The following is a 57,671-nucleotide window of genomic DNA, read 5'->3' on the forward strand; positions in this document are numbered from 1 at the left end:
GCCTTCCGATCGATTCAGCTCGCCCATGTGCTGGCCGACACAGCCGAGCAGGCCCACCACGTCATCGATGCCTTCTACCCCCGACCTGATGAGGAGGAGCCCGGCATCCGCACGCAGCCCGCACGGGAACCGAGCATTCTGCCTCTGGTGCGGAGCATCGTCAGCTGGGACGGGGCGAGCACCGTCGTGGAACAGCTCGACCTGGAGCAACTGGTGGCGACCGCGCGAGCAGCCGGTGCCGTCGTGATCCTGCGCGTGCCCGTCGGTGCCACCGTCCACCCGGGTGCCCCGGTCGCCGACGTACGAGGTGGCCGACTCGAGACGCGCCAGGTGACGCGGGCCTTCGTCGCCGGCCGCGAACGCACGTACCACCAGGACCCTGCCTACCCGCTGCAAGTGCTCGCCGACATCGGACTGCGCGCCCTGTCTCCCGCCGTCAACGACCCCGCAACCGCCGTCCAGGTCCTGGAGACCGTGGAGGGCCTGCTGCTGCGCCTGGTGACCGCGGACCTGGACGCGGCGTCGGTGCCTGACGCGCAGGGCAGTGTGCGGGTGGTCCTGTGCCTGCGTACCTGGCTGGAATTCCTGACCATCGCCGTCGACGAGATCCTTGGCGCCGCTGTGAACTCGCCCATGGTCCTGTCCTGCGCACGCGATCTACTGAGGCGGCTGGCGGCTGTCGCCTCCGACGACCGCCGTGAACCGGTCGATCAGCGACTGGCGTGGGTCGAGCGGCAACTCGTGGACCGGCACCCGCCGTTCATGCGGCAACCGTCAGGCTGATGCGCCCACCACGCCGGCCAGCGGCGCAGTACGGCCCTCAAGGAACGCACATCAACTTCCTGTGCCGCTACCAGTTCGACGTCACCGCCAGCGGGCCCACCGCAGGCTGCGCCCGTTGCGTGTCCCGTGCGCCCCGATGAAGGCGATGGCGAGGAAGGGCAGGCGGTACGGCGAGGTGCCCTGTGCCGCCGGGTGTCTCGTGCGCGGGTGGATCCGGCGCTTCCGAGTCGTGGCCGGTGGCCGCTTGTCCTTACCGCTGACTGTCGGTGCCGGCGGGATCGGCGGGATCGGCGGGATCGGCGGGATCGGCGGCAGCCTGTACGAGGTTGTGCTCAAGGATGACCGGCCGTTCGAGCGTGATCGTCACCGCGCCTCAGACCCTAGCGTGGCCCCCACCAAGCCGGGGAGACGCTCAATGCCCACACGTCGCCCGGTTGGTGAGCCTTTTCAGCATCGACATCGTGATCACCGCTCCCATAAGGGTCAGGGTCGTCAACGACGAAGATGCGAGCACCAGATCCGACCACGCGATAGCGGTGGACGTCCCCCGAGAGGTCGTCAGGCTCGATGGTGCTCCCCAGAGACAGAATCGCGGCCTGCAATTCTGTGAACCGGGCGCGGGGCGCGAACTTCCCGTACCGCTCGGTCAAAGAGACCGGGACGGAGAGGCCATGGATCAACCGGTGAACCTGCACACTGATCCCGAAACAGGACAGCAGCCCTTCAGCATCAGAGAAAGAGAGCTCCAACAGCCCGTAGTCCCGGCGGAGCAGCCCTGTGCCCGGATCGTCGAAGTAGTCCGGTCCTACTGCGGCTTCCCATGCCTCAGGACTGGATCCGATGCCGGTCCCAAAGACGTCGCAACTCGTGGCGACGTGTGCGTAGAAGTCCAGTTCGGACACCCGTTGATCTCCTTGAGTCAGTCATATGTGCGGACCGAACCCTAACGGCAGGGATGTGCACCATGTAGGACGTGAGCGGGCGGCCCGGCGACGAAGCCGACATTCGACCTGCCCTGTCGGACGGGCCCTAGGTGTGTTGATCACGAGCGTTGTTTGCGCCGGCCGGGCTTCATCATGGCGAAGGCCCGCGGCCGGCGCACCGGACGACCATGCCCTCGGACGCTCACGCGGCGGACTGACCTCCAAGATCCACCTGGCCTCTGACGGCCGCTGCCGTCCCCTGGCCTTCCACGTCACACCGGGCCAGGCAGGCGACGCGATCCGCAGCCGCTCCTCCCCCCACCCGCCGACGCGCCTCCGCCTCACGCGACGCGGCAGCCTCCGCGCAGAACGTGCGCTGGTTCGCCACCGCCACGCCGATGGCGAAGGCACGACGAACCAGCCGAGCTGAGTCCCGTTGCGCAGATCGAATCCGGGAACATGACGTGCGGCCTGGGTCACCAGCACCGCCGCGACACACGCGGATGCGTACAGGGCCGCCACCCGCAGGGACGCGGTCAGCGCCAGCATGTACAAAGGCGGGCGGAAAGACCAGGGCCGTGAGATAGATCGACCACAGGACCGCTGCCAGGACGGCGATCAGCGCGGAAACCGGCCATCTGCGACACGCAGGCAGCGGGACACAGCTCAGCATCGCCGCGCGACCTCCGGCCAGGTCGGCACCTCGCCTTCGACGGCGACCGGCACACTCAGCATCACCGCACAGGACGATCGCACCCAACCGCGCCCGGTTCCGCATGTGTCGACGCTACGTCAGGACGACCCGGCCACCTGTCGGGCGAACCGCCGATCCGGTCCGCCGCAGACTTCGACACCCCGAACAGCGGAGCGAGCCGGCGCATCGTCAAGTTGGTTCGCCAGTACGCCGCGACCAGCAGTGCCCGGTCCTCCAGCGGAAGGCTCCATGGCCGGGCCCTTGCGGACCGCGTCCGCACCCTCACGACGCAGAACCGCCACCAGCTTCCCGAAGGCACGCGGGCTCAGCCCGGTGAACGGGGCTATCCAGGACGGCTCCGACGCCGTGTTCACACCAGCCACACGGAGTCATCTCCTGTGGCCCGGGAACTCCGCGTGATGTCGCGCAGAATCCGATGGTGCGGCACGGCTCTGGCGTCAAGAATCACCAGATGCATGAAGTGAAGCTGTCCGACGGGATCATCACTCTGTCCCCCCTGCGCCTGGACGATGTGGAGGCGCACCTCGCGGGGGAGGACGAGCTACTCGTTCGTTGGCTCAACGGCGGTCCCGGCACGCGGGAGGGCATCGAAGCGTACTTCCGGCACTGCCGGGAGCAGTGGGACACCGCCGGGCCACTCCGCGCGTTCGGCATCCGGATGGGTGCCGACGAGGTGCTCGCGGGCACGATCGACTTGCGGTTCGCAGGAGAAGGTCTGGCACCCGGCCAGGTGAAGGTCGCCTACGGCCTCTATCCGTCCTGGCGGGGGCGTGGCCTGGCTACCCGCGCGGTCCTGTTGGCGTCCCAGTACGCGGCGAGTGAGGGTGGGGCGGAGGCGGTAATCCAGGTGGAGCCGGAGAATCCCACATCTGCCGCAGTCGCGCAGCGGGCAGGGTTCACCCCCGGCAAGCCGACGCACAGCAAGGACGGCACACGCTTCGACTGGTACATCCGGGACCTGCACGCCGCCGCCCGGTGACAACGAACAGTTACGGGACAGCCCTTAGCCGGCGTCAAGCGCATCAGCACCATCAACGGGGTCACCCTTTACAGCGGGGTGAGGACCGAGGCCCAGGCCGTCGAGCTGTGTGCCACCGCCTTCTGCGCCTACAGTTCGAACGTCGGGGTGGTTCAGGCCGCCGACGACTGTGGCGCGCGCTCGTACATTCCACCGAACTGGCGGACGGGGGCCGCCGGGGGTTGGTGGCAGAACAACCTGCCCACAGGCTTCGTCTCCATGTACAACAACACCGGGACCGACATCTACGACACACCCGACGCCTACTCAGTGGACTGGGATGCGAACTGGGCCCCCGTCCGCTTCTGGAAGGTCCAGTGCGGGAACCCGTGACAGGTCGCATGAATCATGCCTGGCGCTAGGGGCGTCGGCCGAGGAATCGTCCGAAGGAGGAAGGTGGCGCCCTCCACGGTCGAGCCCTCCCCCGACCGGCCCGGCCACATCGCCCTTGGGAGCCCCGCCATGTCGGCCAACGCGCCCTGGTGAACGGCGGCACTCGCCCGTTCGGCTGCGGTTGCCTCGCCGGCTGTACCGTCCCGCGCTGTTGTTGACACGGACGTGTCCGTCGAGCGGGAGGTCGTCGCTCCGGACATTCAGCCGGCGAAGTGAGTAGGACGGAGTATGCCCATGCCTCGAATACGCGGGCTCACGGCGGGACGACGACGCCATATCGCGGTCATCGCGGCTCTCGCAGCCGGCTCGACGGTGTTGGCCGGGCCGAGCCCTGCCTGGGCAGGCGGTGCGCCCACGCCTTCCGCGCCCGTCGCACGGCTGGACTGGAGTCAGTGCGTTCCCGGCAGCGAGTTCGACTGCGCGACTATGAAAGTGCCGCTGGACTACAGCGAGCCCGGTGGTCGCACGATCGAGCTGGCGGTGGTCAGACGTGAGGCGACGGCCCCTGGTCGGCGCATCGGCACTCTGTTCTTCAACCCCGGTGGTCCCGGTGGCCCCGGAACGGTGCAGATGCCGGACAGCTACGAGAAGTTCCCGCGCGAGGTGCGGGAGCGGTTCGACATCGTCAGCTGGGACCCCCGCGGGATCGGCAGCAGCACCGCGATGAACTGCTTCGCGAGTCCCGAGGAAGCCGCCGAGTGGAACGCGAGCAAACCGGCGGGATTCCCCGTGGGGGCCAAGGAGCGGGCGGCCACCTTCGCCGCGTACAAGGATCTTGCGTCGCGTTGTGAGAAACGCAACCCGGAGCTGATACGGCATGTGTCGACCGCCGACACCGCCCGCGATCTCGACCGGCTCCGCCAGGCAGTGGGGGACGCGCAACTCACTTATCTGGGCATCTCTTACGGCACGATCCTGGCCGCCACGTACGCCAACCTGTTCCCTGACAAGGTCCGCGCCATGGTCCTGGACGGCAACTGGGACCCGCAAGCCTGGACGAACCACGGAGTCGACGACCGGCCCCGCCTCACCAGCTTCCTCCGTCTGGGCTCGGACCGCAGTGGGGCGGAGACCCTGGACAAGTTCCTCGACCTGTGCGGGGCCACGACCGCCGCCCGCTGTGCGTTCTCCGCCGGCAGTCCTGAGGGGACCCGGGACAAGTACGACCAGCTGATGCAGCGGCTGCGGAAGGATCCCGTGGGCGCCTGGACCTATCCCGCCACGGTCGACAGCATCATGAACGGCCTCTACGTCGTCCACCCCGGGTGGACGGATCTCGCGGGCAGGCTGCAGGATCTGTGGAGGGGCCGCGAGCCCCAGCCGCCCACTTTGCCGCCCCCGCCGGCGGTCAGGAATCCGAATCCGTACGTGGGCGAGGAGCAGGGGACCTCGGTGCTCTGCGGCGACAGTCCCAATCCGCGTGACCCCGGTGTCTACCCGGCCTTGGAGGAGGGCGCCGCCGCCCGCGGGGGCGACGCGGGACGCCACTGGACCTGGGCCACCGCGGGATGCACCTACTGGCCGCTCTCCCCCGACCACTACCGCGGCCCATGGAACACTCCGACGGCACACCCCCTGCTGGTCATCGGCACCGCCTACGACCCCTCCACCCCCGCCCCCGCCGCGCGAGCCATGGCCAGGGAACTGGCGGACGCCCGCCTCCTCAACCTCGACGGGTACGGGCACACCGCACTGCTCAATCCCAGCAGCTGCATCCAGGCCCACGAAAGCCGCTACCTCATCGACGGCGTCCTCCCGCCGCCCGGGACGACGTGCCGGGAGCAGGACACGCCCCCCTTCGCCACACCCAGGCCGAACGGCGGCGTCTCCACCGGCGGAGGTGGCATGGCCGGCACCACGGTTCCCTGAACACACCCGTTGCCGCCACGCCGGTACGCCGGTACGCCGGTACGGCGGTACGGCGGTACGGCGGTACGGCGGTACGGCGGTACGCAAGTGAAGTACCCGCCGTGGGCGGCCGGCGGGAAGGTACCAGGGTGAGTCCTGCCTAGGTGTGTCACACCCAGGCAGGACTGGCTAGGAGCGGCCTAGCCTGAAGTGGTGTCCAGTAACGATCTCGGAGATTTCCTGCGCGCCCACCGCGCGCGCCTGCGACCCGGCGACGTCGGGCTCGCCTCCTATGGCACACGCCGGGTGGCGGGGCTGCGACGGGAGGAGGTCGCCGTCCTGGCCGGCATGAACAGCGACTACTACGCCCGCCTCGAGCAGGGCCGCGAGCGGAGCCCCTCCCCCGGGATCCTCGAGGCCATCAGCAACGCGCTGCGGCTGGACGACGAAGCACGAGAGCACATGTTCCGGCTGGCGGGCACCGCACCGGAAGGCGAGCGACCCCAGCCGCGGGAAACGGTCGGTCCTGCGCTGCGGCAGCTGCTGGACGGATACCCGAACGCCGCCGCGTTCGTCCTGAACCCTGCCAACGACTTCCTGGCCTCGAACGCGCTGGCCGACGCGCTGTTCTCACCGTTCGAGAACGTGGACAACTTGGCCCGCATGACCTTCCTCGACCCGGCCGCCCGGACCTTCTTCACGCATTGGGGGCGGGCAGCGCAGGCGGTCGTCGCCGGACTTCGCCATGCCACGGGACTCGACCCGCACTATCGGCGCCTGCACAACCTCGTCGGCTCCCTGACCGAGGCGAGCGAGGAGTTCGCCTCCCTGTGGCCCTCGCACACCGTGCATGCGAAGACGCGCGACCGCAAGGAGCTTCTCCACCCGGACGTGGGGCCCCTCGACCTCACGTACCAGGTCTTCGACGTGCGCGGAGCGCCGGGCCAGCAGCTGGTGATCTACCACGCGGAACCGGGGAGCCCCGGCGCCCAGGCGCTCGCCTTGCTCGGCAGCCTCCACGCCGTCGGGTCGTGAATCGCCAGTTGGGGCGAGGTCAGCGGCGGGTGAAGCGGTAGCCGGCGTGATGGAGGCTGCCGTCACGGAATTCGCCGAAGGCCCAGAAGCCGAGGTCGTCGAGGTAGTCGATGCGGTTGCCGGTGATCCAGTAGCGGCCCTGGTAGGCGCTGCGGCGGTTCCCGCGGGCCTCGTCGTAGCGCCCGTCGGGCAGCAGCTCCTGGCGCACGAAGTCGTTGTCGTCGATCCACATGCCGAGGAACGGGTGCGCCGGGTCGTGGGCGAGTGTCCCGTCGGTGGCCACCCGCGGGGTGGTGTCGGACGGGTCGAGGGAGCGTCCGTCGTAGAGGCGGACCTTTCCGCCGGTTATCAGGAGGTCCAGGTGAGTGCCGCGCGCCGGGACCGCACCGGTGGGGGTCCCGGGGGCGTCGGCCAGACGCAGGACGGCGATGTCGGCGGGCCGGCCGGGCGTGAGAGTCGCGCTCGTGCGGGCGCTGGTGAAGTCGGTGGCGGCGGGGAGCACGAGGGTCCCGGCACAGTCGATGACGATCATGTTGTCGTCGTCGGCCGCGGTCAGCAGGCCGGGGCCGACTCCCACGATCACGGTGCCGCCGATGAGGACGTCGGCTTCCTGCCAGTCGCCCAGCACCGGGTTGCCGGTGATCACGGTGGCCCCGGTCAGCAGGAGCGGTCGGCCTTCCGGGGTGCGCAGATCGCGTACGACGACGCTGTCATCGCGGTGCGTGCTCGCCCAGGGCGTGGGGGTCATGTCTGTACCTGCTTCCGTCATCGGGTGAGGCGGGGAGAACGCCGGGGGCGGTTGGGGACGGCTGGGGTCACACGGTGGACGCGTTCAGCACGTACGCACGAGAAGCCGCGACTTGGGCGCGCAGGGCGGGCAGGTTCACGTCGAGGACCTGGCCGTTCCACTTGCGGGGCTCTCCGTTGATGAGGACGGCGCTGACGTTGCGGGCGTCCGATCCCAGGACGACGGTGCCGATCGGGTCGTTGAGCGGCATGTTGTTGAGGTCCTCGGCCTGGAGCACCAGCAGGTCGGCCTTCTTGCCCGGGGCGAGTGAGCCGGTGACGCCTACCAGCCCGTTGGTGCGGGCGCCCTGGAGGGTGGCGAAGTCCAGGACGTCGTGGCTGGTGATGCGGGATGGCTGTTGGTCGGTGCCGTGGACGGCGTTGACCGCGCGCATCCGCTGGATGGCGTGCAGGGACCGCATCTGCGTGAACATGTCGCTGGCCAGTGCCACCTCGACGTCGATACTCAGACCGGGCCGTACTCCCACCGACAGGGCCTCGTCGATGGCGGGGATCGCGGTCTCCAGCCCTATCTGGGCGTCCGAGGTCGGAGCCAGGGCGACGGTCGTGCCGCTGTCCCCGATCGCTTTCCACGCCTGCGGGGTCAGACCTGTGGCGTGGATGAGGGTGAGGTCCGGGCCGAGGAGGCCGTCCTTTTCCCACGCCAGGACGGCGGTCGAGGAGGCGGTGCCGAACACGGCGTCGACGCTGACACCGATACCCAGGTCCGCCGCCGTGCGGGCGAGTTCGGTGCCGTAGGCGAGGGCGGGCCCGGCGATCTCGTCCGTGGCCAGTGCGGCCAGGCGCAGTGTCAGGAGCTGATCGGCGCCGGCGAAGTAGGTGTCCTTCAGGCGGGCCAGGTCGCCGGGCCACTGCTCGTCCCAGTCACCGAAGTGTGGGCCCATGGAGGCGTGCACGCCCCGGATCCCTGTATCGAGCAGGCCCTGGACAGCGGCGTCGGAGTGCTCGGGGGTGCGGGAGTTGTGGGAGAAGTCGAGCATGCAGGTGATGCCGCTGTCGATCGCCGTCAGGGCGGCCAGCTTGGTGCCGACGTACATGTCTTCGGGCCGGTAGACGGTGGCGTGGCCGGCGAGGGTGGACCTCACATAGGCACCGAGGTCGTCCACGTCCGGCATGATCCGGCGCAGCTGTGCCTGCCAGGCGTGCCGGTGCGTGTCGACGAAGCCCGGCGTGAGGATCGTGCCGGACGCCTCGACGACCACCGCGCCGTCCCGGTCCAGGCGAGAACCGACCGCGGTGATGGAGTCGCCCTCGACGAGCAGGTCGGCGTCGTGCAGGACGCCGAGGGCGGGGTCCATGGTGACGAGGGTGGCGCCGGTGAACAGAACGCGCCGCATCGGGTCGGCGGACCGCTGTCGGATCTGTTCGAGTACGGCAGGGCAGGTGGTACCGGACGGAGTCAAGGGGAAGTCCTGTTCGTCGTGCCGGGGCGAGGTGCCTGTACGGGGTGAGTGACGCCCCAAGCCTCGGCCCATCCGACGGCGGCAAACAGGCCGCCCTTCGCCCAGGTACAGCACACCCAGGCTCACCGCAGACCAGCTCGCCTCCCTCGCCGGGGGGCTGCGCACGACCCGGCATACAGCCCGTGGCCACCGGGCCGGCTTCTATTCTCGAGCTGCCTGCGGCTGGCCGCGGTCAGCACGCAGTGGCTGGCGGCAGACCACCCACGGTCGCGATCCGCACCGGCCGGACGCGCCTACGCGTCGGGGCACTACCCGGTTACGGCTTGCAATGAACGGCCTCGACCCGGGTACTCGCAAGGTGCCGGGCCGCGCACGGCCACCACGAAGGGGCAGCCCGTCGGCTGGGATTCAGCGAATCCACGATCTTTCGGTGAATCCATGATCTTCGACCGAGAGCGGATGAGCATGACAACAGTGCAAGGGCAGAGGCGCCCAGCGACGGTCGACGAAGAGGCCGCCGGACCGCTTGCTTCACCGGTCGGTTCACACAATGAGTGGGACCCGCTGGAGGAAATCCTCGTCGGGCGCCTCGACAGTGCGACATTCCCCTCCCGCCACCCGGTCGTCACCTGCAACGTCCCCAACTGGGCAGGCCGACTGCTGGGGTTGGCAGGCGGCTTCCGCTATCCGCGCCTGCTGCTGGAGCGCGCGCAGCAGGAACTCGAGCAGTTCGTCGACCTCCTGCACGCCCTGGACATCACGGTCAGGCGTCCGGACGCCGTCGATCACAAGCGCCGCTTCCGGACCCCCGACTGGTCCTCCCGCGGCTTTTGCAACACCTGCCCGCGCGACAGCATGCTCGTGATCGGCGACGAGATCATCGAGACCCCGATGGCCTGGCCGTGCCGGTACTTCGAGACCCACTCCTACCGCCCAGTCCTCAAGGACTACTTCCGGCGCGGTGCCCGCTGGACGGCAGCGCCCAAGCCGCAGCTCACCGATGAGCTGTTCGTGCCGGGTTTCAGGGCGCCGAAGCGCGGCGAACCGCTTCGGCACATCCTCACCGACTTCGAGCCCGTCTTTGACGCCGCGGACTTCGTACGCGCCGGCCGGGATCTGTTCGTCACGCGCAGCAACGTCACCAACCGGATGGGTATCGAGTGGCTGCGACGCCATCTCGGACCCGGCTACCGGATCCACGAGATCGCCAGCCGTTGCCGCACGCCCATGCACATCGACACCACCTTCGTCCTGCTCGCCCCCGGCAAGGTCCTGATCAACCCCGAGTACATCGACGTCGACCACCTGCCCGACGTCCTCAGCTCCTGGGACATCCTGGTCGCGCCCGAGCCCGACCCGATCGATGACCGGCTGCTCAAGATCACCTCGATGTGCGGCAAGTGGCTCAGCATGAACGTGCTCATGGTCGACGAGAAGCGGGTGATCGCCGAGCGCCATCACACCGGCATGCTCCGCGCTCTCGAACGGTGGGGGTTCGAGCCCATCCCGAGCGACCTGCTCCACTACGCGCCCTTCGGCGGCTCCTTCCACTGCGCCACGCTCGACATCCGGCGTCGCGGCTCTCTTCAGTCGTACTTCGACTGACTGGCGCAGGGGTTTCACACCAGGGCGAAGCCCTATCCCCGGCCTAGGACCTCACCGAGCCAGCTGCGTGCGGCGCGATGACACTGATGAGCTCAATTCGTCGGCGCGGCGCATTGAGCCTTTCAGCGTGGCCACCGATCGGGTGACGCCGGTGGGTGACGACGTCACCCACCCCGCCGGCGAGGTGCTCTGGATCTCACCGGCACTGCCGGGCCACACCCACGACCTGACCGCGGCTCGCACCCACCGCATCATCCGGATCTGCCAGCGTCAGGGCGTCCCGATCCTCGCCGGCCGCGCCTACCAGCGCGCCGGCCCCTGGGGCACCACCGGACTCAAGCCGCCACCGGGCGGTGAACTGGCTCTCACCCAACGCACCGTCAACCGGGCCCAGGCCGCGACGCGGGCACCGGTCGAACGCGGCATGGCACGGCTGAAGTGCTGGCAGATCTTCCGCAGATCCCGCATCAGCCCCAGCCTCCTAATGATGTTGTCAAGCCGCCTCAGTGACGGGGAGGTTGCTCTGGTGCACTGTCCGTCACGGAGGAGAGCGCACAAGACGTTCACTCCTCGGCGGCGAGGGGCGAGGACGGCCTGAGTATGCCGTTTGCCTTCGGCACGTTTGCGTTCGTAGTAACAAGCAGATACGGCGAGGCGTCCACCGATCGTCCGTCACCGCTTCGGACTTCACCGCCCGCCGCGCGCTGGCCGCCCTCGACGAGGCCACCCTGGCGAAGATCGCAAAGGTACGGGCTCGGGTGCGTCGACAGGTATGGGGCCTGCTGCACCTACGGCCGCGTGGCTTCTCCTGGCGGCCAGGGCTCAGGTGACGGGCAGCCTCCACGGCCCGCGGACGGACAGCGTCGAGCTTGTCAGCGGGCGCCACGGGACCCGCACCCGCCGGGGACGTGGTCTCCCACCACGGTGGCAAGTGGAAGGCCAAGGGTGGACCCGGACCAACGAGCCCGGGGCTCCACCACGGCCTACGGCGCCTGGGCAGGAGGTGAGCGGCTGCAGATCACCACTGCACGCGGATCCTGGAAGAGACCGGCCTGGTTCTTGTCATATCTGGAGTGACGAAGCCCGAAAATTTCGCGTCATGCATCACTTTACGTTCGCGAGCGGAACTTCGGCACGGAGGTTGCGTCTTATCGAGCACCAATCGCCACTGGTGACCGCGATTGATCACGACCGCCGAACGAACCGGCGGAGCCGGCTGACTCCTGATCAGCAAGGATGTTTTCCGGTTGTCCTCGATGCCCTTCGCGGTTCACCGTCACACAAGGGGAGACATCATCTTGCGCCGCCGTCATGTATTCATCGCCGCTGGCCTTCTCACTGGTGTCACGGCGTCCACCATTGTTACCGGTTCGGGGCATGCGATCACCGGCGGCAAGGAGGCCGCGAGCGCACCCCCTGGCATGGTCCAGGTCATGACGCCCAAGCCCGCGGAGAACCGCGTTTCATGGTGCGGGGGGTCGCTCATCCACGCCAAGTGGGTACTCACCGCCGCACACTGCCCACAGGGCGGAGCGGGGTTGAAGTCCATCAGGGTTCGAACCGGCAGCCTGCAAGACGGCAAGGGCATCGCCGTGAAGGTAAAGGCCGTGCACTATCCGGCAGGGTCCGACCTCGCGCTGCTCGAGCTGCGCAAGAGTGTCGGCTCGGCCGCCACGATGCCCCTCGCCGACACCGACCCGGAGGTCGGCTCCATCGGTGACGTGTTCGGCTGGGGCAAGACCGAAACCGACAAGCGCGCGAAGAAGTTGAAGACGGCGGAGATGGAGACATCCAAGGTGGGCGGTGAGTGCACGGACTACGCAGGCGGGCTGGGCGTGTGCGCTGGACAGGTCACCGGCCAAGCCATAGGAGGGGACTCGGGTGGCCCGCTGCTCATCGACGGCAGGCAGGTCGGCGTGGTGTCCACCGGCGAGGTAGGGGACTACACCGCGTTCGCCAGCGTGGCTCACAGTCTGCCGTGGATGGAGCAGACCACGAGACTGGACTTGAACAACGACGGTCGAGTCGCCAACGCAGTCGCAGCACCTGCATGGTGAAGGAACGTGTTGAGGCGCACGGAAGAGCGCGTGCGGCGATTCGGGCCGGTCGTCCGCCGCTGCGGTCGGCCGGGACGTCCCCGGTCAACCGGCGTGCGGAGAAGCAGCGGTTTGGCGGAAGTCAGCTGAGGCGCTGAAGAGTGAGTGCGCGGCAGCCGCGTGTGGCGTGTCGCAGCCGTTGGGGCCGCGGTGGTTGCCTGAGGTTGGCGGCATGCCGCCGATCAGCCTCGATCCACCGTCGGGACGTTACCTGTCGTTCGCCGAGCGGGAGGAGATCGGACTGCTACGGGCGACGAAGTGCGGGGTCAGGGAGATCGCTCGCCGGACCGGCCGTTCGCCGTCGACGATCTCGCGGGAGCTACGGCTCAATGCGGCGACGCGCGGCGGTCGTCTGGACTACCGGGCCTCGGTCGCGCAGTGGCATGCCGACCGGCAGGCCCGCCGGTCCAAGACGTCCAAGCTCGCCGACAACGGGCGGCTCCAGCAGTATGTACAGGACCGGCTCGGCGGTGCGATCAGCGCGGCAGACGGCAGCGAGATCCTGGGTCCGCAGACGCGCTGGATCGGGCGCCGGCACGGCCGTCGGCAGGACCGGCGCTGGGCGACCTCCTGGAGCCCGGAGCAGATCGCCCGCAGGCTACCGTTCGACTTCCGCATGATGAGTCGATGCGCATCTCACACGAGGCCATCTACCGTGCCCTCCACAAACAGGGACGTGTTGGTCTGCGACGCGAGTTGGTGGCCTGTCTGCGCACCGGCCGGGCCCTACGCGTTCCCCGGGCCCCGCACCCGCGGCCGTGGCAAGAAGTTCGTCACCGAGGAGGCCAAGATCAGTCAGCGGCCTGCCGAGACTGAGGACCCGGCGGTGCCCCGACGTTGAGCTTGTTCAGTGAGCTTCTTCAGCGTTGCCTCTCCAGGGTGAGGAAAGAAGGCACGAGCGCGCCGACGCAAGGAAGATGACGGCCTCTCCCCAGGAGTGAAGCGCCTACCCGAGCCAGAGCGCTCCCCCAGCGGCACCATCGCGATAACCGCCCCGGCCACCGCTCGGACGGGGCCCCGCCCGCGTCGTACCGTCCATCCTGCCAATCCGACAGCGGCCCACCGGTCAGCCCTGCGAGGCCCACACGGCGGCGGTTCTGAGCCCTTCGGCCCCGAATGTGCCCCCAGCTGCGGACGCCGCGTAGTAGCCGCCCAAGGCGGCGAGCCTCATCAACGCGCCGCCCCAGATGGCCAGCTGCCGGACATGGATCAGCGCCCCGGCCACGGCAGTCCAGATGATCCAGGTGAACACCGCCGAGCAGCAGCCCGAACGCGACGGTCGGGGCGAGGACGCGGACGAGGGTGGTGCGACGAGGCGCGGCGACAGTACTCACATCCAGAACTATTCACTCGACGTATACGCACAGGGCATAGCCACTGGGACGTGGCGAGCACGGCCTTGCGAGGGCTCGCCACCGGGAGAAATCGACATGCTCTGCACTCCCTGCTCAACCAGCGCGAACCATGCCGTTCGAGGGGGTCTTGAAGTCCCGCACCGGCAAACCAAATTCCCCGATGCGTCATACAAGGAATCTGCTGGGTCGGCAGTTATCGTGGAGGCAGGTGACTAGACCTACATGGCGACGCACCCCGATTCTCGAGCAGTTTGAGGTGCATCGGGGCGCGGACTCTCAACGGCCACTGAACGTGGGGGTCGTCAATGTCCAATGGCACTGACCATCACCAGGACAACCTCGGCATACGAATGGGCTTCTGAGCGAAGGTCACCCGAGACCTCGGTCAGGGTCAGGTCACGAACTGACTACGGCAGCAACCTTGTTCGTACCACCCAGCATCACATTCGCTCTCAAGCGCTGATCAGGATGAAGATTCTGGGAGCCGCTGTCCGCGGTTACGTTATCGGCTAGGACGTTGTCCGTGATTCCACGGGGAGTTCGCCGAGGCCACGTCCGTGGGCAGGCCGAGCGCCGTAAGCGTGCCGGAATGGGGCAGGCAGTGGCGGTGCTCACGACTCCCCACCTTCCCGGTCATGTCGACGTTCGTTCCGATCATGTCGACGTTCGTTCGAGGACGGGCGCACACGGAGCCTGTCAGCGGTGTTGGTGCCGTCGAGCAGCGCCCAGCCTGGACGCCGACCGCGCGCTGCATCCTGGCGCACACCTGTGGACGGAGGACCGCAGATGCGCGATGTACGTGAAGAGGAGGCACCGCTTGTGACCACGGAGACGGAAGTACCCCGGCAGTCAATGGATGACAACCGCGAGTTGCGCCTGCTGGTGGTGCTCCTCGCCCTCGCGCTGGGGATGCTGACCACCTGTGCAGCCGTCTACCTCGCCTGGGTGCATCCGGCGCTCGCGCAACCCCTGGGTGTGGGAGCCGCCGTCGCGAGCACGCTCGCCCCCGTTTGCGGTGGCATTGCGCGCTTCCTGCGGCGGTGATGGAGCCTGGTCACGAATGGCTGCGTACAGTGCCAGCGCAGCCCCGGGCCGCGCGGCGGGAGGCGGCCCGGTGGGCACTCGGCCGGTGGCCGGTGGGGCGGGCGAAGAGGGCGCGGGGTGACGGCGTCACAGCCCGAGCCTGCCTACCAGCCGGCCCTGGGCCGATCACTGCATGAAGACGCGTTGGGAGCCCCGCTCCCACTAACCGCACCGAGTCACACGCGTGACGGCTGTGCCCTCACATCCCCAGCGCGGTAAAGGATCCGCAAAGCCGCGGGATGCAGTGTGCCGGCGCTGCTCTACGGGAGTGCCTGGTTCATCCGAGAGACACGGGGTTCAGGACATTCAGTCGGCAGCCACACGACAGAGAGCGGGCCAGATGTCGATGCAGAATCACTTGGGCGCCGTCGGCGACTATGTGATCGAAAGGCGCCTCGGCATGGGCGGGATGGGCACGGTGTACCTGGGACGGTCCCCTTCCGGCCGACAAGTTGCGGTCAAGGTCATCCACCAGCAGTTCAGCGGCGACTCCGCGTTCGTGGCCCGTTTCCGTCAGGAGGTCGCAGCCGCCCGGCTGGTCAGCGGGGCCTACACCGCTCCGGTGATCGACGCCGATCCGGATGCCGTGCCGCCATGGATGGCGACTCAGTACGTCGATGCAGAGACGCTCGCCCAGCACGTGAAGGGACGGGGGCCGTTGCACGGGCCCGAGCTGTTGTCGCTGGCGGTCGGACTGGCCGAGGCGGTGCGCGACATCCACCGTGCGGGCGTCGTGCACCGAGACCTCAAACCGGCAAACGTGCTGATGGGCAGAGATGGGCCGCTGGTCATCGACTTCGGCATCGCGCGGCCGATGGATGGCGCTGAGCTGCTCACTCAGACGGGTCGAACCGTCGGTACGCCGCCTTTCATGGCTCCGGAGCAGTTTGTCGCCCCGCGTGCGGTGGAGCCGGCCGCGGACATGTTCTCTCTCGGCTCGGTTCTGCACTTTGCCGCGACGGGCCGGGGCCCGTTCGATGCGGACAGTCCCTACATGGTGGGCCACAAGGTCGTACACGAAGAACCGGACCTGAAGGCGTTGCCGGCTGGGCTACGGGAAATCGTCGGCTCTTGTTTGGACAAGCGCCCCGAACGCCGGCCTACCGCTACCAGGCTGCTGGCTTGGCTGCGATCCGTGGCTTCAAGCCAGAGCTCGGTACTGGAAGTGGCCTCAAGCCAGAGCTCAGTACTGGACTACGTGCCCACCCCGCGAGCCAGGACGCCAAACCTGAGCAGCCCTTCCCCGAAGCAGCCGTCGGTTTCTCGGCTCCGGCGCGCCGTTCGGGCCTGCGTGGCTGCTGTCGTTGTCACCACGGTCGTAGGAACAGCAATGAGCATCACCACGTCAGGGGAACGGGACGGTGCTCAGGCCAGCGTCTCCCGGCTCCTCCCGGGCTGGGAGCCTTGGCGGAACGCCTTGAAAGGACCAAGGGGCGCCGGCTCACCCACCTGCGAGTTTGTCGAACAGGACGTGTACTGCTCCGGCGACGAAATCCAAGCCACCCGGCTAGCCATTACCGACGGAACCGTCAAGTGGACCAGGCCGGCCGTGTCCTCTGGTGGGAGCCCCTCCACGGTACTGGGCGGGTCTGCCTCAGGGCTGCTTCTGACCGTGCGGTACGAGGAGGCGCCGAACCCACCTCCCAGTTTTGACCACGGTGTTCCCAAAGGGGCCCGAATCGAAGCACTCGATCAGGAAACAGGCAACGTCCGGTGGGCCACCGACGTCGCATACGAGAAGGAGGGATACTTCTTCGGTGGCCCGTACGTGCTCGATGTGAACGAAGGACGCGAAGTACGTGCCCTTGCCGTCGACACCGGCCGCACCCTGTGGAAGCGCGAACTCGAAGAACACTCTTGCCGGTTCACCGGATCGCGCACTCTTGTCTATGCACTGTGTATGGGCGGCCAGGAAAAAGGTCACCCGTACACTCGGGTCACTGCGATGTCGCCCAACGACGGTCGCACTCTTTGGACTGCCGAGCACAACGACATCTACGGCTTCGTCGACTACCAGCAAGGCAATTTGTACTTCGCCAAGGACCCATGGGCCGAGGACCAGAACAACCTCGATACGCTGCTCATCCTCGACGAGCTCACACGCAAGTTCAGCCGCCGCCCGCTGCAACGGCCTCTGCGCACGGACAACACACGGCTGCACGGTGGAACGCTGTACGCGGTGGAACTCAGCGAGGTGCACGCCATCGACGTGGCGACGGGCCGTACGCGATGGACTGTGGACGCCAGTACCGACGGGCTCTCGGTACCGGCCGTTTCAGGAGAAGTCCTCTATCTCGCTACCGACAGCGGCCGGGTAGTCGCACTGGATCGCCTCAGCGGCGAGGAACTGTGGGCCACAGCCCCCCAGACCGATTCGGCCACGACATGGGGCCCTCCGGACCCACCGGCACCACCGGTACTGCTCAAGGACATCCTCATCGTGACGAGCTACGGGCTGACGGTTTCCGCTCTCGATGTCAACGACCCGTTGGCAACCTGAGAAACGCCGCCCTACCCGCACCGGCCCCTGGCCTCGGATCGACGATTGCACCGGTCCGGGCCCAGGGGGCTCAAGGAGGACGAGGTCGAGCGCTCCACTACTCAAGCCCTGGCTGGGACGTGGCAGGCCAGTGCCTCATTCGCAGGTCTCGGCCCGGCCCGCCGGGCCGCTGACGTACTCCACACGTACGCTGTCACTCTTCTCCAGCACCCAGACCGTCCCTTCGCGCGGGCTCCAGCGGACCGGTACGACGTAGACGCGATCCCCGGCGATATGGAACAGACGCAGTCCCGAGTACCGGAAGCCGTAGGCGCTGTCCTTCTCCCGAACGTGGAAGTAGCAGCTGCCGCCGCCTCGGATCATGAGGTCATGCTCGCTGAAGACGACCACAGCAGGGTCCCTGGTGTCCATGGTCCGAGCAGTATCGGCGGCCCGGCCCCTGCCGACGATGGCTGCGTAGGCATACACAGCCCAGAACATCAGGAGCACGCCGACCAGTACGGTCAATGCCCATAGGCGCTGATGGTGACGTCTTTGCGCCTCGGCGGGTCGGGGGGCGCCAGGGGCCTCGGGCTCTGTCACCGAGGAGCGCGTGCGGGCGTACGCGGTGAGTATGAAACCGACGATGGCGGTCAGCGGGATGAGCAGGTCGAACAGGCTGGGGTGGAGCCGATAGGGCAGAAGCAGTGCCAGTGGCGGAAGCCAGGCGAACCGCAGGCGGCGGGCGGCCCATGCGGTCCTGCGGGGCTCCGCGGCGGTCCAGTGATGAAGGCCCACCGCGGCGAGCGCCGCCCCCGCGATCAGCCACGCCGGCAGAAACAGTGCCTGCACGCTCCGCAATAGGTAGTCGCTGGTCGAGAGATGGAAGAGCGAGTCCTGGAGTCCAAGAGCCCGGCTCTCCGCGTCACTGCTTGCCCAGCCGAAGTAGAAGAGGACCGCGGTCAGCAAGGTCACCGACGAGCCGACCGCGCCGACCAGCTCCAGCCAGCCGGGAATGACTGTGGTGCCGGGTCCGGGCGCCGGGGACGTGGTGGGCGAGGGTGTGGGGGCAGCCGTGGACCCGGGCTCGGGGTCCGCCGGCGCAGGAGAGGGGGGTCGGGGGCCCTGGGCGGGCGGGGTTGTCGGAGGCGTCGATGTGGCGTTAGGCACGGGGGCCGGGGACGGATCAGGGATCGGACCAGTTCCCGGCTCCGGGCCGTTGCGGTTACCTCTGATGCGTCGGCGGACTCGGGCCGCGAGCGACGCGGGCCGAGTCATGGTTGCTCAACCGAGGGAAGGACGGTGACAGTGGGCCCGGCCAGGTAGAACGAGTTGCCCTCGCCCCGTAGCGTGACGTGGGCCTCGCCGAGTGGCAGGCCGTCCGGTACCTCGACGGACAACCCTGCCCTGTGGCAGCAGCGGTCCTTCGGATCGCCTGGCTGGAACGAGGCCTTCACCTCGTCGAAGTACACGGAGACCGGCACCGGCCAGGTGCCGTTGATCCCGAAGTAGCCGCCCTGACGCACGGTCGATGAGCTGAACTCCGTGATTTCGTTCGGACACGCGGCACGCCCTGATCGGGGCGGCCCGAACACGACCTTGCCGTCCGGGTGCTGCATCCGGAAAACAGCGAGTTCCTCGAGTACTCGGAAGCCCGCGTCGTACTTGCAACTGCCCGACGAGTGGCCCTTCACCTCGGAGTACGCGCTGGTGACCGTCTGCCACTGATCGCTGTGTCCCTGCGCGATGTGACAGGCGGCGACGAGCCCCTTGAGCACCTTCCAGGGGTATGGGTCGCTCTCCCACTTGCCCTGACGTCCGGCGTCCTGGTAGCGGGTCTGCGCCAGCTGACAGTCCCTGCGCTGCACCAGGTCGTAAACATGGTCGAAGTTGGCATAGTCGTTGGACGGTGACGTCGGGCCGAACGGCGTCCAGGCCAGGTCCTTGCTCGGCCTCGATTGCCCCGCGGTGTCTCCACCACCTGACGGCGGTGTCCAGTGGGTGTGGGTCCGTCGCCCCTCGGGCGTCCACGTTCCCCCGTGGCCACCCGAACTGCCCGGCGGTCCGCTCGTTCCGCTGGACCAGGTGGAGCCACCTGGTGCGTCGGTCGGGCCCGGACCGCCGGGGGAACGCGGCGTCGCTGAAGTCGACGGCGCCGACGGTAACGAGACAGCCGGACCGTCGGTTTTCGTTTCCCCATCCGCTTCTTCCCGCCCGGACCCGCACCCGGCGAGCGCCAACGTCAGCGCCGTCGCGAGCACGACTGCGATCCTTCTCCCCCGGCCCCCCATGTCCCGCCCCCCAGCAGACATCGTCGAACTTTACGCTCATACAAGGCAATTCAAGGGTAGAGGCAGGACTCCGCCGGGCGCCGGGCTTTGCACACACGAGGCTCGGCTGCCTTCGGCCCCAGAGCCTGCCGACGAGTAACTCCCCTCGGAGTCCGATGGCCGGCCACTCACTCAGGCCTTCGGCTCCTTCGGCTCCTTCGGCTCATCGGGCTGCTCCGGGGACACAGGCGGCTCGGCGGGTGTCGGCGCGGGTGGGCGGAACAGTACGGCTCGGGCCACGGGCGGGGCGAACAGCGTGGTGACGGGCGCGGAGAGGGTCAGTACGGAGCGGAAGGCCCGCCCCACGACAGGGTCCCCGGGGTAACACTCCTGCACGCGCCGCAGGTACCAGTCGGCCATGCGGTCCACGGATCCGCCGCCGACCGCATTGCCGGTGGCGCCCGGCATCTTGCGGTCCGCACCGGCGGAGATGTCCCACGCCTGCTGGGACGCCTCGAGGAGTGCTCGCTGCACGCGCCGCGTCGTGGGCGTCCGGCGCGGATCGGCCAACGCATCGCGCAGGGCGACCGCGCCCATCGCGGCGACGGCCATACCCTGGCCGTAGATCGGGTTGAAGGTGCACAGGGCGTCGCCGGTAGCGAGGAATCCGGCCGGTCTGCGGCCGGGCCGGTCGTAGCGGCGACGGACATTGGCGGTCCGCCGATAGCCGAACGCCGGCGACAGGGGTTCGGCCTCTTCCAGCCACCGGTGCAGGAGCGCATGCGGCAGCCTCTTGGTGTAGGCCACGAACTCGTCGTCACCCGTTGGCGGTTCGTCGCCCCGCAGCCCCGAGACGATGACCAGGTGGCTGCCGTCCTCCAGCGGCAGAGCACCGCCGGCGTGGACCTGGTCGGGGCTCGGGTAGACGTAGTAGCCGGCGGTATCACCGCCGAGGCCGTCGCTCCTGCCGCGGTAGACGCGTGAGGCGTACGCGAGCCCCGTGTCGATGATCTCCTCGTGCGGGGCGTGGGCACCGATGGCCATGAGCCACTGCCGGGCCTTCGTGCCGCTGCCGGAAGCGTCGACGACCAGGTCGCTCTCGATAGCCCGGTTCTCCGCGCGGGCGGCCTCGGCGGAGCGCTCCCGCAGCGCTACGCCCCGCACGCGCGAGGGATCACCGAGCAGACCCACGACGTCGGCCCCCTCCACCATGCTGATCACCGGGTTGGCCAGAACGCGCTGCCGCACCAGGTGCTCGAGCTGCGCGCGGGACCCGGTGTAGATGTGCGTCGTCGCGGGCACCCGGCGGAACCAGCGGCCACTTTGCCACAGCACCAGATCGGACGGCATACCCACCAGCGGGGCTCCCAGCGCCCGCAGTTCCGCCAGGAAGCCCGGCAGCAGCGACTCCAGGGCCGTCTGCCCACCCTCCAGAAGCACATGAGGATGCCGACCCTGCGGTACGCCGGACCGCGGCCTCGCCCCGTCCGGCAGCCGGTCCCGCTCCACAACCGTCACCCGGTCGGCATGTCCGGCGAGAACGTGCGCCGCGAGCAACCCCGCGAGGCTCCCACCCACCACGACCGCGTGCCGCCCGCCCCGGCGAGCGCCCACGCCCCGACGGCCCGCTTCTCCGGCTGAGTTCACCGAATCACTCCCCTGCTCGCAACGTCGACAGACGGCACCAGCATCCCACTGGACAGGGCGGGTTGACCGCGTTCCAGACCTTTTGCGCCCTTCCGTATGCACCCGAGCCGTGCGCCTCCACCTGCGACGCGTACGCACACTCGGGTGGCGTGCTCCTCACGCACCGAGCAACGGCCACAAGCTAAGTAATGACCCGTTACTCAGTGAGGCAGCAGAACGTTGCCCGGATGCCGGCACAGGCGGTGCCGGCGAGGGCGAGGAGGAAGCGTGCTGTCGGAAGCTTTGTGGGGGCTGGGGGCCGTCGTCGGTACGGCGTTGGCGGGGGCCATGGCGGCAGACGTCTGGCAGTCTGCGCGACTGCGGTTCGCGGGGTTGTTCGGCCGAGGTGAGCCCGCCGCGGACAGGGCTGCGCACACGCCGGAAACCGGCACGGCTGAGCGGGACGCCCAAGACGAGCACCGGCCCGGGCCCCGGTCCCAGAACCGGCCCCGGGCCCGGCCTGCCTGCGTACAGCACAACATCGCCGGGAACGGCGGGACGCAGCACATCACCCTGAGCGGTGACGTCAATGTCGGCCGACGAGGTTGGGAACCACGGTGAGCGGCGAGGCAGGGCCCGACCGCGCAGGAACGGGAGCCTCGGTGGCCGGGCAGAGCAATACGGCGCATCAGGGTGGCACCCAGTACATCACCGGTGGTGGCGACATGACGACCGTCAACTTGTTCGTCGTGCTGAGTGAGCGTTCGAAGGAGGAGGAGGACCACAGCCCCATGTCTGCTCCGACGCGCCGCGAACGGCTGCGCCGACAGATGTCCAGGGACGTCCGCGCCGCGGCGCGCGAGGTCATCACCCGGCAGGGGGTGGAGGCGTTGACGCTCGCCGAGATCGCCCGGCGGGTCGGGGTGACGCCGGCGGCTCTCTACCGGCACTTCGACGATCTCGGGGACATCGTGCGGCAGACGGCCCGGGACATCGTCATCGAGCTCACCGACGAGTTGCGGGACGCGATCGACGGGGAGACCGAAACGGACTTCGCGGCCCGCTTGATCGCGCCGGCGCGGGTGTTCCGGCGCTGGGCCCTGACGCATCGGCAACAGTTTCGACTGCTCTTCGGCACGTCCACCGTGGCCGCCGGGGTGGCCCACACCGATGTGACGGCCGGGTGGGTCCGCGAACTCGCCGCCATCTGGGGCGCCGAGCACATGCGCCTGTGGGCGGCGCGCCCTTATCGGATCCTGGGCGACGGGGACCTCGACCCACGGCTGCGCCGGCAGGTCGCCGACTACCGCGCCGCCACGGGCGTCGACCTGCCGCTCGGCGCCCTGGTCGTGATGTTGTCGTGCTGGCGCTCCCTGTACGGGCAGGTGGCAATGGAGGTGTTCGAACACCTGACCCCGGTGATCGACGACCAGGAGCTGGTGTTCGAGCTACTGATGCTCGAATCGGTGACCCGTATGGGACTGGGGGCGGACTACCGACCCCCGGAAGGCCTGGGAAGCTGCGTCCGTAGCTGAAGCGACGCGGCGATCCGACCTGGCGGCCGGACCGGATCCGCTCGTTGCACCCGGGCATACCGCGCCGGGCGCCTCGACCTTGATTGCCGGCCCCTGGAACAGTCGACGGACAGGGACGGTCGCACAGCCCCGTCGTCCTCGACCGGATAGGGCACGAACGTGCTGCTGTTCTGGTCGATGAGCAGCGGGCGGCCCAGTGGTGGAGCGGCGCGTTGGGAGCAGCCGAGGCGTTCGCAGACGCGGCAGCCCATGCCGATGGGGTTGGCGGCGGAGGGGCTGGTGAGGTCGAGGCCGTCGGAGTAGACGAGGCGGTGGGCGTGGCGGGTCTCGCAGCCGAGGCCGATGGCGAAGGTCTTGCCGGGCTCGCCCCAGCCGCCGCGATGCCGGGTGAGCGCGCGGGCGCTCCACAAGTACCGCTGTCCGTCCGGCATTCGGCGATCTGGACATGGATGCGGCCGGGCGCGGCGAACGCCTCGTAGACGTTCCACAGGGGGCAGGTGCCGCCCGCCCGGGAGAAGTGGAAGCCGGTCGCGGACTGCCGTTTGGACATGTTCCCGGCGCGGTCGACGCGGACGAAGGAGAAGGGGACGCCTCGCAGGCGGGGGCGTTGGAGGGTGCTGAGGCGGTGGCAGACGGTCTCGTAGCCGAGGCCGTAGCGGTCGGTGAGGCGCTCGATGTCGTAGCGGAACTCCTCGGCCGCCGTGTGGAAGGCGGTGTACGGCAGGATCAGCGCGGCGGCGAAGTAGTTGGCGATGCCGATGCGGGCCAGGGCGTGGCTGGGTGAGCCGGGCGGGAAGTCCTCGGCGGCCAGGCTGTCCAGCTCCTCGCCATGTTCCAGCAGGGCCAGCTGGGTCGCCATGCGGAAGGCACGCTGGCCGGGGCGCAGACGGGGCGACAGGTGGAGGGTACGGCTTCTGCTGTCGTAGCGATGCAGTCGTTCGCCGGTCTCGGTGTCGAGATGGATGCCGTGGGTTCCGGCGAGGCGCGCGGTGAGGGCCCCGATCACCTCACCGGGCCGGATGCCGATCTCCGCCGCCAGGCGTTCGGCGGCGAGGTCGGTGTCGTGCAGGTAGTTCTGGCGACGGTAGAAGAAGTCCCGGATGTCCTCATGGGGCGAGCGGGGCAGTTCGACGCCCGCCTCACGGCCGTCGGCCGCGCCCGCGAGCCGCTCGGACCGCAGTTGGTTGCGGCGGCCCAGGTCGAGCAGCGCCTGCGCGATCGCGGGCATCCGGGCGGCGAGTTCGGCGAGGTCGGACGGGGAGACCCGGGCGGCGGCGATCTCACCCCGTCAGCGCCTCGCGCAGGTCGGCCACAGTCGGGCGGTGTCCCGCTCGGAGAAGAAGGCGGCATCGACGCCGAAGGTCTCCGTCAGCCGGAGCAGGACGGGCACGGTGAGCGGGCGGGAGTCGTGCTCCATCTGGTTCAGATTGCTCGGGGAGATGCCGAGGGTGCGGGCCAGTTCCGCCTGGCTCATCCGGCGCTCCTCGCGCAGCCGCCGTAGCCGCGCACCCGCGTACGTCCTGCTCACCCGCACTCCTTCGCACCCGCACTCCCCAGGCGTCCCCCGGCCCGGTCGGCGTACGGGATGAGTTCATCGATTCAACATTCGCAAAGTTGGCAGAACGCGACGAGAAGATTCACAGAAGTTGGCATTGATCCACAGTTGATGGCACTCAGTGCCAGTGCCAGAGTTGCCGTGCGGCCCGCCGGACCCGGCAGGCACCGCCCGGAACCGGGGCGCGATTCATGCCCTGACGTCGGAGATCCCGGCATCTGGGCAGCCAACGTCGGCAGCATTGCTCAGCTTCGCCCACCAGGGCGACGGCGGGCCGCACTCCAGGATTGAGACACGCAGTGCCACCCCTGTTTCTTTCCGACTGCGGGATTGGCAGCCAGTGCAAACCGAGGAAACGGTGACAGTCATGGCAGAAGCGAGGACGCAGGCGGCCGAGGAACTGGCCCAGCGCTGGGCCGACGACCCGCGCTGGCGGGGCATCGAGCGCACCTACAGCGCCGAGGACGTCGTACGACTGTCCGGCAGCGTCCGTGAGGAGCACACCCTGGCCCGGCGCGGCGCCGAGCGGCTGTGGCGTCAGCTGCACGAGCAGGACTACATCCACGCGCTGGGCGCACTCACCGGCGGTCAGGCCGTCCAGCAGGTGAAGGCGGGGCTCCAGGCCATCTACCTGTCCGGCTGGCAGGTCGCCGCCGACGCCAACCAGGCCGGGCACACCTACCCCGACCAGAGCCTGTACCCGGCCAACTCGGTGCCGCAGGTGGTGCGCCGGATCAACAACGCGCTGCTGCGCGCCGACCAGATCGCCACCGCCGAGAACGCGGGCGACACCACCGACTGGCTGGCGCCGATCGTCGCGGACGCCGAGGCCGGTTTCGGCGGCCCGCTCAACGCCTTCGAGCTGACCAAGGGCATGATCGCGGCCGGCGCGGCCGGCATCCACTACGAGGACCAGCTCGCCTCCGAGAAGAAGTGCGGCCACCTCGGCGGCAAGGTCCTCGTCCCGACCTCGCAGCACATCCGGACCCTCAACGCGGCCCGTCTCGCCGCCGACATCGCCGACGTGCCGACCGTCATCATCGCCCGCACGGACGCCCTCGCCGCGAACCTGCTCACCACCGACGTCGACGAGCGCGACGCCGAGTTCACCACCGGCGAGCGCACGGCCGAAGGCTTCTACCGGGTCCGCAACGGCATGGCCCCGGTCATCGCACGAGGGCTCGCGTACGCCCCGTACGCCGACCTCATCTGGGTCGAGACCGGTACGCCGGATCTCGCCCAGGCCCGGGAGTTCGCGGAGGCCATCCACGCCCAGTACCCGGACCAGATGCTGGCCTACAACTGCTCGCCGTCCTTCAACTGGAAGGCGGCGCTGGACGACGACCAGATCGCCAAGTTCCAGCGGGAGCTGGGGGCCATGGGGTACCGGTTCCAGTTCATCACCCTGGCCGGGTTCCACTCCCTCAACCACGGCATGTTCGACCTCGCCCGCGGCTACGCCGAGCACGGCATGACCGCGTACGTCGACCTCCAGGAGCGGGAGTTCGCCGCGCAGCAGCACGGCTTCACCGCCGTCAAGCACCAGCGTGAGGTCGGCACCGGCTACTTCGACCTGGTCTCCACCGCCGTCAACCCCGCCTCCTCCACCACGGCGCTCGCCGGGTCCACGGAGGAAGAGCAGTTCCACTAGGCCACCAGGCCCCGCCGTCCGGACATGCCGCCCTCCGGACGGCCCTCGGCCAAGCCGGAGGGGGGACGAAACCGTCTCCGTCCCCCCTCCGCTCTCATCCCTCAGGAGAGCCCGATGTCCACCACCACACTCACCCACCACGTCCGCGTCCTCGCCGCCGCCGGTCACCGGCACGACGAGATCCTCACGCCCGCCGCTCTCGACTTCGTCGGCAGGCTGACCGGCGCCTTCGCGGAGCGCCGTCGGGAACTTCTGAAGGAGCGTCGCCGGCAGGCCCTGCGGCTGGCCAGTGGCTCGCCGCTCGACTTCCCCATGGTCACCTCCGCCGTGCGCGCCGACCCGAGCTGGCGGGTGGCGCCGCCCGCGCCCGGTCTGACCGACCGCCGGGTCGAGATCACCGGCCCGCCCGAGCGTCGTATGACCGTCAACGCCCTCAACTCCGGCGCCCCGGTCTGGCTGGCGGACTTCGAGGATGCCACCGCGCCCAGCTGGGACAACATCGTCTCCGGTCAGCTCAACCTGCTCGATGCCATCGAGCGTCGCATCGACTTCACCTCGACGGAGGGCAAGGAGTACCGGCTGAGGGACCGCGACCGGCTCGCCACTATCGTGGTGCGACCTCGTGGCTGGCACCTCGACGAGGAGCACCTGGAGTTCGACGGCCGGCCGGTGCCCGCGGCCCTGGTCGACTTCGGGCTGTACTTCTTCCACTGTGCCCAGCGGCAGATCGACGCCGGGCACGGCCCGTACTTCTACCTGCCCAAGCTGGAGAACCGCTACGAGGCCCGCCTGTGGAACGACATCTTCGTCGCCGCGCAGGAACTCCTCGGCATCCCGCGCGGCACCATCCGCGCCACCGTTCTCATCGAGACGATCACCGCCGCCTTCGAGATGGAGGAGATCCTCCACGAACTGCGCGAGCACAGCGCTGGACTCAACGCCGGCCGCTGGGACTACCTGTTCAGTCTCATCAAGACGTTCGGCCACCGCACCGACTTCCTCCTGCCCGACCGGGCGCAGGTCACCATGACCGCGCCGTTCATGCGCGCCTACACCGAACTCCTCGTCCGTACCTGCCACAAGCGCGGCGCGCACGCCATCGGCGGCATGGCCGCCCAGGTGCCCGGCAAGGACCCCGCCGCGAACGAGGCCGCGCTCGCCAAGGTGCGCCTCGACAAGGAGCGGGAGGCGGAGGACGGCTTCGACGGGTCGTGGGTGGCTCATCCCGCGCTCGTCCCCGTGTGCCGCGAGGTCTTCGACAACGTCCTCGGCGCACGGCCGCACCAGCTCGACCGCACCCGGGACGACGTGGAAGTGGCACCGGCCGACTTGTTGTCGGTGCGCCGGATCAGCGGCCCTCCCACGGCGGAGGGGGTGCGCACCAACGTGTCGGTGGCGTTGCGGTACTTCGCCGCCTGGCTGCGCGGCCAGGGCGCGGTCGCCATCAACGGGCTGATGGAGGACGCGGCCACCGCCGAGATCGCCCGCGTGCAGATCTGGCAGTGGCTACGGCACCAGGTGATCGACCGGGAGACGGTGGAGCGGGTGCTGGACGACGAGCTCGTGGCGCTCGGCGCCGAGTACCCGTGGGCGCCCGTCGACGAGATCCGCGCTCTCTTCGAACGGACGGCCCTGGTGGGTGAACTTCCGCTGTTCTTCACCCCGGACGCCTACAGTCGCCATCTGGTGCGGCGGACGGAGGCTCAGGGATGAGCGCGGTCATCGGACGCGTCGGCGTGGTCGGCGGCGGCCAGATGGGCGCCGGCATCGCCGAGGTGTGCGCACGGGCCGGGCTCGACACCGTGCTGTGCGAAGTGGACGCGGTCGCCGCTCGCGCCGCACGGGACCGCGTCGCCGGCTCGCTCGCCCGTGCCGTGCGACGGGGCAAGCTGACGTCGCAGGCCGCGGACGACGCTCTCGTCCGGCTCGTGTTCAGCAGCAGCCTGGAGGACCTCGCCGACCGGCAGCTCGTCGTCGAGGCCGTCATCGAGAACGCCGACGCCAAGACAGAGATCTTTACCGCGCTCGACAAGATCGTCGAAGACCCGGCGGCCGTGCTCGCCACGAACACCTCCTCCCTCCCGGTCATGCGGCTCGGCATGGCCACCAGCCGGGCCGACCGGGTCATCGGCCTGCACTTCTTCAACCCCGTCCCCGTCCTGCCGCTGGTCGAGCTGGTGACCTCGCTGCACACGGCACCGCAGACGGTCGCCGCGGTGCGGGACTTCGCCACCCAGGTACTCGGCAAGACGGTGATCCAGTCCCAGGACCGGGCCGGCTTCGTCGTCAACGCCCTGCTCGTCCCCTACCTGCTGTCCGCGATCCGCATGGCCGAGTCCGGCTTCGCCACCGCCGCCGACATCGACACCGGCATGGAACTGGGCTGCGCCCACCCCATGGGCCCGCTGAAACTCGCGGACCTGATCGGCCTGGACACCGTCGCGTCGATCGCCGAGTCCCTCTACGACGAGTTCAAGGAACCCCTCTACGCCCCTCCCCCGCTGCTCCAGCGGATGGTGGAGGCGGGGCTGCTGGGCCGTAAGGCCGGCCGGGGGTTCCACACCTACGACCAGGGCTGAGGCCCTGGTACGACGCGGGCTGAGGGGCCCGCACCGCCGCGGGGGTGAGGGTCCCGCGCGGCGCGACTGGGAAAAGGGGCGGGAAGCGCGTGTGCGGCGCTTCCCGTCCCTTCGCGTTCGGCCGGCGTAGTGTTCCGCGTCACCTGCCACATCCTGGACGGCTCTCTTGCCCGCGCGGCGACACCCCGTAGGCTGGCATGCGCAGCTGGTTCGCCCCGTCCGCCAGGCGGGAGGCGTCGTAAGAGGGAACCCGGTGGGAATCCGGGACTGCCCCGCAGCGGTGAGCGGGAACGACCGCCGTCATACGCACTGGGTCCGACGTACCGGGCCTGGGAAGCGACGGCCAGTAGATGTCCTCCGTCACGGAGGGCGTGCCCGCGAGTCCGAAGACCTGCCAACTGCCCGTGCGCGGACCATTCCGTGCGCGGCATCCCGGTGACCTCGAGGGCGGGTCGGCGTACATACCAGACGGACGAACCGTGCCTTTGCCGCGCACGCTCCGGTCCGTCCGGTTTCGTCACCCCTTCGCGCTCTCGTCCCGTCGCCGGGATCTCAGGGATTCATCTCGCGAAGGAGATCTCCGTGACCAGCAAGCCCGCAGCCGCGGCAGCACGGGCCACCGTGTACGGCTACCCCCGACAGGGCCCGAACCGGGAGCTGAAGAAGGCGATCGAGGGCTACTGGAAGGGCCGTGTCGACGCCGAGGCCCTCCGCTCCACCGCCACCGACCTGCGCGCCGCCAACTGGCGACAGCTCGCCGACGCCGGCATCCACGAAGTGCCGACCGGCGACTTCTCGTACTACGACCACGTCCTGGACACCACCGTCATGGTCGGCGCGATCCCCGAGCGGCACCGCGCCGCCGTCGAGGCCGACGCACTGGCCGGCTACTTCGCCATGGCCCGTGGCACACAGGACGTCGCACCTCTGGAAATGACCAAGTGGTTCGACACCAACTACCACTATCTGGTGCCCGAGTTGGGCCCCGACACCGACTTCACCGCGAACTCCGCCAAGCAGGTCGCGGAACTCAAGGAGGCCCTGGCGCTCGGTCTGACCGCCCGGCCCGTCCTGGTCGGCCCCGTCACCTACCTCCTGCTGGCCAAGCCCGCCCCGAGCGTCCCGGCCGACTTCGAGCCGCTCACCCTGCTCGACCGCCTGCTGCCCGTGTACGCCGAGGTCCTCGCCGACCTGCGCGCGGCCGGAGCCGAGTGGGTCCAGCTGGACGAGCCCGCCTTCGTGCAGGACCGTACCCCGGCGGAGCTGAACGCCGTCGCACGCGCCTACCGTGACTTGGGCGCCCTCACGGACCGTCCGAAGCTGCTGGTCGCCTCGTACTTCGACCGGCTCGGCGAGGCCCTGCCCGTACTGGCCAAGGCGCCCGTCGAAGGGCTGGCGCTGGACTTCACCGAGGGCGCCGCCGCCAATCTGGAGGCGCTCGCCGCCGTCGGCGGTCTGCCGGGCAAGCGGCTGGTGGCCGGTGTCGTCGACGGCCGCAACATCTGGATCAACGACCTGTCGAAGTCCCTCAGCACCCTCGGCACCCTGCTGGGTCTCGCCGACCGGGTGGACGTGTCGGCCTCCTGCTCACTGCTGCACGTACCGCTGAACGCGGCGGTGGAACGGGACATCGAGCCGCAGATCCTGCGCTGGCTGGCCTTCGCCAAGCAGAAGACCGCCGAGATCGTCACGCTCGCCAAGGGCCTCGCCCAGGGCACGGGCGCGATCACCGCCGAACTCGCCGCCAACCGGGCCGACCTGGCCTCCCGCGCCGGCTCCCCGATCACCCGCGACCCGATCGTGCGCGCCCGCGCGGAGGCGGTCACCGAGGCCGACGCCCGCCGCTCCCAGCCGTACGCCGAGCGGTCGGCCGCCCAGCGCGCCCATCTCGGCCTGCCGCTGCTGCCCACCACGACCATCGGGTCCTTCCCGCAGACCGGCGAGCTGCGCGCCGCTCGCGCGGACCTGCGCGCCGGCCGGACCGACACCGCGGGCTACGAGGAGCGCATCAAGGCCGAGATCCAGGAGGTCATCTCCTTCCAGGAGAAGACCGGGATCGACGTCCTGGTGCACGGCGAGGCCGAACGCAACGACATGGTCCAGTACTTCGCCGAGCAGCTCACCGGCTACCTCGCCACGCAGCACGGCTGGGTCCAGTCCTACGGCACCCGCTACGTCCGTCCGCCGATCCTGGCCGGCGACATCTCCCGCCCCGAACCGATGACGGTGCGCTGGACGACGTACGCCCAGTCCCTCACCTCCCGCCCGGTCAAGGGCATGCTCACCGGACCGGTCACCATGCTCGCCTGGTCCTTCGTCCGCGACGACCAGCCCCTCGCCGACACCGCCCGCCAGGTCGCCCTCGCCCTGCGCGACGAGGTGGGCGACCTGGAGGAGGCGGGGACTTCGGTCATCCAGGTCGACGAGCCCGCCCTGCGGGAGACCCTGCCGCTGCGCACCGCCGACCACGCCGCGTATCTCTCCTGGGCCACGGAGGCGTTCCGGCTCACCACCGCCGGGGTGCGGCCCGCCACCCAGATCCACACCCACATGTGCTATGCCGAGTTCGGCGACATCGTCCAGGCCATCGACGACCTCGACGCCGACGTCATCAGCCTGGAGGCCGCCCGCTCCCACATGCAGGTCGCCCGCGAACTCGCCGCCCACGGCTACCCGCGCGAGGCCGGACCCGGCGTGTACGACATCCACTCCCCGCGCGTCCCGAGCGCCACGGAGGTGGCCGACCTGCTGCGCACCGGCCTGAAGGCCATCCCGGCCGAGCGGCTGTGGGTCAATCCCGACTGCGGTCTGAAGACCCGTGGCTGGCCCGAAACCCGTGCCTCTCTGGAGAACCTGGTCGCCGCCGCCCGCACGATCCGAGGTGAGCTGCCCGCCTCCTGACCGTAGGTCGAGGAAGGGGCCGGGATGCGACGAGTGTCCCGGCCCCCACCCGGGCCCCGACGAGCGGCACCGCCATGGCCAAGGCACAACGATCCTCACGGCAATGCGCCCGGCAAGGTATAGTTAGCCTCACCTAACTTACCGACCGCCAGGAAGGCCGTGGCCCAGTGAGCGCCGAACACGAACTGACCGGGCGGCTCGCCCTGGTGACCGGGGCTGCCCGGGGTATCGGCGCCGCCGTCGTGGAGGTGCTGACCGAGCAAGGTGCGCACGTGATCGCCACCGACACCGACGAACCCGGCGTCGAGGCCCTGGCGGCGCGCTGCGGGGATCGGGTGATCGCCAGGGCCCTCGACGTCACCGATGCCGGCGCTGTGGAGCACGTCGTCGCCGAGGCCGAACGCAGCCTCGGCCCGCTGGACATCGCGGTAAACGTGGCCGGCATCCTGCGGGGAGCGGCCGTGGTCGACCTGGACGACGCCGACTGGGCCGCCGTCTTCGCCGTCAACACCGACGGCGTCTTCCACGTCTCCCGCGCCGCCGCCCGCCGGATGACGCCGCGGGGCCGGGGCAGCATCGTCACCGTCGCCTCCAACGCCGCCGGCATCCCGCGCAGCGGCATGGCCGCCTACGCCGCCTCCAAGGCCGCCGCCGTGATGTTCACCAAGTGCCTGGGGCTGGAGGTGGCGCGGTACGGGGTGCGCTGCAACACCGTCTCGCCGGGCTCGACCCTGACCGACATGCAGCGGGCGATGTGGGTGAGGTCCCCCGGCGGTGAGAAGGCGGGCCGACGGGCCGTCATCGACGGCGACCCGGCGTCGTACCGCACCGGCATTCCGCTGGGCCGGATCGCCGAGCCGTCCGACGTCGCCGACGCCGTGGCGTTCCTCGTCTCCGACCGTGCCCGGCACATCACCCTGCACGACCTGTACGTCGACGGCGGAGCCACCCTGCGCGCCTGATCGCCGTAGCCGTGAGCCGCCGTGCCTCGTTTCGTCCTGGACCCTGTGGGAGTCTCTCCGTGACCGTCGACCCGACATCCGCCCGCCTTGGCCCCCCCGCCACCCCCGGCCCCGCGCCCGGCGACGCGCTGACCCCGGGCGTCGACGCGCCCACCTGGCCGGCCGAGTTCGCCGAGCGCTACCGCGCGGCCGGCCACTGGCGCGGTGAGACGTTCGGCGGCATGCTGCGCGAGCGGGCAGCCGCCCACCCCGACCGCGTCGCGCTGGTCGACCCGGCGCCGGAGCGCCGCACATGGACGTACGCGCAACTGGACGCGGCGGCGGACCGGCTGGCCGCCGGCTTCGCGGCACGCGGGATCGGCCGCGGTGACCGGGTGGTCGTCCAGCTGCCGAACGTGGGCGAGTTCATCGAGGTGGTCTTCGCCCTGTTGCGCATCGGCACCCTGCCCGTGTACGCGCTGCCCGCCCACCGGGAGACCGAGATCGCGCACTTCTGCTCCTTCTCGGAGGCCGTCGCCTACGTCGTCCCCGACGTGCTGGACGGGTTCGACCACCGCGAGCTGGCCTCCGTGGTACGGCGGCGCACTCCGGGCCTGAAGCACGTGTTCGTCGTCGGTGAGCCGGGCGAGCACACGGCGCTGGCCGAGGTGCCGTGCGATCCGTCGGAGCCGTTCGCCGGGCCGGAGCCGCACGAGCTGGCCTTCCTCCAGCTCTCCGGCGGTACGACCGGGGTGTCCAAGCTGATCCCGCGCACCCACGACGACTACATCTACTCGCTGCGCGGCTCCAACGAGATCTGCGGGGTCGACGCGGACACCCGGTTCCTCGTCGTGCTCCCCGCCGCGCACAACTTCCCGATGAGCTCGCCCGGCTGGCTCGGCGCGCTCTACGCCGGCGGCACCGCCGTCCTGTGTCCGAAGCCCGATCCGGCGACCACGTTCGCGCTGATCGAACGGGAACGGATCACGATGACCGGGCTGGTGCCGCCGCTCGCCCTGGTGTGGACGACCGCGGCCGCGCAGTCCGGGACCACGCGGTCCGGGGCGGACCTCTCCAGCCTGGAGCTGGTCCTGGTCGGCGGCGCCAAGTTCAGCGAGCAGGCGGCCCGCCGTCTGGAGCCCACGCTCGGCTGCCGGCTGATGCAGGTGTTCGGCATGGCGGAGGGCCTGGTCAACTACACGCGGCTGGACGACGACGAGGAGACCGTGGTCACCACCCAGGGCCGGCCCATCTCCCCCGACGATGAGGTCAGGATCGTCGACGACGCCGACCGGGAGGTGCCCGAGGGCGAGTTCGGGCATCTACTCACCCGCGGCCCGTACACGATCCGTGGCTACTGGCGGGCCGACGAGCACAACCGGACCGCGTTCACCGAGGACGGGTTCTACCGCACCGGCGACATCGTGCGGCGCACCGCCACCGGTCATCTGGTGGTCGAGGGGCGGGCGAAGGACCAGATCAACCGGGGTGGCGAGAAGATCGCCCCGGAAGAGGTCGAGAACGTCATCCTCGCCCACCCGGCCGTGCACGACGTCTCCCTGGTCGCCGTACCCGACGAGTTCCTCGGTGAGCGCACCCTCGCCTACGTGATCCAGCGCGAGGGCGCCGAACCGTTGAAAGCGTCGCACATCAGGGCCTTCGTGCGCGAGCGCGGAATCGCCGCCTACAAGGTCCCCGATCTCGTCCAGATCGTCGACGCGTTCCCGCAGACCGGCGTCGGCAAGGTCAGCAAGAAGGGCCTGCGGTCGGCTGCCGCGGCCCCCGAGAAGCACTGAAAGGCCGGCCCCCGCATGGCGATCCCGCCCATCACCGCCTACCCGCTCCCGGAGCCGGACCGGTTGCCCGCCAACCGGGTGTCCTGGACGGTGGATCCGGCCCGCGCCGTGCTGCTCGTGCACGATCTCCAGCAGCACTTCCTGTCGGCGTTCCCGGCCGGTGAGCAGCCGCTGGCCGGCATGCTCGCGAACACCGCCCGGCTGCTGAAGGAGTCCCGCCGGGCCGGGGTGCCGGTGGTGTACTCGGCGCAGCGCGGCGGTCAGACGCCCGAGGAGCGGGGACTTCAACTGGACTTCTGGGGCCCGGGAGTGGCCGACGATCCGGCGGCTCTGGCCGTCCCGGAGGCCGTGGCGCCCGAGCCGGACGACACGGTGCTGACCAAGTGGAAGTACAGCGCCTTCGTGCGTACGGACCTGGAGGAACGGCTGCGCGGCTGGGGCCGCGACCAGCTCGTGATCGTCGGGGTGTACGCGCACATCGGCGTGATGATGACGGCCGCGGACGCGTGGAGCCGTGACCTTGAGGCGTTCGTCGTCGCCGACGCCGTAGCCGACTTCTCCCGCGAGGAGCACGAGATGGCCCTGCGCTGGTCCGCGGGACGCTGCGCGGTGGTGACCACGACGGACGCCGTGTTCCAGGGGGCCTGACCCACGGGGAGCGCCGCCGCGGCGCGAAACCGGCGGGCCGGCGCTCCCCCTGGCGCGTGCCAGGTGTCGCAGGGCAGACGGGACTTAACGGACACGGCCCCAAGGCCCCCGCTCACCGTCCCCGCTCACCCGGCCGCCGCGTCCTCGCGGCCCGCGCCGAACGCCCCAACCACGCGGTCGGTGAGCGTGACCGCCGCGCAGATGGCGGCCAGCCGGCGTACGGCCGTGGCGTGGTCGCCGGCCGTCTCGTCGACCACGGCGTCGGCGACCACGAAGGGCCGCAGTTCCTGGGTCCCGGCGTCCGTGGCGGTGAGCAGGACGTCCGTCCGCGCCGGGGCGCCGACGACGATCAACTGGTCGCGCGCCAGCTCCCTCAGACGCGCCCGCAGCCGGGTGCCGGCGAACGAGCTGGGCTGTTTCGCGGTGAACACGGTGTCCCCGGGCTGCGGTTGGACGATGTCCGCGACCGCGCGGGCCGCCGCCTCGGAGGGCGGGCGGGTCGGCCGCCACGCGCCCCGGCCCGCCGTGTCGCGCCCCGGCACGGGCCGCACCTGCCCGCCGGGCACCCGCACCACGTACACGACCGGCACCCCGGCCGACCGGGCGGAGCGCGTCAACCGGCCGATATTGGCGAGGAGTTCGCCGACGGGCGCGCGGTCCTGGAGGGTGCGCAGGAGGTAGTGCTGCACATGCTACACCAGGAGTGCCGACCTGCGCGGGTCGATGCTCCACGGCGCCCCCTCGGCGGGCAGCGAGGTCGCGGTGGGCATGGCGTAGGGGGCGGTACGGGACGGCGTCATGGGGTGGGCCTTTCTCGGCTCAGGTCAGCAGGTGCCCCGTGTGGGAGAGGCGGCGCGCCGCGGCCAGCAGGGCGTGGATCTGAGGGCCGACGTGATCGATGTGACGCACGGGCTTGTTGAAGGGCAGCCGGACGTCGCGGTGGGTGCGCGGGTGTTCCAGACGCAGCGTCAGGCCATAGCGGTCGATGGCGACCGGGAGCGCGCGCAGCATGCCGCTCCGCGGGAGCGGGCGGACGAGGCGCAGGAGCAGGGGGACCATCTCGGGGTGGTCGTCGACGAGATGGGTCAGCATGCCCGCCTCACTCGTCGCCAGCGGGTCCGGCTCGGTCGCCTGGAGTTCGTGGAGGGTCACGTACGCGCGCCCGGTGGCGTCCTCAAGGACGCACTGCCCGAACTCCATGCAGGTGCTCTCGGTGGACTCGGGGTCGTACGGCGCGGCCAGCAGCCCGGTCAGGGTGACCCGGGCGCGCAGCCGGTCGCGTACCGGGATGGGGGCGACGTCGGTGAGTTCCAGCCGGATCGGAACCCGCCCGCCGGGCGGCAAACCCGGGCCTTCGAACGGCGTGTGGAGATGGACGTGACCCATGACGCCGGCGCCGTCGAGACGGCGGACCTCGGTGTCCCGCCCGTCGGTCACCACGGTCATCGAGTGGGCGGCGGCCAGGATCGAGCGGGCACGTTCGGCGGCTGTCGGCGCGCCGGCGCGCAGGGGGAAGCGACGCATCCGGATCCTCCCGGAGGTCCAGTGAATTAGGTTTGCCTAACCTAACTTATCAGGGCTGTGGTTGTCAGGCCGACAGCCTGTTCCCGCGCGTTCTCGTGCAGCGCAACGCGTTTTCGTGCGCCGCACACCGCTGCGCGTCCCCTCCGCCGCTCGGAGAACGCCGACGGCCCGGCCGCGCGCGTCAAGCGCCGGCCGGGCCGCCCGGGTACGAGCCGGTGGGAGAGCTCAGCCCTCCTCCCCCACCCCGACGACCCACAGCCGGTGGTCCCAGCCGACGTCCTTGCGGGCCCGCACCGTCAGTCCGGCCCGCTCGACGAGCCGGGCGACGTGCTGCTCGCCCCGCACTCCGGAGCCGAAGGCGCACTTCAGCCGCAGGTGGTGCAGGACGGCGTCGACGTCGTCCGGATCGGCCGGCGTCACCTGCTCGACGAGGACCAGCATGCCGCCGGGAGCCAGCGCCGCGCCCGCCTCGGCGAGCACCTGCTGCGCGTCCTCGTCCGCGAGCCACTCCAGCTGACGGCACATCAACACGGTCTCGGCACCGTCCGGTACGCCCGAGGCGCGCGGCACCAGCTCGACGCGCGGCAGGACGTCGGTGTCGAGCAGTTCCTCGCGCAGCACCCGCAGCGCCGTGGGCATCGCGGCGATCCGGGCCCGCAGGCCGGGGAACGCCTTGACGAGGGCGTTGACGACGGTGGCCGAACCGTGGCCCGTCGCCGTGAGCACGGACACCGACGACCAGTCGTAGGCGCCGGCCACGCCGGGAGCGACCCAGCGAGCCTCGTCCTCGACCGCCGCGCGGGCGGTCCCGGCCAGCCGGGGGTCGTCGAGCATGGCACCGGCGAGGGTCTCGCCGCTCTGGGTGCGGTACCCGGCCTCGCCGGTGCGCAGGGTGTGCAGCAGTCCGCTGAAGGAGGCGTCCAGAGCCGCCTGTGCGCCGCCGAGGTGGTACTCGTACGCCGAGTGGTCGTCGTCGACGAGTTCCTCGCCGACCGGGGCGAGCCGGTAGCCGCCGTCGCCGTCGTCGGCCAGTACGTCGAGATGGACCAGGTAGGCCAGGAGCGCGGTGAGGGCGGAGCGGTCGGCTCCGGTGCGTGCCGCCAGGTCATCCGGGGTGCGCACGCCGGACGCCACCAGCGCGAAGACGTCCAGGGTGACGGCCGCGCGGATGGCGTAGCCGGGAGCCAGGTCGGTCAGTTCGTGCAGCCGCTCATGGGCGTCGTCCTCCACCTCCTCGGCCGTGGGCACGCCGGGCGCCGCGGGCTCGGTGCGGCGCCAGTATCCGGTGATGTCCAGGTACTCGCGGGGCACCTGACGCTCTGTCACCAGGTGGCGGCGGATGCCCTTGAGGGTGACGGCCTCACCGGCCACCCAGGCGAAGACGGTTCCGGACGGCCACTCCATCTCCCGTACGGCACGCTCCAGGAGGTCGCCGGTGCCGGCTGGGGCGCCGTCGCGGGACAGCCAGACGATGTCGGCGTCGGCACGGGTGCGCAGCTCCTGGCGGTGGCTGTCCTCGCCGACCTCGATGAAGACCTTCGCGCGGGTGCCCTCGGGCATCTCCGCGAGCCAGCGGCCGATTGCGGGCAGCGCGGTCTCGTCGCCGACGACCAGCAGCCAGTCGGCGCCTTCGGGGTGGCTGTGGGACATCTTGGGTCCGGCGATCCAGGCGCTCTCGCCGGGCTTGACGCGTTCGGCCCAGCCCGAGGCGACACCGCCCTCGTGCCGGACGAAGTCGAAGTCGATCTCGCCGGCCTCGGGGTCGAAGCGGACCGGCGTGTAGTCCTTGGAGACCGGCCGCGCGTCCGCGGGCCAGTCCAGGCTGCTGACGTTCTGCCGGGGCAGCACCAGCCGCCCGGTCTCGTCGGTGAAGAAGAACTTCACATGGTCGTCGAAGCCCTCCGTGCGCAGCCCGGGCAGATCCAGGCCGTCCCGGGTGAAGGCGCGCAGTTGCTCGCCGCCGAGGGTCAGGCGGCGCATGCCCGGTGTGATGTTCTCGGCGCGCAGCACGGTCAGCTCCCTGAGCACGATGGGGAACGTGGCGACCGAACGGGGGCTGCGGGTGGGCATGTCGATGCTCCTTATCACTACGGGACTGCTGTGCGCGTTCCCCGCGGGGTGGGGGGACGCGGATGCGCCGGGCGCGCCGCGACCGGCCGCCGGGCGAAAGGGCCCGGCGGCCGGGGCGGCGGACCGGCCGGTCGTGCTACTTGCCGGCGACGGCGTCGGCAAGGATCGGGGTGAGCTTCTCGGCCACCCACGGGGAGCTGAGCGCGTCCGGGTAGGCGACGGCTGAGGCCAGGGTGTTCTCCGAGGGCACGATCGCGTAGTGCTTGCCCTTGACCACCTTGAGGGACTTGAAGAGCTTGTTCTTCCCCAGGTCCGAGGCGGAGATCAGGCCGTTGTCACCGAACGGGTACGTCATCAGCAGGATGTCCGCCTCCAGTTCGTCCAGGTTCTCCAGGCTCACCGCGTTCTTGTCGGCGGAGTAGTTCTTGGAGTTGTCGGCCTTCGTCAGACCCAGCCCCTCGAAGACGCCCGGGTCCTGGTCTGCGTACGACATGTACGTGACCTGCTCGGGGTGGACGACGGCGTAGGTGTACGTCTTACCCTTGAACTCGGGGTGCGCCGCGGCGGCGTCGGCGAACGCCTTCTCGTTGGCGGTGATGATCTCCTCGGCCTTCTCGGTCATGCCGAGGGCCTTCGCCGCGGTCTTCAGCCGCTCCTGCCAGGTGAGGGTGTCGGCGTCCTTCTTGCCGGCGTAGGTGACGACCGGGGCGATGGGCGCGAGCTTGGCGTAGTCGGTGTCCATCGACCAGGTGTTCATGCCGAGGATGACGTCCGGCGCGGCGGAGGCGATCGCCTCGAAGTCGGTGCCGTCGGTGTCGTCGTACGTCTTGAGCTTGCCGGCGCCGAGCTTGTCGATCGCGCGCTGCTTGTACTCGGGGACGTCGCCGCCGTCCTCGGCGTCCGGGGTGATGACGGGCACCAGACCGAGGGCGAGGGCGATGTCGGTGTCGCCGTCGGAGACGGTGGCGACCTTGACCGGCTTCTCCTTGACCTCGGTCTTGCCCCACGCGTTGGTGAGGGACACCGGGAAGGCCTCGGAGCCTGCCCCGGCGGAGGACTTCGACTCGGGCTTCGCGTCGTCGCCGGAGTCGGAGCAGCCGGTCGCCAGGGCGAGGCAGGCGGCCATGGCCACCAGGGTGCGGGCGGCGCCGCGACGGCCGAAGGGTCTGGGAAGGCGGTTCACTTGCGGTTCTCCTCGGTGAGGTGACGGCGGCCCAGGGGGAAGATCTGGGGCCGTTCGGTGCGGGGGTGCGGCACGACGACGCAGTCCAGGCCGAAGACTTCGGCCACGGTGCGTTCGTCGAGCACTTCTGCCGGGGGGCCCTGGCGCACGATGCGGCCGTCACGCATGGCGACGATCGTGTGGGCGTACAGGGCCGCCTGGTTGAGATCGTGGGAGACGAGCACAATCGTTTTTCCGGTCGACTCGTTGAGGTCGGCCAGCAGGTCCATCACCTCGATCTGGTGCGCGATGTCCAGATAGGTGGTGGGCTCGTCGAGCAGCAGGGTCGGGGTGTCCTGGGCGAGGGCGAGCGCGATCCACACACGCTGGCGCTGCCCGCCGGAGAGTTCGTCGACCGGGCGGTCGATGAGCTCCGCGGTGCCGGTGGCCGTCAGGGCCTCGGCGATGACCTGTTCGTCGGCGGCGGTGCGGCGCTGCCCGAACCGCCGGTGCGGATGGCGTCCCCGCCACACGAGGTCGCCGACGCTGATGGACTCCGGCGCGACGGGCGACTGCGGCAGGATGCCGAGGCTGCGGGCGACGTCGCGGGTGCGCATGGCGTGGATGTCGGCGCCGTCCAGCAGCACCGAGCCGGACGCGAGGGGCAGCAGCCGGGCCACGGCCTTCAACAGGGTGGACTTGCCGCAGGCGTTGGGGCCGACGAGCGTGGTGATCCGGCCGGTCTCGACGCTGAGCGACAGTTCCTCGATGACACGGGCGTCGCCGTAGCCGGCGGATATGCCGCGGGCCTGAAGGCCGTACGGGCCGGGTGCGGAGGTGACGGTCTCGCCGGCCGCGTGGGTCTGTCCGTACACGGCGGTCTTCTCGTCCACGGCGGTCTTCTCGTCGACAGCGGCCTGTTGGTCAGCAGCGACCTGTTCGTCGACGGCGCTCCGCGCGTCCACGACGTCTCGTCCGTTCACGGCGGTCTGTTCCTTCACGAGACGGCTCCCTGTCTGCGCCGAAGGATCAGCCAGACGAAGTACGGCGCGCCGAGCAGCGCGGTGAGGACCCCGGTGGGCACCGGGCTGATCAGTGGCGCGTTCTGCGCGAGGACGTCGGAGCCGATCACGAGGACCGAACCGACCAGCGGCGCGAGCGCGATGGAGCGGTCACCGCCGACCAGCCGGACCGCGATGGGCCCGCTGATCAGGGACACGAACGCGATCGGACCGACGACGCTGGTGGCCAGGGCGGCCGCGGCGGCACCGACGAGCAGTGCGGCGATCCGGGCCGGCGTGACGCGGGTGCCCAGACCGGTGGCGAGCTGGTCGCCGAGGGACATCGTGCCGATGGACCGGTGCAGCAGCGCCGTGCCGGCCAGGCAGAGGGCCAGCGCGCAGGCGAGGATGCGCACGCCGGGCCAGTCGGCGCCGTTGGTGCTGCCGATCATCCAGCGCATCACCATGGCGATGCGTTCCTCGCCGGCGACGGTGAAGAGGTAGTTGGTGTAGGCGGTGCACACGGCGCTGAGCCCTATGCCGACGAGGACCAGCCGGTAGGTGTCCACCCCGCGCTGCCAACTGAGCGCGTGCACGGCGGCGACGAGCGCGAACGCCCCGGCGACGGCGGCGAGCGACGGCCCCCACGCGAAGGCGGACGGCGCGAGCAGCAGGATGGTGGCGGCGCCCGCGGAGGCGCCGGCCGAGATGCCGACGACGTCGGGCGTGGCCAGGGGGTTGCGCACGAGCCGCTGGTACAGCGCGCCCGCGAGCCCGAACAGGGCGCCGGCGAGCAGTGCGGCGAGGGCACGCGGCATCCGCAGCTGGAAGATCAGGTAGTCGGCGAGTCCGTCGCGCAGTCCGAGCGCGGCGGGCAGCACGTCGCCGGGCGCGACGTCGCCGACGCCGCCGAGGAGGACGGAGGCCGAGGTCAGGCCGAGCAGCAGCGCGACGAGTACGGCGCTGACGGCCACGGTGCGCAGGTTGTGCGCGCGCCGGGCGGTGCGCAGCCGTGCTGCGGTGGTCTCCAGCGGTGTTGCCGGTTCGGGCCGGCGCACGGGGATCGCGGTCGTCATCACACCCGCACCAGGTTCCGACGGCGGGCGAGCCACACGAAGAAGGGGGTGCCGATCGCCGCGGTCATCACACCGACCTGGATCTCGCCGTGGTCGATGACCAGGCGTCCGGCGATGTCGGCTCCGGTGAGCAGCACGGCTCCGAGGCACATCGCCAGCGGCAGCGACCAGCGGTGGTCCGGTCCGGCGAGCATGCGCGCGCAGTGCGGGGCGACCAGTCCGACGAAGGCGACGGGGCCCACGGCGGCGGTGGCTGCGGCACACAGCAGGACGGCCACGGCGGCGCAGGCGAGCCGGGCGCGTTCGACGGGGACGCCGAGCGCGCGGGCGGTGTCGTCACCGAGGCCGAGGATGTTGAGGGTGCGGCCGAACGGCAGCGCGAGCAGCAGTCCGGCGGCGATGAACGGCCATGCCTCGTCCAGGACCGAGGACCGCCCGGTGAGCTGTCCGACGGACCAGAAGCGCAGGTGGGCGAAGGCCGCGTCGTCCCGGACCACCATCAGGGTGATCAGCGAGGACATCACGGCGGCCAGGGACACCCCGGCGAGCACCAGGCCGATGGTGGAGCTGCCGGTGTTGGTGCGGGTGCCGATGAGGTACACGAGGGCGGCGCTCACGGCGGAGCCGAGGAGGGCGAGCCAGAAGTAGCCCTGGAGTTCGGACATGTCGAAGAAGACGATGCCGAGCACCACGAACATGGCGGCGCCCTGCTGGATGCCGAGGATGCCGGGGTCGGCGAGCGGGTTCATGGTCAGCGCCTGCATGACCATGCCGGACGCGCCGAGGGCGGCGCCGACCAGCAGACCGAGGAAGGTCCGCGGTATCCGCTCGGTCCACAGCACATGGCTGTTGTAGGCCTCGCCCGCCGGGTGCAGCAGGATGCGGACGATCTCCGCGAGGGAGATGTCCCGGGAGCCGAGGCCGATGCTCGCCGTCAGCGTCGCCGCCACCGCCACCGCCGCAAGCAACAGACAGGCAGCACCTCGCGTGAAGCGGGTCCTGGCCGGGGGCGACGGCGCCACCGGCGGGGACGTGGTTGTCATGATTTCTTCCGCTCCTCACGGTTGCACGGCAGGTTAGGTTACCCTTACTTTGCCTGCAGGCAATCCAACGCAGAGGCACAAGCCTCGAATTCAAGGGTCGGTCTGACCGGCTCCACACCCAGGGGGGGTCGTGACACGACGTGCGATCAGGACGGCACAGTCGGAGCAGCTCGCACCGCCGCGTCCGGAGCAACCGGACGACGACTTCATCGCCGCGGGGGGCCACCCCACGCACGTGCACGACTTCCACCAGTTCCTGTATGTGCCGCTAGGGCGGATCGTCGTCACGGCGTCCGGCACGGACCATGCGCTCTCACCGACGGTGGCTTTGTGGCTGCCCGCGGGTGTACCGCACAGCGCGCGGTTCGATCCGGACTCGCTGGTCATCAGCGAGTCCTTCGACGCCGCGCTGCACCACCTGCCGTACGAGGAAGCCTCGGTGGTGCACGTGGGCGAGGCACAGCGCCTGCTGCTGCTCGCTCGGACGCGCGGCGGCCAGGCGGTGCCCGATGACGCCAAGGTCTTCGCCGAGTTGACCGGGGCCGGAGAGGGGCGGCTGCCGTTGCCGCGGCCGACCGGAGAGGCGGCCCGCGCGGTGGCCCGCGCACTCCTGCGCGACCCTGCCGACCAACGGACCGCGGAACAGTGGGCGGCAGGTCTGTACACCAGTTCCACCAGCCTGCGCCGGGCGTTTCGCACGGAGACCGGACTGGCGTTCTCGGACTGGCGCACGCGCGTGCGACTCAACCGCTCGCTGGAGCTTCTCGCCGAGGGGCACCGGGTCGGCATCGTGGCGACGCGCGTGGGTTTCGTGAGCACGAACGGCTTCATCCTGGCGTTCCGCAGGCACTTCGACCGCACTCCGGGCGCTTACGTCCGCGAACGACTGCACCGGGCCGCGCGATACGGTCTGACCGCGCCGGCTGGGCAGCTTCCCGGGCGCCGGTGACACCGGCAGGCATGGACGACGAGGGCTCACGACTCACCCTCGGACAGCTCGTCATTTTCACAGTCGAATTGACGGATCATCACTTCCCAGTCCGGCGCTCGCGACTCTCGACGGGGACTTGACATCCCGCCCGCTATGGGCAATTTTTTTAGGCAAGCCTTACCTAAGTAAGTATCTTGCGTGCGGCCCTGCCCGAAGCACGCATTCCCTGCATCAGGCAGGCGACCCTCCGCTCCGGGCAGGACCTGAACAAAGGACGAGCATTGTCAGCAGGGCATGCGGACACGGGGCGACACGCGGAGCCACCGGTCGACGATCTGGTCGGCATAGGCTTCGGCCCGGCCAATCTCGCACTCGCCATCGCGATCGAGGAACACAACGCCCAGTGCAGTGACGGCCGCGCGCTGCGGACGACGTTCACCGAACGGCAGCGGGAGTTCGGCTGGCACCGAGGCATGCTGCTGCCCGGAGCGACCATGCAGGTGTCGTTCCTGAAGGATCTGGCCACGATGCGCGATCCGGGCAGCCGGTTCACCTTCCTGCGCTATCTGCACGAGCGGGGGCGGCTGCCCGACTTCATCAACCAGAAGTCGTTCTTCCCGACGCGGCTCGAGTTCCACGACTACTTCCGCTGGTGCGCCGCCCAGGTGGAGAACCATGTCCGCTACGGCCGCCAGGCCCACGCGATCCGGCCGGCCGCGCCCGGCGCGGTGGTCGACACCCTGGAGGTGCTGACCCGCCCCGCCGACGACACACCCGGCAAGGAATCGATTCTGCACACCCGGAACGTCTCCCTCGGCACCGGACTGCGCCCCAGGCTCCCCGACGGCGTCTCGGCCGGGCCGCACCTGTGGCACAGCCGGGACCTGCTGTTCGCCGCCGGCGACCTGACGCACCGTCCGCATCGCCGCTTCGCGGTCATCGGCGCCGGCCAGTCGGCCGCGGAGGCCGCGGAGTTCCTGCACCGGGAGTTCCCCGACGCTGAGGTCTGCGCCGTCTTCACCCGCTACGGCTACAGCCCCGCCGACGACAGCCCGTTCGCCAACCGCATCTTCGACCCCGCGGCCGTGGACGACTTCTACGCCGCGCCCGACGAGGTCAAGCAGAACCTGCTCGGCTACCACGCCAACACCAACTACTCGGTGGTCGACGCCGACTTGATAGACCAGCTCTACCGGACCGTCTATGGGGAGAAGGTGGCCGGAACCGAGCGGCTGCGGATCCTCAACATGACCTCCTTCGAGGCCGTCGAGGAGCTCGCCGACGGCGTCCGGATCGTGCTCCGTCGACTCATCACCTCCGAGACCAGCACACTCGACTGCGACGCCGTGGTGTTCGCCACCGGCTACCAGCCGTCCGACCCGCGCGAACTGCTCGGGCCGCTCGCCGACGAATGCCTGACGGACGGTCAGGGGCGATTGAGGATCGGCCGTGACCACAGGGTGGCCACCACACCGCGGGTTCGCGCCGGCATCTATCTGCACGGCGCGGCGACCGAGCACTCGCACGGCATCACCTCGTCCCTGCTGTCCACGCTGGCGGTCCGGGCAGGCGAGCTCTGCGACGCCCTGCTGCTGGACCGGGCCGAGCGGGACGGGCCGGACGGTAGCGTGGGCGGGCTGCGCGCGAGCGAGGCCGACGACATCGCCGTACCTGCATGACCGCCCCCTCCCACTCCCCTCCCACCTTCACACCCCCTGACCAAGGAGAACCGACATGGCAACCACCAACCCCTTCGAGGACGACGACGCCCGCTACCTGGTCCTGGTCAACGAGGAGAACCAGCACTCGCTGTGGCCCGCGTTCGCCGAGGTCCCCGCGGGCTGGACGGTCGTGCACGGCGAGGACTCCCGGCAGAACTGCCTCGCCTACGTGGACGAGCACTGGACCGACATGCGTCCGGCGAGCCTGGCGGCCCGGTCCTGACGGACCGTCGGGCGGCTCCCGAGGGCGGTCAGAGCGCCCGGCGCAGGACCCGCGAGCCCCTTCGCGGGTTCAGCGCGGCCGGCCAAGCGGCGGGATCCTCGGCCGGGGTGAAGCCGTGCCGCAGGAACAGCTCCGCGCCACCGCTCGTCGCGGTGAACACCGTCGCCGCCGGGCGAGCCACCGCTTCGGCGAGCAGCGCCCGGAGCAGGGCCGAGCCGACCCCGCGCCCCTGACTGCGCGCCGCCACACAGAAGTTGTAGAGCACCGCCGTGCGGGCGGAGGCCGGTCCGATCCGCTCCGCACCGCACCGCAGGGCCACACAGCCCTCGACGCCACCCATCGGTGACTCGGCGATCAGGAAGTCCCCGGCGTCACGGGCGTACTGCCACGGTGGCCGCTCGCACAGCTCTCCCGTACGCACGAAGACACGGGAGAGCCGGTACAGCGCGCCCGCGTCCTCTGGTCCGGCCGCCCGCACGACCACCGTCGCCCGAGGGCATGGAGCGGGGGAAGCGGGACGGAGTCCGGAGGGGAGGTTCACCGTGGTCATCAGCACTCTCACTGGTAAGTCGGCGGTGCCCGCCGCGAACGGCGGTGGGAAATATCTGGACTTGACCCGAACAAAGACTAGATTATTAGGTAAGGCTGACCTAATCACAGAGTGAGCATGATCGAGGAGCGGAACACGCCATGGCCGACACATCCAGTCCACAGCCCTTCACCCTTGAGCGGCTTCGGAGGGACATCGCCGAACTGCTCTACGTGGACGCGGACGACGTCGAGGTCGACGTGAACGTGTTCCACCAAGGGCTGGACTCCGTACGGATGATGATGCTCGTGGAGGGGTGGCGCGCCGACGGCGCGGAGGTCGGCTTCGCCGAGCTGGCCGAGCGCCCGACCCTGAACGACTGGTCCGCGCTCCTCGCCCCGGCCGGAGCGCCGCATGCGCGTGCGTGATCTCCTGATCGATGTCGAACCCCTGCGCACCAGCCAGGACTTCAGGGCCATCTTCCTCGCCCGGGTGGTGTCGCTGTTCGGGCTCGGCATGGCGACGGTGGCCCTGGCCGCCCAGGTCTACGACCTGACCGAGTCCACCTTCAGCGTCGCCGTCACCAGCATGATCATGAGCGTGACGGTGCTGCTGGGCTCGCTGTGGGGCGGCTGGATGGCCGACCGCACGGACCGCCGACGGCTCATCGTCAGCGCCCGCGCGACCGCCGCGCTCGCCTTCGCCGGGCTCGCCGCCAACGCCTTCGCGCCGGAGCCCTCCCTGGGAGCGATCTACGCCTGTGTGGCCGTGGACGGACTGGCCACGGGGGTGAGCGTCACCGCCCTGATGGCGGTGGCGCCCACGCTGGTGCGGCCGGACCAGCTGCCGGCCGCCGGTGCGCTGATCTCCCTCACCGGAGAGATCGGCTCGATCTCCGCCCCGCTCCTCGGCGGTGTGCTGCTCGCCGCCTCCGGGCCCGGCCCGGTGTTCGCCTTCACCGCGTTCACCACCGGTGTGACGACCCTCCTGGTGCTGCGGCTGAGGCCCCTGCCGCCGGTCGCCGACGAAGACGACGGGGGCGACAGGGACGAGAGGGACGGCGCCCGGGACGGGGCCGGGAACGGCCTCGGCAAGGACAACGGCTCCCCGCTGGTCGCCTTCCGGTTCGCGCTGCGCAACCGGGTCGTCGGCGCGCTGCTCGCCCTCGGCGGGGTGACCGTCGTGTTCAACCTGCCGACGGTCCTCTTCCCCGAACTCGTCGCGACCCGCTTCGGCGGCGGCGAGGTCGTCCTCGGACTGCTCTACACCGCTCCGGCCGTCGGCGCGGTGCTCGTCTCCGCGACGAGCGGCTGGATCAGCCGGGCCGCGTACCCCGGCCGGCTGCTGCTGACCGCCGCCCTGACCGGCGGCCTCGCCACCGTCGGCTTCGGTCTGAGCGGTCAGATCTGGGTCGCCGTCCTGATGCTGGCCATCGGCGGTGCGGCCGGCACGGTGTACGAGATCCTGGAGTACGCCCTGGTCCAGCACAACACCCCCGACCGCCTGCGGGGCCGCGTGGTCAGCGTCATCACCGCGCAGGGCACCACGGGCAATGTGCTCGGCGACGCCGAAGTCGCCCTGGTGGCACGCTGGTTCAACCCCGCCGGAGCGGCGGTCGTCAACGGCGCCGTGTGTGCCGTGGCGGCGGTCCTGGCCGCCGTGCTCGTACCGGGACTGCGCAAGGCCACCCTCCCGCGTGACGTCGACGAGACCGGGGCGGGCCCCACCGGCCCGTCCGACGGCCACGGTCCCGGCCCCGGCCCCGAACAGGGCGTGCCGGCCACCACCGGCTGACCGCACGTCCCTGCCCCGCCCCTCCCCCGCGCCGCGCGGTCCGCCGCCGGCGCGCCCCACTCCTGTCCTTCTTCTGCGGACGATCCATCCGGTCGCGCCGCGCTGCTTCCTGGAGCGAGATCCATGTCCGAGCGTGCCCAGCGGCGACTTCCCCTGACCGGGGCCCAGACCGGTGTCTGGTACGGCCAGCGGCTGGCCCCCGACTCGCCGGTCTACAACGTCGGCCAGTACGTCGAGATCAGCGGACCGCTCGACCCCGCGCTCTTCGAGGAGGCTGTGCGCCGCACCGCCGGTGAGTGCGACTCGCTGACGGCGCGCTTCGAGGAGGACGAGGCGGGCCGGCCCTGGCAGGTGCTCGTACCCGACCCGGACGCGCTCGCGGGGAGGCCGGTGCTCAAGGTCGTCGACCACCGGGGCGTGCCCGACCCCGACGCGGCGGCGCTGGAGCTGATGCGCGCTGACATGGACCGGCCCCTGGACCCCGTCACCGACCCGCTGTTCGCCTACGCGCTGCACTTGGTCGGCCCGAACCGGGCCCTGTGGTACCAGCGCGTCCACCACATCGCGCTCGACGCCTACTCCTTCTCGCTGATCGCCCGGCGCGTCGCCCAGGTGTACACCGCGCTGGCCCGCGGCGAGGAGCCCGAGCCGTCCAAGTTCGGCTCGCTCGCCCACGTGGTCGCGGAGGAGCAGGCGTACCAGGGTTCGCAGCAGGAGGGGCGGGACCGGGAGTACTGGCTGTCCAGGCTCGCCGACCGGCCCGAACCGGAACTGCTGGCCGGCGCGGCCCACCCGGCCTCGCAGACCTTCCTGCGCGACGGCGCCGTCCTCACACCGGAGGCGACGGCCGCTCTGCACGCCCTCGGACGTGCGGCGCGCGCCACGTGGGCCGACGCGGTCACCGCCGCCTGGGCCGCGTTCCTGCACCGCTCCACCGGGTCCCGGGACGTGCTGCTGTCGATGCCGGCGATGTCCCGTCTGGGCTCGGCGGCGCTCTGGGTGCCGTCGATGGTGGTGAACGTGCTGCCGCTGCGGGTGGCGGTCCGCCCGGACCGCTCCCTTGCCGAGCTGACCGCCGATGTGGCGCGGCTGGTGCGGGAGTTGCGGGCGCACCACCGCTACCGGGCCGAGGACATCCGCCGCGACCTCGGTCTGGTGGCCCGCGAACAGGGGCTGCTGGGGCCGATGGTGAACATCAATGCCTTCGACTACGCGCTGGACTTCGCGGGCGCCCCCGGCACCGCCCGCAATCTGGCCGCCGGTCCCGTCCACGACCTCACGCTCCAGCTCTACCACGACGCCGCCGACGGCCACATCCGCTTCGAACTGGACGCCAACCCCCGCGCCTACGACGCGGAGACGCTGACCGCGCGGTGCGCCGAGTTCACCCGGTTCCTGTCCGAGGTCGCCGCGACCGGCCCGGACTGCCCGGTGGGCGGCCCCGACCTGGTCCACGCCGACACCCGGCTCGCCCTGCTGGCCGCCGCGGACGGCACCACGCGCGAGATCGCGCCCGGCACGGTCGTCGACGCCTTCGCCGTGCAAGCCGCCGCGCATCCGGAGCGGACCGCGGTCGTCGCCGCCGGTCGCGAACTCACCTACGCCGAGCTGGACGAGCGGTCCGGCCGTCTGGCCCGGCTGCTGGCCGACCGGGGCGTCGGACCGGAGACGTATGTCGGCATCGCGCTGCCCCGCACCGAGGAGCTGCTGGTCGCGCTGCTCGCCGTGCTCAAGGCGGGCGGCGCCTATCTGCCGCTTGACCTGGACTACCCGGCCGACCGGCTGGAGTACATGGTCCGCGACGCCCGCCCGGTCTGCGTGCTGACCACGCTCGCCGCCGCGCCCTCGGCGCCGCGGGTGCCCGGCAGCGGCACCGTCGTCCTGGACGCGCCGGACACCCTGGCCGCCCTGGGCGAACACTCCGCCGCCCCGCTCACCGACGACGAGCGGCGCGCCCCGCTGGACGGCGCGCACCCGGCGTACGTCATCCACACCTCCGGATCGACCGGGCGCCCCAAGGGCGTGGTCGTGCCGCACGCGGCGCTCGCCAACTTCCTGCGGATGCAGGCGCACGAACTGGCGCTGAGCCCCGGGGACAGTCTGGTGGCCGTCACCACCATCTCGTTCGACATCGCCGCGCTGGAGCTGTGGGTCCCGCTGATCAGCGGCGCGACCGTGGTCCTCGCCGACCGCGACACCGTGCGTGACCCCGCCGCGCTCGCCGCGCTGGTGGACGCCCACCGGCCCACCGTGATGCAGGCGACCCCGTCCCTGTGGCACGCCCTGCTGGAGGACGGCCGCCCGGCGGCCCTCGTCGGCACGACGGTGCTGGTCGGCGGCGAGGCCGTGCCGGCGGCCCTGGCCGAACGCCTGGCCGGCACCGCGGGGAAGGTCACCAACGTCTACGGGCCGACCGAGGTGACCGTCTGGGCCACCTCCGCCACGCTGGCCGCCGACCACACCGGCACGCCGGACATCGGCACCCCGTTCTGGAACACCCGCGCCTACGTCCTGGACGGTGCGCTGCGCCCGTCGCCCACGGGGCGTCCCGGCGAGCTGTACCTGGCCGGGGCGCAGTTGGCGCGCGGCTATCTGGGCCGGTACGGGCTGACCGCCGAACGGTTCGTCGCCGACCCCTTCGGCGCCCCCGGCGCCCGCATGTACCGCACCGGCGACCTGGTGCGGCGGCGCGCCGACGGGCGTATCGAGTTCCTCGGCCGGGCCGACGATCAGGTCAAGGTGCGCGGCTTCCGGATCGAACTCGGTGAGATCGAGACCGTGCTGGGCGGGGCCGGGGCGGTCGGCCGCGCGGTGGTCGTGGTCCGCGAGGACCTGCCCGGCTCCCAGCACCTGGTCGGCTATGTCACCGCCGCCGCGGACGGCCCCGCCCCGGATCCGGCCGCGCTGCGGGCGCTGGCCGCCGAGCGGCTGCCCGAGTACATGGTGCCGTCGGCCGTGGTGGTGCTCGACGCCTTCCCGCTGACCGCCAACGGCAAGGTCGACCGCCGCGCCCTGCCCGCCCCCGATCTGTCGGGGCTGACCTCGGCCGGTGCACGCGCCCCACGCGACGCCCGGGAGGAGATCCTGACCGGGATCTTCGCCGACGTGCTCGGGTTGCCGTCGGCCGGGTCGGACGACGACTTCTTCTCGCTCGGCGGGCATTCGCTGCTCGCCGCCCGGGTGATCGCGCGGGTGCGGCAGGCGCTGGGCGCCGAGTGCGGCATCCGGGACATCTTCGAGTCCCGGACGGCCGCGGCCCTGGCGGAGCGGCTGGCGGAGCGGGGCGCCAGCGGGCGTCCGGCGCTGACCGCGGTGGAGCGGCCGGAGCCGCTGCCGCTGTCGTACGCGCAGCGGCGGCTGTGGTTCCTGCACCAGATACAGGGTCCGAGCGCCGCCTACAACATCCCGTTCGTGGCCCGTTTCGCCGAGCCGCTGGACACCGCAGCGCTGGACGCGGCGCTCACCGACGTCGTGGCCCGGCACGAGGCACTGCGGACGGTCTTCGCCGAGCGGGGCGGGGAGCCGTACCAGCGGGTGCTGGCGCCCGCCGGGGCGGGGGTGCGGCTGGAGGTCGTCGAGGCCCCGGAGGAACGTTTCGGCGCGGAGAGCGAGCGCGCGCTCGGTCATCTCTTCGACCTGGCGGCCGAGATCCCGATCCGGGTCACCGTGCTGCGTGACCCGGCGAGCGGCGCGCACGCGCTGGTGGTGCTGCTGCACCACATCGCGAGCGACGAGTGGTCGATGGGCCCCTTCCTGCGCGACCTGGAGCGGGCCTACGCGGCCCGGTCGGCCGGGCACGGCCCCGACTTCGCGGAACTGCCCGTGCAGTACGCCGACTTCGCGCTGTGGCAGCGCGGCCTGCTCGGCGACGGCGACGGCGAGGGCACTGACCTCAGAGCCCGTCAGACGGGTCATTGGCGACAGGCGCTGGCCGGTCTGCCCGAGGAACTGACCCTGCCCGCCGACCGACCGCGCCCGGCCGTGCCGAGCGGTGCGGGCGGACTGGTGCACCGGCAGCTCCCGGACGAACTGGCCCTCGGTGTTCGGCGGTTGGCGCGGGAGAGCGGCACCAGCGTCTTCATGGTGGTGCACGCCGCCGTCGCCGCCCTGCTGCACCGCCTGGGCACCGGCGACGACATCCCCCTGGGCACGCCCGTCGCCGGGCGCCCCGACACCGCCCTCGACGACCTGGTCGGCTTCTTCGTCAACACCCTGGTGCTGCGCACCGACCTGTCCGGCGACCCGAGTTTCACCGCCCTGCTGCGGCGGGTCGCCGCGACCGACCTGGCCGCGCTCGACCACGCCGACCTGCCCTTCGACACGGTCGTCGAGGCCCTCAACCCGCACCGCACCCTCGCCCGCCACCCCCTCTTCCAGACGATGGTGTCGCACAGCACGGTCACCCAGGACGTGCGCCGCCTGTTCGGCCTGGATGCCCGGGTGGACCGGATCGATCCGGGCACCACCAAGTTCGACCTCGACTTCACGTTCAACGACACCGCGGACCACGACGACCTGGATCTGGAGGTGTTCTACTCCTCCGACCTGTTCGACCGCGCCACGGTGGAGCGGCTGACGGGCCGTCTGCTGCGCCTGCTGGAGCAGGCCGTGGCCGATCCGGCGCGGCCCGTGTCCGCCTACGACCTGCTCGACGCCGACGAGCGCGACCGGTTGGCGCGGTGGAACGACACGGCCCGCCCGGTGCCGGCGGACGGTGTGCAGGAGCTGCTGGCCCGGCAGTCCGCGCGGACTCCTCAGGCCGTCGCCGTGGTCTGCGGCGACACCCGGCTGACCTTCGCCGGCCTGGACGACCGGGTCGAGCGGCTGGCGCGGGTGCTGGCCGCCGAGGGCGTCGGCCCCGACACGGTGGTGGCCCTGATGCTGCCCCGCTCGGCCGACTCGGTGGTGGCCGCGTTCGCCGTGTTGCGGGCGGGCGGCGCGTATCTGCCGCTGGACCTGGACCACCCCGGGCACCGGCTGGAGTTCATGCTCCGGGACGCGGCCCCCGTGTGCGTGCTCACGGCGGGAGCGGCCACCACGCAGGTGCCCGAAGTACCGGGCGCGGCACGCCTGGTGCTGGACGAGGCGTCGTTCGCGGCACGGCTCGACGCGGCGCACACGCTGCCCGAGCCGCGGCACGCCGGGCCGGACCACCTGGCGTACGTCATCTACACCTCCGGCTCGACCGGCCGGCCCAAGGGCGTGGGTCTGCACCACGCCGGACTCACCAACCTGTACCGCGACCACGAGCGCGAGCTGTACCGGCCGGTCGCCGAGCGGCTGGGGCGCCGGGTGCGCGCGCTGCACACGGCGTCGTTCGCGTTCGACTCCTCCTGGGAGCAGCTGCTGTGGCTGGTCGCCGGGCAGGAGGTGCACATCCTCGACGAGTACGGCCGGCGGGACGCGGACGCGGTGGTGGCGTACGTGCGCGAGCACCGCGTCGACACCCTGGACGTCACGCCTTCCTACGGCCGCCAGTTGCTCGACGCCGGTCTGCTCACCGGCGAGTGGCGCCCGCCGCTGTTCCTGCTCGGCGGCGAGGCGGTGCCGCCCGCGCTGTGGGCGGAGCTGCGTGCCGTGCCCGGCGTGGAGACCGTCAACTACTACGGGCCGACCGAGTTCACCGTGGACGCGCTGGTGGCGCGGGTCACCGACTGCCCCGCACCGGTCGTCGGGCGTCCGCTGGACAACACCCGAGCCCATGTCCTGGACGCGCGCCTGCGTCCGGTGCCGCCGGGGGTGCCCGGCGAGCTGTACCTGGCCGGTGTGCAGAATGCGCGCGGTTACCTGGGCCGGTTCGGGCTGACCGCCGAGCGGTTCGTCGCCGACCCCTTCGGCGCCCCCGGCACCCGGATGTACCGCACCGGCGACCTGGCGCGACGGCGGCAGGACGGCATGCTGGAGTTCCTCGGCCGGGCCGACGGCCAGGTCAAGCTGCGTGGCTTCCGGATCGAACTGGGCGAGATCGAGGCGGCGTTGACGGCCCGCCCGGACGTCGGCGCGGCGGCGGTCATGGTCCGCGAGGACGTGCCGGGCGTGCGGCGCCTGGTCGCGTACGCCGTCGGCACGGCCGACCCGTCCGCACTGCGCGGTGAACTGGCCGCGGAACTTCCGGAGTACATGGTCCCGGCTGTGGTCGTGATGCTGGACGTGCTGCCGACGAACGTGAACGGCAAGCTCGACAGGACCGCGCTGCCCGCGCCCGTGATCGCCGCCGCCGAGCCGTCCCGCCCGCCGCACGGAGCGGCGGAGGAGCGGCTGGCCGCCGTCTTCGCCGAGGCGCTGGGGCTCTCCTCGGTCGGCGCCGAGGACGACTTCTTCGCCCTCGGCGGGCATTCGCTGCTCGCCACGCGGGTGGTCGCGCGGGTGCGTGACCTGGGCACCACCTGCTCGGTACGGGACGTGTTCGAGACCCGTACGGTGGCTGCGCTCGCGACGCGGCTGGCCGCGCGGTCGGCGTCGGAGCGGCCCGCGCTCGTGCGGTCCGCCGACCGGCCCGCGCTGCTCCCGGTGTCGTACGCCCAGCGCAGGCTGTGGTTCCTGCACCAGGTGGAGGGCCCGAGCGGCACATACATCATCCCGGTCGCGCTGCGCCTGCGCGGCGTGGTGGACGTCCGGGCGCTGGAGTCCGCTGTCGCGGACGTGGTCGCCCGCCACGAGGTGCTGCGCACGGTCTTCACCGAGGTGGACGGGGAGCCGTACCAGCGCGTCCTCGCGGCCGGTGAGGTCGAGGTGCCGTTCGCGGTGCGCACGGTCGCGGAAGCGGAGCTGGAGCGGGAGGTGGAGGACGCCGCGAGCGAGGTGTTCGACCTGACCCACGAGGCGCCGGTCCGGGTGACGCTGCTGAGCACGGCGAAGGACGACCATGTGCTGGTGGTGCTGCTCCACCACATCGCGACCGACGAGTGGTCGTCCGGCCCGCTGCTGGCCGACCTGGACACCGCCTACCGGGCCCGGGCCGCCGGCTCGGCACCCGACTTCCCCGAACTCCCCGTCCAGTACGTTGACTTCACGCTCTGGCAGCGGGAGCTGCTCGGCGGTTCGACCCGTTATGCCGCCTCACTGATGGACCGTCAGATCGCTTACTGGCGCGAGACATTGGCCGGTCTTCCCGAGGAACTGGCCCTGCCCGCCGACCGGCCGCGCCCTGCCGTTCCCACCCATCGGGGCGACACGCTCACCACGGAGCTGTCCGCCGAGGTGACGGCCGGCCTGGAGCGGATCGCCGCGGACACCGGCGCCACGATGTTCATGGTGGTGCACGCCGCCGTCGCCGCCCTGCTGCACCGCCTGGGCGCCGGCGACGACATCCCCCTGGGCACGCCCGTCGCCGGGCGCCCCGACACCGCCCTCGACGACCTGGTCGGCTTCTTCGTCAACACCCTGGTGCTGCGCACCGACCTGTCCGGCGACCCGAGCTTCACGGAGCTGGTCGAGCGGGTCCGGGCCGGCGACCTCGCCGCCCTGGACCACGCCGACCTGCCCTTCGACAAGGTCGTGGAGGCTCTCGACCCGCACCGCACCCTCGCCCGCCACCCCCTCTTCCAGACGATGGTGGCCTACGAGGGCGGGGGCCCCGACCTCAGCGCGGTCCTGGGAACGGACGCGGCGCAATACCCGGTCCGCACCGGCGCGGCCAAGTTCGACCTGGAGATCCTGTTCCGGCGCGTGGACGGGGCCGACGGGCCCGCTCTGACCTGCGGTGTCCGCTACGCCACGGACCTGTTCGAGCGGTCGGGTGCCGAGCGGCTGGTCTCGCGGCTGGTGCGGTTGCTCCAGGAAGTGGTGGCCACGCCCCGTGCGCCGCTGGCCGGGCTGGATCTGCTCGCGGACGGCGAGCGGGAGCGCGTGCTGCGCGGCTGGAACGACACCGCGCGCGTGCTCGACGGCCCGGCGACCCTCGCCGACCTCGTCACGGCCGGCGCCGGGGACCCGCGGGCCACGGCTCTCGTCTTCGAGGGCGAGCACCTGAGCCGCGGTGCCTTCGAGGGGCGGGTCAACCGTCTCGCCCGGCTGCTCATCGGCCGGGGCGTCGGACCCGAGTCGATCGTCGCCGTGGCGCTGCCCCGCTCCTTCGAGCTGCTCGTCGCCCTCCACGCCGTAGTCCGGGCAGGCGGCGCCTACGTTCCCCTCGACGCCACGCTGCCCACCGACCGCCTCGCCCACATGACCGGCACGGCACACCCGGTGGCGGTCCTCACCGACGCCGAGTCGGCGGGCCTGCTCACGGACGAGGTCGGCGGTCGGCGGATCGTGCTGGACTCGACGCCGGTCAAGGCCGAGTTGGCGGGTCTCCCCGCCGATCCGGTGACGGACGCCGAGCGGACCGCTCCCCTGCTGCCGTCCCACCCCGCGTACGTGCTGTTCACGTCCGGCTCCACCGGACGCCCCAAGGGGGTGACGGTCGAACACGCCGCCATCGTCAACCGCCTGGAGTGGATGCAGGACGCCTACCGGCTCACCCCCAGGGACCGCGTCCTGCTCAAGACGCCCACCACCTTCGACGTGTCGGTGTGGGAACTGTTCTGGCCCCTCGCCACCGGCACCCCTCTCGTCATCGCACGCCCCGACGGGCACAAGGACCCCCACTACCTCGCCGCACTCATCCGTGAACAAGCCGTCACCGTCTGCCACTTCGTGCCGTCGATGCTCGCCGCGTTCCTCACCGACACCGAGCTGACGGACTGCCCCAGCCTGCGGCTCGTCGTGTGCAGCGGCGAGGCACTCCCCTCCGACCTGGCCGCGCGCTTCCACGCCTCGGCCGGGCACCGCGAGATCGCCCTGGAGAACCTCTACGGCCCCACCGAGGCCGCCGTGGACGTCACCCGGGCACCGGGTGTGGCCGGTGACGCCGTCTCCGTGCCCATCGGCGCCCCCATCTGGAACACCGAGGTCTACGTCCTCGACCACCGCCTCACCCCCTGCCCCGTCGGCGTCCCCGGCGAGCTCTACCTCGCAGGCGCCCAACTGGCCCGCGGCTACCTCGCCCAACCCGCCCTCACCACCGAGCGCTTCACCGCCAACCCGCACGGCGCCCCCGGCAGCCGCATGTACCGCACCGGCGACCTCGCCCGCTGGAACCCCGACGGCACCCTCACCTACCTCGGCCGCACCGACCACCAGGTCAAGCTCCGCGGACAGCGCATCGAACTCGGCGAGATCGAGAGCGTGCTCGCCGAAGTCCCGGGCGTCACGCAATCGGCGGTGGTGGTCCGTGAGGACACGCCCGGGGTCCAGCGCCTCGTGGCGTACGTCGTGGCGGGCCCGGCCTTCGACCACGTCGCCGCGCGGGCCCACGCCGGGAGCCGGCTGCCCGAGTACATGGTGCCGACCACGTTCGTGCGGCTGGACGCGCTGCCGCTCAGCCCCAGCGGCAAGCTGGACCGGCGTGCCCTGCCCGCGCCCCCGGAGGCGGCGGCGGGATCCTCCCGTGCGCCGCGCAACGCCCGTGAGGAGGTCGTCGCCGGGGTGTTGGCCGCCGTGCTGGAGCGGACGCATGTCGGTGTGGAGGACGACTTCTTCGCGCTCGGCGGTCATTCGCTGCTGGCCACG

General features: G+C 70.9%; 38 protein-coding genes, 5 pseudogenes and 1 riboswitch (2 of these 44 only partly in view). Of the genes and pseudogenes, 26 read left to right on the plus strand and 17 right to left on the minus strand.

What is annotated here, in order from left to right; genetic code table 11:
* On the plus strand, positions 1-783 hold the 3' portion of the coding sequence (locus tag ACHBTE_RS15625; RefSeq protein ID WP_394724412.1) for a DUF2254 family protein. Its footprint begins 471 nt before the window's first position; the window shows 783 of its 1,254 coding nt (coding positions 472-1,254); its start codon lies beyond the left edge, outside the window; its stop codon occupies positions 781-783.
* 380 nt (positions 784-1,163) lie between these two features.
* On the opposite strand, the gene ACHBTE_RS15630 is transcribed toward ACHBTE_RS15625, so the two are convergent.
* The gene (locus ACHBTE_RS15630) at positions 1,164-1,685 is read right to left on the minus strand and encodes a hypothetical protein (protein ID WP_394724413.1); all 522 of its coding nucleotides are present in this window, start codon (positions 1,683-1,685) and stop codon (positions 1,164-1,166) included.
* A gap of 214 nt (positions 1,686-1,899) precedes the next feature.
* Between ACHBTE_RS15630 and ACHBTE_RS15635 the strand changes: the two are divergent.
* Positions 1,900-2,004: pseudogene (locus ACHBTE_RS15635) on the plus strand (IS5/IS1182 family transposase); the annotation flags it as partial.
* 529 nt (positions 2,005-2,533) lie between these two features.
* Here the strand turns inward: ACHBTE_RS15635 and ACHBTE_RS15640 are convergent.
* Positions 2,534-2,783 (minus strand): annotated as a pseudogene (locus tag ACHBTE_RS15640) (transposase family protein); the annotation flags it as partial.
* An 89-nt stretch (positions 2,784-2,872) separates the two neighbouring features.
* On the opposite strand from ACHBTE_RS15640, the gene ACHBTE_RS15645 reads away from it, so the two are divergent.
* The 4 genes from ACHBTE_RS15645 (at position 2,873) to ACHBTE_RS15660 (ending at position 6,715) form a co-directional block, all read left to right on the plus strand.
* Positions 2,873-3,400, plus strand: coding sequence for a GNAT family N-acetyltransferase (locus ACHBTE_RS15645; RefSeq protein ID WP_394724414.1), 528 nt, complete (start codon positions 2,873-2,875; stop codon positions 3,398-3,400).
* A gap of 78 nt (positions 3,401-3,478) precedes the next feature.
* Positions 3,479-3,772, plus strand: coding sequence for a hypothetical protein (locus ACHBTE_RS15650; RefSeq protein ID WP_394724415.1), 294 nt, complete (start codon positions 3,479-3,481; stop codon positions 3,770-3,772).
* Between the two features lie 294 nt (positions 3,773-4,066).
* Complete coding sequence (locus ACHBTE_RS15655; protein WP_394724416.1) at positions 4,067-5,701, plus strand: alpha/beta fold hydrolase; 1,635 nt, start codon at positions 4,067-4,069, stop codon at positions 5,699-5,701.
* Between the two features lie 192 nt (positions 5,702-5,893).
* Positions 5,894-6,715 carry a helix-turn-helix transcriptional regulator gene (locus tag ACHBTE_RS15660; RefSeq protein ID WP_394724417.1) on the plus strand — a complete coding sequence of 274 codons (822 nt, stop codon included), beginning with the start codon at positions 5,894-5,896 and terminating at the stop codon, positions 6,713-6,715.
* Positions 6,716-6,734: 19 nt separating this feature from the next.
* Here the strand turns inward: ACHBTE_RS15660 and ACHBTE_RS15665 are convergent, their stop codons facing one another.
* Together ACHBTE_RS15665 and ACHBTE_RS15670 are read right to left on the minus strand one after the other, a co-directional pair.
* Positions 6,735-7,463 (minus strand): Atu4866 domain-containing protein, encoded by a 729-nt coding sequence (locus ACHBTE_RS15665; RefSeq protein WP_394724419.1) that lies wholly within the window; start codon positions 7,461-7,463, stop codon positions 6,735-6,737.
* Positions 7,464-7,530: 67 nt separating this feature from the next.
* On the minus strand, positions 7,531-8,925 hold the full coding sequence (locus ACHBTE_RS15670) for an amidohydrolase family protein (RefSeq protein WP_394724420.1): 1,395 nt from the start codon (positions 8,923-8,925) through the stop codon (positions 7,531-7,533).
* A gap of 465 nt (positions 8,926-9,390) precedes the next feature.
* On the opposite strand from ACHBTE_RS15670, the gene ACHBTE_RS15675 reads away from it, so the two are divergent.
* The 4 genes and pseudogenes from ACHBTE_RS15675 to ACHBTE_RS15690 form a co-directional block, all read left to right on the plus strand.
* A complete protein-coding gene (locus ACHBTE_RS15675; protein ID WP_394724422.1) occupies positions 9,391-10,530 on the plus strand; it encodes an amidinotransferase in 1,140 nt (379 codons plus the stop codon).
* 163 nt (positions 10,531-10,693) lie between these two features.
* Positions 10,694-11,026: pseudogene (locus ACHBTE_RS15680) on the plus strand (transposase family protein); the annotation flags it as partial.
* An 802-nt stretch (positions 11,027-11,828) separates the two neighbouring features.
* Positions 11,829-12,587 carry a S1 family peptidase gene (locus ACHBTE_RS15685; RefSeq protein ID WP_394724423.1) on the plus strand — a complete coding sequence of 253 codons (759 nt, stop codon included), beginning with the start codon at positions 11,829-11,831 and terminating at the stop codon, positions 12,585-12,587.
* Positions 12,588-12,798: 211 nt separating this feature from the next.
* Positions 12,799-13,458: pseudogene (locus ACHBTE_RS15690) on the plus strand (transposase); the annotation flags it as partial.
* A 234-nt stretch (positions 13,459-13,692) separates the two neighbouring features.
* On the opposite strand, the gene ACHBTE_RS15695 reads toward ACHBTE_RS15690, so the two are convergent.
* On the minus strand, positions 13,693-13,878 hold the full coding sequence (locus ACHBTE_RS15695; RefSeq protein WP_394724424.1) for a hypothetical protein: 186 nt from the start codon (positions 13,876-13,878) through the stop codon (positions 13,693-13,695).
* A gap of 889 nt (positions 13,879-14,767) precedes the next feature.
* Between ACHBTE_RS15695 and ACHBTE_RS15700 the strand changes: the two genes are divergently transcribed.
* Positions 14,768-15,025, plus strand: a complete 258-nt coding sequence (locus tag ACHBTE_RS15700; protein ID WP_394724426.1) for a hypothetical protein — start codon at positions 14,768-14,770, stop codon at positions 15,023-15,025.
* A 379-nt stretch (positions 15,026-15,404) separates the two neighbouring features.
* Positions 15,405-17,564, plus strand: coding sequence for a PQQ-binding-like beta-propeller repeat protein (locus tag ACHBTE_RS15705; RefSeq protein WP_394724427.1), 2,160 nt, complete (start codon positions 15,405-15,407; stop codon positions 17,562-17,564).
* Positions 17,565-17,699: 135 nt separating this feature from the next.
* Here the strand turns inward: ACHBTE_RS15705 and ACHBTE_RS15710 are convergent, their stop codons facing one another.
* The 3 genes from ACHBTE_RS15710 to ACHBTE_RS15720 all read right to left on the minus strand — a co-directional run bounded on the left by ACHBTE_RS15710 (position 17,700) and on the right by ACHBTE_RS15720 (position 21,391).
* Positions 17,700-18,518 (minus strand): hypothetical protein, encoded by an 819-nt coding sequence (locus ACHBTE_RS15710; RefSeq protein ID WP_394724429.1) that lies wholly within the window; start codon positions 18,516-18,518, stop codon positions 17,700-17,702.
* A gap of 299 nt (positions 18,519-18,817) precedes the next feature.
* Positions 18,818-19,804: a hypothetical protein gene (locus ACHBTE_RS15715; RefSeq protein ID WP_394724430.1), complete on the minus strand. Its 987-nt coding sequence runs from the start codon at positions 19,802-19,804 to the stop codon at positions 18,818-18,820.
* 201 nt (positions 19,805-20,005) lie between these two features.
* Positions 20,006-21,391, minus strand: coding sequence for an FAD-dependent oxidoreductase (locus ACHBTE_RS15720; protein ID WP_394724555.1), 1,386 nt, complete (start codon positions 21,389-21,391; stop codon positions 20,006-20,008).
* A 773-nt stretch (positions 21,392-22,164) separates the two neighbouring features.
* Between ACHBTE_RS15720 and ACHBTE_RS15725 the strand changes: the two genes are divergently transcribed.
* Positions 22,165-22,974, plus strand: coding sequence for a TetR/AcrR family transcriptional regulator (locus ACHBTE_RS15725; protein ID WP_394724431.1), 810 nt, complete (start codon positions 22,165-22,167; stop codon positions 22,972-22,974).
* 131 nt (positions 22,975-23,105) lie between these two features.
* Here ACHBTE_RS15725 and ACHBTE_RS15730 read toward each other — a convergent pair.
* A pseudogene (locus ACHBTE_RS15730) lies at positions 23,106-24,502 on the minus strand (short-chain fatty acyl-CoA regulator family protein); the annotation flags it as partial.
* A gap of 394 nt (positions 24,503-24,896) precedes the next feature.
* Between ACHBTE_RS15730 and aceA the strand changes: the two are divergent.
* The 7 genes from aceA to ACHBTE_RS15765 all read left to right on the plus strand — a co-directional run bounded on the left by aceA (position 24,897) and on the right by ACHBTE_RS15765 (position 35,045).
* Positions 24,897-26,180, plus strand: a complete 1,284-nt coding sequence (aceA, locus tag ACHBTE_RS15735; RefSeq protein WP_394724433.1) for an isocitrate lyase — start codon at positions 24,897-24,899, stop codon at positions 26,178-26,180.
* A gap of 114 nt (positions 26,181-26,294) precedes the next feature.
* Positions 26,295-27,893, plus strand: coding sequence for a malate synthase A (gene aceB / locus ACHBTE_RS15740; RefSeq protein ID WP_394724435.1), 1,599 nt, complete (start codon positions 26,295-26,297; stop codon positions 27,891-27,893).
* A complete protein-coding gene (locus tag ACHBTE_RS15745; RefSeq protein ID WP_394724437.1) occupies positions 27,890-28,759 on the plus strand; it encodes a 3-hydroxybutyryl-CoA dehydrogenase in 870 nt (289 codons plus the stop codon). Before aceB ends, ACHBTE_RS15745 begins: the two co-directional genes overlap by 4 nt.
* A gap of 189 nt (positions 28,760-28,948) precedes the next feature.
* Positions 28,949-29,173, plus strand: a riboswitch (cobalamin riboswitch).
* A gap of 168 nt (positions 29,174-29,341) precedes the next feature.
* Complete coding sequence (gene metE / locus ACHBTE_RS15750) at positions 29,342-31,660, plus strand: 5-methyltetrahydropteroyltriglutamate--homocysteine S-methyltransferase (protein ID WP_394724439.1); 2,319 nt, start codon at positions 29,342-29,344, stop codon at positions 31,658-31,660.
* A gap of 167 nt (positions 31,661-31,827) precedes the next feature.
* Positions 31,828-32,622: a 2,3-dihydro-2,3-dihydroxybenzoate dehydrogenase gene (locus tag ACHBTE_RS15755; RefSeq protein ID WP_394724440.1), complete on the plus strand. Its 795-nt coding sequence runs from the start codon at positions 31,828-31,830 to the stop codon at positions 32,620-32,622.
* Between the two features lie 128 nt (positions 32,623-32,750).
* On the plus strand, positions 32,751-34,397 hold the full coding sequence (locus ACHBTE_RS15760; protein WP_394724556.1) for a (2,3-dihydroxybenzoyl)adenylate synthase: 1,647 nt from the start codon (positions 32,751-32,753) through the stop codon (positions 34,395-34,397).
* Positions 34,398-34,412: 15 nt separating this feature from the next.
* Complete coding sequence (locus ACHBTE_RS15765) at positions 34,413-35,045, plus strand: isochorismatase family protein (RefSeq protein WP_394724442.1); 633 nt, start codon at positions 34,413-34,415, stop codon at positions 35,043-35,045.
* A 125-nt stretch (positions 35,046-35,170) separates the two neighbouring features.
* Here the strand turns inward: ACHBTE_RS15765 and ACHBTE_RS15770 are convergent, their stop codons facing one another.
* The 7 genes from ACHBTE_RS15770 to ACHBTE_RS15800 form a co-directional block, all read right to left on the minus strand.
* Positions 35,171-35,734 carry an isochorismatase family protein gene (locus tag ACHBTE_RS15770; RefSeq protein WP_394724443.1) on the minus strand — a complete coding sequence of 188 codons (564 nt, stop codon included), beginning with the start codon at positions 35,732-35,734 and terminating at the stop codon, positions 35,171-35,173.
* A 130-nt stretch (positions 35,735-35,864) separates the two neighbouring features.
* Positions 35,865-36,569 carry a DUF2470 domain-containing protein gene (locus ACHBTE_RS15775; RefSeq protein WP_394724445.1) on the minus strand — a complete coding sequence of 235 codons (705 nt, stop codon included), beginning with the start codon at positions 36,567-36,569 and terminating at the stop codon, positions 35,865-35,867.
* Positions 36,570-36,794: 225 nt separating this feature from the next.
* On the minus strand, positions 36,795-38,639 hold the full coding sequence (locus ACHBTE_RS15780) for an SIP domain-containing protein (RefSeq protein WP_394724447.1): 1,845 nt from the start codon (positions 38,637-38,639) through the stop codon (positions 36,795-36,797).
* A gap of 136 nt (positions 38,640-38,775) precedes the next feature.
* Complete coding sequence (locus ACHBTE_RS15785; protein WP_394724448.1) at positions 38,776-39,822, minus strand: ABC transporter substrate-binding protein; 1,047 nt, start codon at positions 39,820-39,822, stop codon at positions 38,776-38,778.
* Positions 39,819-40,676 (minus strand): ABC transporter ATP-binding protein, encoded by an 858-nt coding sequence (locus ACHBTE_RS15790; protein WP_394724557.1) that lies wholly within the window; start codon positions 40,674-40,676, stop codon positions 39,819-39,821. The genes ACHBTE_RS15785 and ACHBTE_RS15790 overlap by 4 nt, the downstream gene beginning before the upstream one ends.
* 122 nt (positions 40,677-40,798) lie before the next feature.
* Positions 40,799-41,878 carry a FecCD family ABC transporter permease gene (locus tag ACHBTE_RS15795; RefSeq protein ID WP_394724450.1) on the minus strand — a complete coding sequence of 360 codons (1,080 nt, stop codon included), beginning with the start codon at positions 41,876-41,878 and terminating at the stop codon, positions 40,799-40,801.
* A complete protein-coding gene (locus ACHBTE_RS15800; protein WP_394724452.1) occupies positions 41,878-42,921 on the minus strand; it encodes a FecCD family ABC transporter permease in 1,044 nt (347 codons plus the stop codon). Before ACHBTE_RS15800 ends, ACHBTE_RS15795 begins: the two co-directional genes overlap by 1 nt.
* A 130-nt stretch (positions 42,922-43,051) precedes the next feature.
* Here ACHBTE_RS15800 and ACHBTE_RS15805 point away from each other — a divergent pair, with 130 nt between their 5' ends.
* The 3 genes from ACHBTE_RS15805 (at position 43,052) to ACHBTE_RS15815 (ending at position 45,796) form a co-directional block, all read left to right on the plus strand.
* Entirely contained in the window at positions 43,052-43,870 is an 819-nt protein-coding gene (locus ACHBTE_RS15805) for a helix-turn-helix domain-containing protein (RefSeq protein WP_394724453.1), read from the plus strand.
* 263 nt (positions 43,871-44,133) lie between these two features.
* Positions 44,134-45,531 carry a lysine N(6)-hydroxylase/L-ornithine N(5)-oxygenase family protein gene (locus ACHBTE_RS15810; RefSeq protein ID WP_394724454.1) on the plus strand — a complete coding sequence of 466 codons (1,398 nt, stop codon included), beginning with the start codon at positions 44,134-44,136 and terminating at the stop codon, positions 45,529-45,531.
* Between the two features lie 55 nt (positions 45,532-45,586).
* A complete protein-coding gene (locus ACHBTE_RS15815; RefSeq protein WP_394724455.1) occupies positions 45,587-45,796 on the plus strand; it encodes an MbtH family protein in 210 nt (69 codons plus the stop codon).
* A 28-nt stretch (positions 45,797-45,824) separates the two neighbouring features.
* On the opposite strand, the gene ACHBTE_RS15820 is transcribed toward ACHBTE_RS15815, so the two are convergent.
* On the minus strand, positions 45,825-46,346 hold the full coding sequence (locus tag ACHBTE_RS15820) for a GNAT family N-acetyltransferase (RefSeq protein WP_394724457.1): 522 nt from the start codon (positions 46,344-46,346) through the stop codon (positions 45,825-45,827).
* 140 nt (positions 46,347-46,486) lie between these two features.
* Here ACHBTE_RS15820 and ACHBTE_RS15825 point away from each other — a divergent pair, with 140 nt between their 5' ends.
* From ACHBTE_RS15825 to ACHBTE_RS15835, 3 genes are all read left to right on the plus strand, one after another.
* Positions 46,487-46,753, plus strand: coding sequence for a phosphopantetheine-binding protein (locus ACHBTE_RS15825; protein ID WP_394724459.1), 267 nt, complete (start codon positions 46,487-46,489; stop codon positions 46,751-46,753).
* Entirely contained in the window at positions 46,740-48,119 is a 1,380-nt protein-coding gene (locus ACHBTE_RS15830) for an MFS transporter (protein ID WP_394724461.1), read from the plus strand. Before ACHBTE_RS15825 ends, ACHBTE_RS15830 begins: the two co-directional genes overlap by 14 nt.
* A 123-nt stretch (positions 48,120-48,242) precedes the next feature.
* On the plus strand, positions 48,243-57,671 hold the 5' portion of the coding sequence (locus tag ACHBTE_RS15835; protein ID WP_394724463.1) for an amino acid adenylation domain-containing protein. It continues 4,803 nt past the right edge of the window; 9,429 of the gene's 14,232 nt are visible here — the first part of the coding sequence; its start codon is at positions 48,243-48,245; its stop codon lies beyond the right edge, outside the window.

Source organism: Streptomyces sp. M41, from assembly GCF_043673425.1.
Taxonomy (GTDB): Bacteria; Actinomycetota; Actinomycetes; order Streptomycetales; family Streptomycetaceae; genus Streptomyces.

Bases quoted from the DNA above. Each gene is read 5' to 3' on its own strand.
- ACHBTE_RS15645 (WP_394724414.1), top strand. From the start codon at position 2,873: ATGCATGAAGTGAAGCTGTCCGACGGGATCATCACTCTGTCCCCCCTG.
- ACHBTE_RS15655 (WP_394724416.1), top strand. From the start codon at position 4,067: ATGCCTCGAATACGCGGGCTCACGGCGGGACGACGACGCCATATCGCG.
- ACHBTE_RS15665 (WP_394724419.1), bottom strand. From the start codon at position 7,463: ATGACCCCCACGCCCTGGGCGAGCACGCACCGCGATGACAGCGTCGTC.
- ACHBTE_RS15675 (WP_394724422.1), top strand. From the start codon at position 9,391: ATGACAACAGTGCAAGGGCAGAGGCGCCCAGCGACGGTCGACGAAGAG.
- ACHBTE_RS15700 (WP_394724426.1), top strand. From the start codon at position 14,768: ATGCGCGATGTACGTGAAGAGGAGGCACCGCTTGTGACCACGGAGACG.
- ACHBTE_RS15705 (WP_394724427.1), top strand. From the start codon at position 15,405: ATGTCGATGCAGAATCACTTGGGCGCCGTCGGCGACTATGTGATCGAA.
- ACHBTE_RS15725 (WP_394724431.1), top strand. From the start codon at position 22,165: ATGACGACCGTCAACTTGTTCGTCGTGCTGAGTGAGCGTTCGAAGGAG.
- aceA (WP_394724433.1), top strand. From the start codon at position 24,897: ATGGCAGAAGCGAGGACGCAGGCGGCCGAGGAACTGGCCCAGCGCTGG.
- aceB (WP_394724435.1), top strand. From the start codon at position 26,295: ATGTCCACCACCACACTCACCCACCACGTCCGCGTCCTCGCCGCCGCC.
- ACHBTE_RS15745 (WP_394724437.1), top strand. From the start codon at position 27,890: ATGAGCGCGGTCATCGGACGCGTCGGCGTGGTCGGCGGCGGCCAGATG.
- ACHBTE_RS15765 (WP_394724442.1), top strand. From the start codon at position 34,413: ATGGCGATCCCGCCCATCACCGCCTACCCGCTCCCGGAGCCGGACCGG.
- ACHBTE_RS15775 (WP_394724445.1), bottom strand. From the start codon at position 36,569: ATGCGTCGCTTCCCCCTGCGCGCCGGCGCGCCGACAGCCGCCGAACGT.
- ACHBTE_RS15780 (WP_394724447.1), bottom strand. From the start codon at position 38,639: ATGCCCACCCGCAGCCCCCGTTCGGTCGCCACGTTCCCCATCGTGCTC.
- ACHBTE_RS15795 (WP_394724450.1), bottom strand. From the start codon at position 41,878: ATGACGACCGCGATCCCCGTGCGCCGGCCCGAACCGGCAACACCGCTG.
- ACHBTE_RS15800 (WP_394724452.1), bottom strand. From the start codon at position 42,921: ATGACAACCACGTCCCCGCCGGTGGCGCCGTCGCCCCCGGCCAGGACC.
- ACHBTE_RS15815 (WP_394724455.1), top strand. From the start codon at position 45,587: ATGGCAACCACCAACCCCTTCGAGGACGACGACGCCCGCTACCTGGTC.
- ACHBTE_RS15820 (WP_394724457.1), bottom strand. From the start codon at position 46,346: ATGACCACGGTGAACCTCCCCTCCGGACTCCGTCCCGCTTCCCCCGCT.
- ACHBTE_RS15825 (WP_394724459.1), top strand. From the start codon at position 46,487: ATGGCCGACACATCCAGTCCACAGCCCTTCACCCTTGAGCGGCTTCGG.
- ACHBTE_RS15830 (WP_394724461.1), top strand. From the start codon at position 46,740: ATGCGCGTGCGTGATCTCCTGATCGATGTCGAACCCCTGCGCACCAGC.